This window comes from Candidatus Aegiribacteria sp., assembly GCA_021108005.1.
In the GTDB taxonomy this organism is placed as follows: Bacteria; Fermentibacterota; Fermentibacteria; order Fermentibacterales; family JCC-6; genus Aegiribacteria.
Map to the genome: position 1 here is coordinate 1 of JAIORS010000229.1, position 41,931 is coordinate 41,931.

Below are 41,931 nucleotides of genomic sequence, written 5' to 3' on the forward strand. Positions count from 1 at the left end.
CATTTTACTTAGAACTCCTAAGAAGTCACAAGATTTGCAGAGTGTTACGTAGTTTCGTAGTATACAAGTAATGGAGGTGAAAAAATGCTAAGGTCTGTTGAAGCCACAATCGAAGTTGATGGAAAAGTACACATTAGGGAAAGCATTCACCTGTCACATGCTTGCAGAGCAATAGTGACGATCATTGATGAGCCTAATATTCCAGAAACCGCCATTCTCAGCGAGGTTGCACTCGGAGAAGACTGGAACCGGCCGGAGGAGGAAGAGGCATGGTCGCACTTGCAGCAGGTTCGATAGTTCTTGTTACTTTCCCATTTTCGGATTTATCCAAAAACAAGTTACGGCCAGCTGTTGTTCTGGCATCAGCAGAACGTGGAGATTGGATACTGTGCCAGATTACGAGTAATCCCTACTCTGATTCTCATGCAGTTCAGTTAAGCGAGATCGATTTTCAGTCTGGATCATTGTAACGCGTTAGTTATGCTCGCCCAGGGAAATTGTTTACTGCAAACACAACTCTGATTAGCATGCAAGTCGGCAAGCTAAAAAAAGTTGCTTTTCAGAATGTGCTCAAGTCTGTAATGAATATTCTTAAGAGCTAAAACATGCCAATGTGATTGTTTTCAATAATTCAATATCATGCGTAATCAGCCCGTTCGAAGATATATGATTTTTTCTTATCCGGTAAAGGATGTTAACTGAAACTGGATTCCACGAATTCGCAGAATTCCTCCATGCCTTCGCCAGTTCTGGCGGAAATTGTGAAAACCTCAACGTCGGGACTAAGGCTTCTGCACTCCTCAATTGCGCGGTTTACGTCGAAATCAAGGTAGGAGATGAGATCCGTCTTGTTAATCAGAAATACGTTGACACTGCTGAAAAGGCTGGGGTACTTGAGTATCTTATCGTCGCCTTCGGGAACGGATAAAAGACCGATTCGCATATCTTCACCAAGGTCGTAACCGCTTGGGCAGATAAGGTTGCCTACATTTTCAATTGCCAGTAATTCAAGTTCTGAATGCTCAAGATCCATATGTCCCAATGCGTGATTAACAGCCTGAGCGTCAAGATGGCAGGCGCCGCCCGTTTCTATCTGCCATGCCTGGCATCCGGCCCTCTCAATTCTTTCAGCGTCTCTTCTTGTTTGCACATCACCTTCTATTACAGCCATTCTGGAACCGAAAAAACGCGCCATGGATTCCAGTACTGTAGTTTTACCCGCTCCTGGAGAACTTATAAGATTCAATGTATAGATACCTTTGTCGCTGAGGAGTTTCCGGTTTGCAGCAGCGAAGCGGTCGTTCTTATTCATTACAGGTGTTCCTATGTTCACTATTTTTTCGGATGCGTCATCGCACATACTAATTATCTCCTTCATCAATTTCTACGCTGTCCACGGTGAATTCCCTTCCTGAGAGGATATTCCTGCTGATCGACCCGCATTTCGGACAGCCCTCATAAAAATCCTTTGCCTGGTATTCTGTACTGCATTCAAGACAGACGAGCTTCGCTTCGGTAAGGTTTATCACCAGTTCCGGTTCTCCGAATCCCTCCATTTTCGCGATCTCAGTGAAGCAGAACTTCAAAGATTCGGGGGAGATTCCCGAAAGGGGTCCGACTGTAATATTAACACGGTCCAGGGGTACTTTTCTACCCAGAGTGTTGCCGATTATTCTGGTCATGTCGTAGGCAAGAGAAATTTCATGCATCGATAATCCACCGTTCATAAAATATGGAACCTGTGTGGTAAAAAAGCATTCAGAGTGGTAGAATATAACCTGTATTTCGTATGTCAATAACAGGCAATTTTATCCCGGAAGATACAGATGCAGCGTTTACGGCTTGAAATTAAAGGAGCGGTTCAGGGAGTGGGTTTCAGGCCCTTTGTATACCGTCTTGCCCATCGATTTAACCTTCAGGGCTGGGTGTCCAACACCTCAAAGGGTGTAGAGGTAGAGGTTGAGGGAAATACTGAGGTTCTCAAGAGGTTTGCTGAAGCGATACTGAAAGAAAAACCGCCCGTATCCATCGTGCAGGATATACGCAGTGAGTATCTTGAAATAGTCGGATATACCAACTTCGAAATACGAAGTAGCAGCGGGGGAAGGAGGGAAGCTTTCGTACTTCCGGATCTTGCAATCTGCAGTGAGTGCACCCTTGAGATACTTGACCCGGATAATAGACGTTACAGATATCCTTTCACAAACTGTACGAACTGCGGCCCCAGGTATTCGATCATCAATTCAATTCCGTACGACAGACCTTCAACCACGATGTCCGGATTCAGGATGTGCGGTGAATGCATGGAGGAGTATGAGAACCCGCTTGACCGAAGATTTCATGCTCAGCCCAATGCCTGCCCTGAATGCGGCCCCCATCTGGAATTGTGGGATTCCTCTGGAGCTGTTATAGCGGAGCGGGACGATGCCCTCAGAAGAACCGCGGAGGAGATACTTGAAGGCAGAATACTGGCGGTAAAGGGGCTTGGCGGCTTTCATCTTATGGCACTTGCCCGATCCGATAAAACTGTTCAAACACTCCGTTCCCGCAAGGGAAGGAAGATGAAGCCCCTGGCCATGATGTTTCCATCATTCCCGATGATTTCAGAAGTCTGCCATGTATCAACGGTTGAAAGAGATATCCTTGAATCATCCAGCTCGCCGATAGTTCTTCTAAGAAAGCTCGATAATGGGAGTGGAGCAGTACATATCTCGGAACTGGTTTCACCTTCCAATCCTGAATACGGAATAATGCTGCCGTATACTCCTCTTCATATTCTTCTAATGATGGAGATAGGAGAACCTGTAATAGCCACAAGCGGAAATCTGAGCGATGAACCGATCTGCATCGATGAAAAAGAGGCTATTGAGAGGCTATCAGGCGTTGCGGATATTTTTCTTGTTCATAACCGACCGATAGCCCGGCATGTCGATGATTCTATTGTCAGAATTTTCAACAACAGGGAAATGGTACTGCGGAGGGCGAGAGGTTACGCACCATTGCCTTTGAGAATGGAATACGATGAATCTGCATCAGTTATTGCCACAGGAGGGCATCTGAAGAATACACTGGCCCTGTCAATCGGAAGGAACGTATTTACCAGTCAGCACATAGGGGATCTGGAATCACCGCAGGCCATAAGGGCTTTCGGTGAAGTCTGGAACAGTATAGAAGATCTGTACGATGCTCATCCCGATACTATCGCCTACGATATGCACCCGGACTATATCTCATCTGTACGGGCAAGAGAATCACAACTCAGGGGTATTCCGGTTCAGCATCATATTGCCCATGTGTTCTCGTGCATGCTGGACAGGGGAATCGTACCCCCTCTGCTTGGTGTTTCCTGGGATGGAACCGGATACGGCCCGGATGGAACAGTATGGGGTGGCGAGTTCTTCCACATCACGGACGGTACTGTGAAAAGGATAGCTCACCTGAAACGGTTTCCGCTGCCTGGCGGAGATAAAGCCGCACGGGAACCAAGAAGATCAGCACTGGGGCTTCTTTCAAGGCTATACAATGATCCGGTGAAGTACCTTCCGGCTGGTACATTTTCCACAAAAGAGACCGATGTAATAAGGCAGATGCTGGCGTCGGAGGTGAATTCTCCCCTTACTTCAAGTGCTGGAAGGCTGTTCGATGCAGTTGCCTCGATCCTCGATCTTTATCAGACTATTGAGTTCGAGGGGCAGGCGGCGATGGCTCTTGAGCACGCGATAGGGGGTGTCAAGACTGAGGAATTTTATTCTGTTGACATGATTCAGGCTACTGGAGAACCTATCGTACTCGACTGGGCTCCCCTTATCAAAGGTGTTATCATGGATGTTGCGGAAGGGATGAGCAACGGTATCATTTCGGCTAAATTTCATAATGCCCTTGCTGCCGGAATCGTTGCGGTAGCGCATAGGGTTGGAGAGAAGAAGGTCGTCTTCAGTGGAGGCTGCTTTCAGAACGTTTACCTTCTGCGGAGAGTTTTGAATTTACTCGAAAATCTAGGTTATGAACCGGTTATTCACAGAAGCCTTCCCGCTAACGATGGAGGTATCGCGCCTGGTCAAGTAGTGGCAGCTATATTTATGAAATCAAAGGAATGATGGGGGTATACTGATGTGCCTGGGAGTTCCCGGAAAGATCGAGAAGATATCGGGAAGTGATGATCCTGTTTTCGTAACCGGCATGGTGAATTTCGGAGGTGTACTGAGAGAAGTCTGCCTTGCCGGTGTCCGGAATGCAAAGGTTGGTGATTGGGTGATTGTCCATGCTGGCTTTGCTCTTAACAAGCTCAAAGAGGAGGAGGCTTTTGAAGTTTTCGATTACCTGAGGCAGATATCCGAATTCGGACGGGAAGAACTTGACGATGGGAAAGACACATTCGATCAAACAGAAAAGATTGAGACACGTTGAAGTACGTATCTGAATACCGCGACAGGGACACCGCTCTTAAGTACGCTGATCTTATAAAACAGCTTGTAACCCAAAAATGGAGCATAATGGAAGTCTGCGGCGGGCAGACTCATTCCATTGTCAAGTACGGTATAGATCAGCTTCTTCCGGATACTGTAACTCTTATCCACGGTCCAGGGTGCCCCGTGTGTGTAACTCCAGTAGAGCTGATTGATCAAGCTGTTTTGATCGCCAGCCTTGAAAACGTTATCTTCTGTTCGTTCGGTGATATGCTGCGGGTTCCGGGCAGCTCTGGTGATCTTCTTGGAGCTAAAGCATCAGGTGGAGATGTCCGAATGGTGTATTCTCCGATTGACGCGGTACAGATAGCTGCCGGTAATCCGGAAAGAGAAGTTGTTTTCTTCGCTGTGGGTTTCGAGACCACCGCTCCCGTAACTGCCGCCGCAGTGCTTCAGGCTGAACGTCTCGGACTCGGTAACTTCTCGATGCTTGTGTCTCATGTTCTGGTTCCTCCAGCGATTGAAACCATTCTTTCCAGCCCTGACTGCGTTGTCCAGGGCTTTCTTGCGGCCGGGCATGTATGTGCCGTAATGGGCTATACCGAATACGAACCTGTTGCTGAGAAGTATAGTGTTCCAATTGTCGTTACAGGTTTTGAACCCCTTGATATTCTTGAAGGCATTTACATGTGTCTGCAACAGCTTGAACAGGGCAGAACGGAAGTCGAGAATCAGTACCTCAGGGCTGTTTCCCGAGAAGGCAATCCGGCTGCTATTGAACTGATGCGAAGAGTTTTCGAAATAGCAGACCGGAAATGGAGGGGAATAGGGGGAATCCAGGACAGCGGCCTCAGCCTCAGAGACAGCTTTTCGAAGTTCGATGCCGGCAGGAAGTTCAAAGTCAGCAGCTATGAAGTCGAGGAACCGGAAATCTGTATTTCTGGAGAAGTTCTTAGAGGAAATAAGAAGCCACATGAATGTTCTGCGTTTGGAACGGAATGTACACCGGAGCATCCTCTTGGAGCACCGATGGTTTCCTCAGAGGGAGCCTGTGCTGCATATTACCGCTACAGATGTGTAAGGAAACCCGATGAATAACCGCGATATTTCACAAATGACATGCCCTATTCCACTTGCCGATTACCCTGAGGTGACCATGGCGCATGGCGGTGGAGGAAGGTTGATGAACGATCTTATCGACAGGGTCATACTGAAGGCTTTCTCGAATCCCATTCTTGAAGCCAGACACGATGGAGCAGTTCTTGCGACAGAGGCGGGAAAATTGGCCTTCGCCACGGATTCACATGTTATTACGCCTTTATTCTTTCCCGGAGGTGATATAGGCGCTCTTGCCGTATACGGAACCGTTAACGACCTTGCCATGTGCGGAGCCCGTCCCAGGTGGCTCAGTGCGAGTTTCATCATCGAAGAAGGGTTTTCCATGGAAACCCTCTGGAGGGTTGTTGTCTCGATGGCTGAAGCGTCGAAAAAGACTGGCATTTCAATAGTCACCGGTGATACGAAAGTCGTGGACAATGGCAAGGGCGACGGTATTTACATCAATACCTCTGGAATCGGTATCATCCGTCCAGGTATCGAGATCGCTCCTTCAAGGATAAGGAAAGGCGATGCGGTGGTTCTCAGCGGTGATATAGGCAGGCACGGTATAGCTGTTCTGGCCGTTCGAGAAGGGATACATCTGGAAAGTGGAATCCGAAGCGATCTGGCTCCACTTGATTCCATGGTTGAAGACCTGCTGGACGCGGATCTGGATGTACACTGCATGAGGGATCTTACGAGAGGAGGCCTGGCAAGCGGACTTAACGAGATAGCTTCCATGACCAACTGTTCAATCAGGTTAGAAGAGAATCTTATTCCGGTTCACGATGAAGTTCAGGGCGCCTGTGAAATACTGGGCTTTGATCCGATTTACGTAGCTAACGAGGGCAAGTTCGTGGTTATCCTCCCTCGGGAAAACGGCAAAAAGGCAGTGGAAATCCTGAGACATCATGAAAGCGGTCATCAGGCTGAGATAATAGGTTACGTCGAAAAATCTACCTACGCTGATGTACTGATGAACAGCAGTATAGGATCAGAGAGAATTGTCGATATGATGAGCGGTGAACAACTGCCCAGAATCTGCTGATAGCTGAGTTAACAGCTGGTGCTCGGAAGAGCTAGTGTACTAGCAGAATGCGATTATTTATGCTGTACAGAGTACTAGTCTATTCAGGGATATACCCCTTCACCGGTACACTTTCCTCAGAAACTCTGAGAGCCGGCCTGATTAATGGTCCATTATCACCTGGGCAGGAGTGAAGAAGGATACCGAATGTACTGCCCTTTCCGGGTTCACTGATAACGTAGGCTTTTCCACCATGCATATTGATAATCCTTTTTACTATCGAAAGCCCGAGGCCTATTCCACCGACTTTCTGGCCAGCGACATTGTTATCTTTGATCCTGACGAATTCCTTGAAGAGTTTTTTCTGATCCTTCTCGGAAATACCTATGCCATCATCCTCAACTTCCACAGATACCACGCAGTCGCCCATGGTTATACTTCGAACGATTATATTTCCGTTTTCAGGGGTATATTTAATGGCATTGGTTACAAGATTCGAGATGACTTCGCGGATGAGCCGCTCAACGCCTCCGGCGGTCGAGAGGTTTTCTTCAAGATCACATGTCAGCTTTTGGTTCTTGTTGTGTGCTATATCCTGATTTACATTGACGACATCACTGATAAGATCGTTAAGGTTTATTTCCGTGGCCTGCTTCCTTATCTGGGAAGGATCCTCCAGCTGTGCGAAAAGCTGAAAATCATGCAGGAAGGATGTTGCTTCATCGAGTCTGGAATGCATTCTGTTTATCAGGTACTCCTGCTCATCTGTAAGAGAACTGTCGAGGAGTGTCTGAAGGCTGTGCAGCAGCATAGTTGTAGCGGAAACCGGGGATTTCATGTCATGTATGGCAATATGCAGGAAAGCCTTTCTGAGTTTAGCGAATTCTCTGAGTGAGGAATTGGTTTTACGAACTCTATCCTCCCGCTCCCGCAATGCCCTGTGCGTCTTCAGCAGTTCGTTACTAAGCTCTCCGATGACGAAGGCAACTATAAGAAAGGATAGAACACGAATACTATCAGCCCACAATGGGCTTGCGGAATTGGAAAAGATGCTGAAACCAAGCACATCCATCCCAAGTATTATAGCAACGTATATAGCCTTCCTGCCCCACCAGAAACCTGCGAATATGATGGGTATGTAAGCAAAATGTGAGTACCCGATTCCCTCGTGGCGATCAAGATGGAAATACATGCTGAGAAGAATGAAAGCAAGAACGAGAACACAAATGATAACGAATTTATTGGTGGGACTTGGAATACTCTCACTGATCATTCCCGGATTTAATGATCTGTTTTTATTATCAGTCATATCCTGTCCATTCTCAAATATCGGTTGATCTTACAACAAGATAAAATAGTTTGAAACAGGGGCAATTGTCCAGCTAAAGGATTCGCCACAAAGCAACCGAGTCCTCGCCGCAGATGACGTTTTTGTCGCTTCCGAATCCTGTAAGGAATTCCAGTGAATCCCCGGCTTCCGATATCAGGCTTGAATACTGGTCTGGGAAGGCAAGGAGGTATTCCGCTCTGACCGATATCCATTGCCAGCCCTGTCTGCCGGAACCGGGCAATCTTTCCGCCGTAACCAGGCCGTCGAGGTCAAGTATTTCCATACCGGTTATCCACTTTACCGCTCCAATATCCGCCGCTGCAACCGTTTGTTCAGTCGATGCTATGCTGGAAAGGTATCGGGCAGGACTGACATCTATTGAATGGACATCAAATGAAGCATCCGCTCTTCTTCCAGCGAAGATGATAAGACCCGGCAGCATGGAAGCAGCAAGAATATAGGCGTTCAGTCTCCGGCGTCTCAACCCCCTGAGCCAGTATCCTGTAGCAAGAATTATGGCAGTAAGAGAAGGAACGTGGTATCTCATCTGGAAGAAACTGTTAGGCTGAAGATAAATTGATATAGCGAAAAGAAGCAGCGGAATAAGTGCCATCGACACACTGCGACGTTTTTCCTTTTTGCATTTAAGCAGTCCGGTAATTGAAGCAGCTGCCGTAAAAAGCAGAAGGGGTGAAGTAATCAAAAGGCCTTTCAGTAGACCGGGCAGTCCGGAAAATGCTGAGGTGAACCATGATACGGGTTGTTTCGCGTAGAATGTTGAAGGTAGAAGAAGTCCCGTTGAATGAATATTCCAAAGCATCCAGATAAGACCAGCTATCAGTGAAGGTGCCGCAAGGCGCACGATATTACCCGGAGTCATGTTTTTCATGGAAACAACTAAGGGTATTCCAAGAACTGCCAGTTCGGGCCTGACAAGGAAGGCTCCAGCAAGAACAAAAGAAGCTGCTGTGATTCCAGATCCGTTTACTATACATCTCCATACAGCGATTACAGCAAGGCATGAAAGAGCTGTCTCCATCCCGCTGGACGCATGGAAAAAGAAAGGCCCTGCTGTAAGCAGGAGCACAGCCGTAATGGGAGGCAATAGAAGAAGAGCCGCAGCTGCAGCAAGTAAGGAGAACCCCATAAGTACGATTGGAGCTCCTGTGGTTCCTGCAATAGAGGCCAGTGCAGAGGGAAGAAGCCATAGGGGGCTTGTGAACCCCGATGATGGTTCAGAATCGTTGAAGCTGAGGGGATCTGAAGAAAAGAGGCTTTGTCCGTAGACCAGGTGTATATAGGTATCATCCATTGGGGGAATGTTGATATTGCATTCAAACAGTAGAAACAGGAGAATTACTGCCGCCATCAGTAAAAGCGGAGCGGCGAGCAAAGCGGATTTCTTTTTCTTCATGGGCTTTTTCATACCGATTCTATCACCCGAATCGGGCTTTCCGTCAAGTGCGGAAAGTAGCTCCGTGCTGTGGACACAGCCCCTTCGTCATGTTAAGATTATGTTGTCTATTTATACAGGTAACTGAATTACCCGGGAGACTGATTACTTGAGAATAATCGGGGTTGGCATAGACATCGTTGACATTGATGTTTTCAGAAACCGTCTGGATGCTGGAATGGTAAACGAACTGTTCCTTCCCGGAGAAATTGAATACTGCTCATCCAGAGCTCGCCCATGGGAAAGCTATGCGGCTAGATTCGCAGCCAAGGAAGCTTCCTTCAAAGCACTTGGCGTTGGCCTTTCCCACGGATTGCGCTGGAAAGATGTCGAGATAATTAAAGAAGAAACCGGTGCTGTATCCGTTCAGTTAAGCGGTAAGGCACTGGAACATGCAAGGAATAAGCACGTAAAACAGGTTCATCTTTCCATCAGCCATTCAGGTGAGAACGCCATAGCCGTTGTTACAATGGAAAGCTGACGGAGAACCAGAGGATTGGAGGAGACCACTTGAGCAATATCGGATCCTATGAAAAGAGGAAAGAGAGTTTTAACTGGGATATCTCAAAGGATGTCCTTGACTGGAAGGATGGAGAACTCCTGAATATTGGAGCTATCTGTTCCGACAGAATCTGCAGCAGAGGTGACGGAGATAAAACAGCACTCATATGGGAAGGCTTCGGGGATAAGAAAGCGAAGTACACTTTCGATGACTTGAGGGTCTTTTCAAACGCATTCGCGAAGTTCCTGAAGGATGAGGGGATTGAACCAGGAGACAGGGTTTGCATATTCATGGACAAGATCCCGAGTCTCTATTTCTCCTTCCTGGGTATTCTTAAACTGGGGGCAATAGCGCAGCCGCTTTTCTCGGCATTCGGCGATGAATCTCTTGAAGTAAGACTTGCCAGCGCAGAAACAAAGGCAATTCTCACAACCCGCAAGCATGTGAAGAAAGTTCGGAAAATAAAGGACAGACTCCCAGCTCTGAAGAAGATAATAGTCGTAGAGGGCAATCCCGACAAATTAAAGGAAGACGAAATTTTCTTCGATGTGGAGAACAGCCCCAGGGTAGAGGAATTCGATGTTTACAAGTCCGGGCCTGAAACGCCTTCCGTTCTTCATTATACTTCCGGAACGACCGGTCAGCCGAAAGGCGCACTTCATGTTCACAATTCAGTATGGGGACAGGCGCTTACAACCAGCTGGGTGCTTGACCTTCAGGATGATGATATCTACTGGTGCACAGCGGATCCCGGATGGGTTACAGGAACCAGCTACGGCATCATAGGACCCTGGGCTCTTGGTGCCACGCAGTGTGTTCTGGACTCAGGATTTACATCTTCAAGATGGTATAAATTTATACAGGACAATAAAATATCCGTATGGTACTCTGCCCCCACCGCCATAAGGGCACTTATGAAAGATGGTGATGAGATTGTAGGGACCTTCGATCATTCATCACTCCGTCACCTTGCTTCAGTTGGTGAGCCTCTGAACGCTGAGGCGGTCATATGGAGCGGGGAAGTATTCGACGGTTTGAAATTCCATGATACCTTCTGGCAGACGGAAACCGGCTCGATGATGATAACTAACTATCCTGGAATGGAGATACGGCCGGGCTCAATGGGTATGCCTTTTCCGGGTATAGAGGCCGCTGTACTGGACCTTGCCACCCATGTTCCCATCGATGAACCTGGAAAGGTGGGACTGATAGCTTTCCGTCCCGGATGGCCGTCAATGTTCAGACAGTACTGGAAGAAGCCGGATATATACAGAAGCAAGTTCGTAGGGGCTTCCGAGGACGACATGCCTGATGAACTCAGAACAAATCCCGACCTCTGGTACGTTTCAGGCGACAGGGCCAGTATCGACAAGGATGGATACTACTGGTTCGTGGGTAGAGACGATGATGTGATAAATACCGGAGGCCATCTTGTTGGCCCCTTCGAGATAGAGTCAGCCCTTGTTGAGCATGAAGCCATAGCCGAGGCTGCCGCGGTGGGCAAACCGGACGAAGTTAATATGGAAGTTGTAAAGGCGTTCGTTACGCTGAAACCAGGTTACGAGCCCTCGAATGACCTTGAACTGAACATTATGAATTTTATCAGAAAAAGGCTTTCTCCTCTGGCAATGCCACAGGAGATCGAGTACATGGACAAGCTTCCTAAAACGCGTTCAGGCAAGATTGTCAGAAGATATCTTAAAGCAATTGAATGGGGAGAAGATGTTGGCGATATGTCAACACTTTCCGATGAATAATTCTACGAAAGGAGCTGGAATGGATAAGATGAAGGAAGCAGTACTTGAGTACATAGTAGATGAGTACCTTGATGAAGATGAAGATGATGAGGTTTCCTTTGATTCTCCGCTGATCTCATCAGGAATCGTAGACAGTTTTTCAATGGTTTCCCTTAAAAGATTCCTTGAGAATAAATACAGTATCAAACTTCCCGATGAAGAAGCTTCACCGGAGGCTTTCGATACGGTGAACTCAATTTGTATACTGGTTAATAAACATCTGGGATAATCGGGGGTAGAACAGTATGGCGTTTTCAGACAGTACTAGAGGCCTGTTTACAGATGAAATAGAGAAAATCAAGGAAGATGGTCTCTTCAAAGAAAAAAGGTTCATCTGCTCAGAGCAGGACGCGGAAATTGAAGTTGAGTATCCCGAGGGCGCAGCCCACAAGAAAGTTCTCAATTTCTGCGCGAATAATTACCTGGGCCTTTCAAGTCACCCCGATGTAATCAAGGCGGCCCACGAAGGCCTCGATGCCCGTGGTTACGGCATGAGTTCCGTAAGGTTCATATGCGGCACGCAGGACATACACAGAGAACTCCAGGACAAGGTATCAGCCTTCCTGGGGATGGAGGATACCCTTCTGTTTCCCTCATGCATGGATGCGAATTCGGGTGTTTTTGAGGCGATACTTGGCCAGGAAGACGTGATCATAGCCGACAGGCTCATCCATGCATCACTTGTTGACGGTATACGTCTATGTTCGGCCGAGTACGATACATTCAAACATATGGATATGAAGCATCTTGAAAAGAAGCTTAAGCTGCATCAGGATAAAAGAACCAGACTGGTTGTGACCGACGGTGTGTTTTCGATGGATGGCGATCTCGCTCCACTTGATGAAATGGTCGCGCTTTGCAACCGTTACGATGCTATGCTTCTGGTCGATGACTCCCATGCATCGGGTTTCATAGGAAAGACCGGCAGGGGAACACACGAGTATTACGACGTGATCGATAGTATTGATATTATCACAACTACATTCGGAAAGGGACTTGGAGGAGCTTCCGGAGGTTGCGTATCCGGTCGGAGCGAGCTAATTGAACTCTGCCGCCAGAAGGCAAGACCGTACCTGTTCAGTAATTCCCTCGCGCCCCCTATCGTTAACGGATCGATCAAAGTAATTGATCTCATATCGAGTAACACTGAACGCCGTGACAAGCTTGAATGGAATACGAAGTACTTCCGTGAGAAGATGGAAGAGGCTGGCCTGAACATGCGTCCCGGCGTTACTCCAATAGTTCCCGTGATGCTGTACAACGCAAAGCTGGCTAACGATATGGCCAGGGATATGTACGCAGAAGGTATTTATGTGATAGGATTCTGTTTCCCTGTAGTCCCCGCGGGAAAAGCGAGGATTCGCGTCCAGCTTTCAGCCGCCCATGAAAAGGAACACCTCGATAAGTGTGTTGAGGCTTTCAAGAAGGTTGGGGAGAAGTACGGAATACTCGGTCTTGGCAAGAAAGAGATAATCGAGAAATACGGCAATTAGGGAATAACCTGGCATGTCGATGGTTTCCCGAAGAAAAGGAGAATGAATGAAAGATACTCTTGCCAATCCGGCCCCCCTGGGGCTAATGGGTTTCGGGATGACAACCGTCCTTCTGAATATGCACAACGCCGGATTTTTTGGTAACGATATCATGATACTTGCCATGGGTATTTTCTACGGCGGCCTGGCGCAGGTAATTGCAGGGATAATGGAATTCAGGAAGGGTAACACATTCGGCACGACCGCGTTCACAAGCTTCGGACTATTCTGGCTGTCTCTGGTTTTCATTCTACTAGGGGCCAGATATAAGTGGTTCGACTTCGATGCGGTATTTCTGGGATGGTACCTTTTCATGTGGGGGCTTTTCACGTTTTTCATGTGGATTGCCACCTGGAAAACGAATCGTTCACTGCAGTTCGTTTTCCTCAGTTTAACCGTTCTCTTCTGGCTTCTTGCAATGGGTCACTGGTTCGAAATGCCGCTATGGTTCAATGTCATGACCGGAATAGAGGGTATAGTATGCGGACTGTCCGCCATATATCTTGCGGCAGCCGGTGTTATTAATGAAGCCAGGGGCAGAACTGTTCTTCCCATCTGCCCCAGAGACTGAAAAAAGGTCGCATGGTGCGCAGGGGGCGTTTACGCGCCCCCTGCTTTGTACATTGATGATGTTAACGCGGATCAATGCTGACTATGTATTTAAGGAAGGAATTCTCGTCACTCATCTCGATATCGGTGGAGGAGCTTAGCCGGGCTGGATAGAATGAACTCCTGTTTCATCGGGATGATGTCGAAGGTAATAATCGATGCATGCGTAGACAAGAAGGTTAATGATCAGTCCCCATATCGCTGTAAGCTGGGACTGGTAGAACAGGAATACCTGCGTCACGAATATATTCACCAGGATTGCTCGTTTGAACCAGTGGACAGCCTTGTTTCTGGAGGATTTCAGCACCAGAAGCCCGGTAAGCACCAGCACACTGCTGGAGAAAACTCCGACAAGCGATAATCCGGATACGTTTCTTGTTGGAATCCACCCGGGGTTTATCCAGCCCAGTATAGCAGCGAACTGGCAAAGGCTTGTGAATACGAAAAGGATCATTACACCGGGGATTATTCTGGGAATGGCCAGGATGCGCATCAGAAAAGCTTCAGACCGTTTTTTCACATAATCGTAGCTTCTCAGCCAGCGGGATTCGTAATTGCTTTCCAGTTCATTTCTGATAGTTTCGTTCACCGTGATCTCCCGCTGTGAAAGAGGGTGAAGTTCCACCAGTCTATTGAAGATAAGATACATAGCAACGAAAATCACATAGATTATTGCTATGGTCGGTTTGAAGAAGTAATCGTTATCGCTGGTTACAAACTTGCCCAGTTCATCGATGAACAGTCCAAAACCAATCCCGCTGATGAAAGCAGCAAGACGCCGTATCGAAGGATTCCAGAAGTGGAAAAGCAACACCAGGGAAACCAGCATGAGAAGGCCTCCCCATAGCATATGGGCGATATGGAGTGAACCGAATGCGATTTGTGGATAACCGGTTAAGGCAAGGAAGGCTCGGTTAATAAGAATGGTGGCAACCGCGATTACCAGGAGAAGCTCAAACATGTCGCCTGAGTCGGCATCTCTTACAAGACCGTTATTTCCTGACTTCATGATAACTTGCGGCTTTCCGAATGAGTGTTCTATATCAGAAAATGAATCTGATCCCTATTCCGCCGTTCATATCGAATTCAGTCTCCGGGATTATATCCAGTATAACCGCTGCTTCTATAAACAGATCCAATGGTGCTCCGCCAAGCAGCCAGGAGATACCCAGCGGCACTCTGGCTCCAAGCCTTGTATCGTTAGCTAGAATAATTCTTCCGCCAATGCCGTAATAAACCGGTAGCAGCCCGCTGGGATCATCGATAAGGCTGTAATTGTGCCAAAGAAAATCAGCGTGCAGATGAAGGTCTTCATCTTTGTCTTTCAGCGACCAGGATACAGCTCCGTCAAAGGCGGCATTCCGGTCAAACCACATTTTTACGCTGATGCCTGTAGGCTCTCCAACTATTACGCCAAGTTCAAAATGCCCCGGTCCAGTGGAAGAAAACAGAAGTGAGGTGAGTAGTATAACAATCACAATAGACTCCATTCCGCAGTTCTCGGTGACAATTTACAAACCAGGTACGCAGGTACCAATCGTAAAGATTATAGCTTTGTATCGTAAGCAGGCAAGAGCAGAGGATTGGGATGTTTTCATAAAATTCGCTGCAGCATGTATATATAATAGTAAAACATCCTTTATTAATTGTGCTTGTTTACCTTTTACGGGGTTGAAAAAGGCCGTTTCGAAGACTGTTTCACTGAGAAAATTACAGAATATGTTCATTGTTATGCTGTACGGAAGTCCGCAGGCATGATATTCAAGCATGGAAAGCACTGGACAATTGTCTATCGACAATTATGAATATATACTGTTAGTATATGAATGGTTGCTGAAGGCGCACTCTCATCACGGTTATTCAAATAGAAAGAGAACTTGAAACAGCGAAATTCCGGTTACTGGATCCGTTGAAATTAGAAGGCAAGGAAGTGATGAAAGCGCTGCTGGTTGTAAGTACGGAGAGTATGAAGCGTATTCGAATAAGCTGATACGGAAAGGAACGTATTTCTTTTATGACCATTAACGGTACACTTAGCGATATAGGTTTGGTTTCACTGCTCCAGTTTCCGAATTCCAGCGGGAAGACAGGTATGCTTACAGTGATATCCATTGATGGCAAGGCTGACTTCTACTATCGGAAGGGCGAGCTTGTACATGCCAGGTATGGTAAGAAGACCGGTAAGTATGTTCTTGTGGATACAGTCGATTGGAATGAAGGACGGTTTACTTTCGAGACTGGAATGGAACCGGAAGAAACAACCATCCATGATGATCTTCACAATATTCTGATCTGGGCTCTTAGAGAGAGAGACGACAAAAAGAGGAATCAGGATGAGGAGGATATCGGTTCTGCAGAATTCGATACTGAACTATCAAAAAAACTCGATGGTCTTCTGAAATCAGCTATAGATATCCAGTACATTGGCATATTCTCTAATGCCGGGCAGCTCCTGGCCAGATCGAATTTCGAGAGGAGTTGTCTTCAGGAAATTGAGCCATTCATGGAATCTGTGACCAGCTTTATTAGTAGCTATCCAGGAAAGGTTACAGGAAAAGCATTGATAGAAGCGTCTGATATCTCAATTGCGATAGAAGGAATTGATGAAACAGAAACCGTAGTTATATCTACCGGACCCGAAATCAAATTTGACAAATTGTCTATGGTTCTCTTTGAAATAGTATGTGAACTAAGAGGAGTGTAACGAAGATAGAGGATACGGAAGAAAGAATCTTACAAAATTGTGTTTGAACAACTTGAGAATACCTTACACGAAAGGACCGTTAAATGGATTATGATGATAGCATTTTTACGCCTGTGGAATTTCTTGAAGAAAAGAGCTTTGTTGATGCCTGCAGTACTCACAGTACTGAAGAGCAGGAAATAATAATCGATCAGGGTTCATTCAGTAACGATCTGTATATCATAAGAAGTGGTCGATTCGTGGTGAGCGATTCAATGGGTGAAGAATTTGTACTCGCAGCTCTGTCTGCAGGTGATGTCTTCGGTGAAATGGCATTCTTCAGAAGCGGAATTAGATCGGCCAGCGTAACCTGTGTTGCTCCCGGTGAGATTCTCTCCATAAGCAGGGAAACTTTCAAGAAACTGCACGAGACGAATCCTGATCTGGCAATACGGGTTACATGCACTCTTGCGGGAATGCTCTCGGACAGGCTTAAGCATGCTGATGCAACCCTCAGCCTTTTATCAGACGACAGCGAACTAAGACAGAGGTATGAAATCCGGAGGCTGATAAGGGAGCTGAAAAGCACGATACACAAGCTGGGCAACGAAGATTCAGAAGAGAGTTAGTATCAGCGTATTTTCTGAACCGCTGAACCGGATAGGGTTAGGTACACTGTACTGGACATCTGGAAAAACCTCGATTAGTAAGTAATCATTATGAACAGAGATGTTACCGGCAGTTTCAGCAGTATGGGGATTGACGCCCTGACAGGTCTTAACAACAGATCTTATCTCGATACCATTAATGAGACGTATATCCGCAGGGAGGTTGAGTGGTCGCTTCTCATGCTTGATGTTGATCACTTCAAGCTTATAAACGATATCTATGGACATTTGACCGGGGACAAGGTTTTAAGGCAGACAGCACTCACCGTACAGGTCAATCTGAAGGAATCAGACACAGCAGTAAGATTCGGCGGTGATGAATTCATTGTAGTTCTTCCCGACACAGGGGAAGAGGGGGCATTGGATTTGGCCCAGCGTCTGATCTTCGAAATAAAGCGTATTTCATTTAAATCAGGTATTCATGTCAGTGTTTCCATAGGAGTAAGCCATAGCAGAACTACCGACGTCTCCATTACGGATATCGTATCACGTGCCGATAAAGCTCTTTACAAGGCCAAGGAAACTGGCAGGGGCAGGTTCTTTTTCTTCACTGAGGATTTGACCGAAAACGATATTCCGGAAATCAACTTTTCACATCTTGTGGGGCGGAGACCGGAGATTCAGAAACTCAGGCAGCTGCTCGAGGAATCCGTGACCGATTCCAGCAGATTTGCAATTGTTTCCGGAGAGGCCGGTGTAGGTAAAACAAGACTGGTGGATGAACTGCTGAATTACTGTGATTTCATGAAATCAGTTGTCGTGAAGAACTCGGTAATGGAGCATACACAATATCAGTCATTTTCCCTTCTGATAGATCCACTCAGGGAAGTGCTGTCCGGTCTTAGCGACAGCGAGTTAACTACTGTACGTATGGCTGTTGAACCCGTTCACCCGGCTACGCTCGACCTTTTTCCCGAGCTTCAGGCCTCCGTCATGGACGATACTATTTACTTCCGCGAAGAAAGGCTCAGATTCAGGATATTCAGGGATATTTCAGTTCTTTTTGCGGTCCTGTCCACGATTCATCCAATTACACTGATTCTGGATAATCTGCAATGGATCGCAGAGCCTGATCTGGCAATACTTTCCTTTGTAGCGAGGAATACCCCGGAGGCTAATATTCTCTATCTATGCATTATGCGAAGGGATGAAACCTCTGAGGATATATTTAAGAAACTCTCGTCAATAAAATCTTCCCTGCCACTTCTGAGCCTTGAGATTAGTAAAATGACCACTGAAGAAACACGGAACATGATACTCTTCGCGCTGAAGGATCCAAACATACCACAAGATGTACAGGAATTCCTGATAGCTCAATCCGGAGGAAACCCGCTGTTTCTTCGCGAACTGCTGACATCATGCGTGGATTCGGGGTACATTTCCTGCAGCAAATCAGGAGAAAAAAACTATAACCTGCCCGACGATGTTGAAGTGCCTGACAGTATTGGACAGATCATTACGATGAAACTCTCAAACATAAGCACTGAAGCCGGTGAATTGCTAAAAATCGTATCCCTTACGCCTGATCAGTTCAACCTTTCACTTCTTGAGGGCATGACAGGCCGCGACAGGGTGGAACTTGCCCGAAGACTGGATGAGTGCATAAAAGCCGGGATTATTGAAGAGATCAGCGATGGAAGGAATAACATAAGTTTCAGATTCACAAACGGTGCTGTACGATATTACTTATCCTCAGACCTCCCAGGATCACTGAAAGGAACCTACCACCAGAGAATGGCAGCCTATTTTGAAGGATTTTACGAGAAGGGTAGAAAGGAACTTCTTACTGCCGTTGCGTATCACTATTCCAGAAGCCAGGACAATAGTCATGCTGCCAGGTACGCTCTACTCGCGGCAAATCAGGCCTTAAACACTGGAGCAAACGGAGATGCTATACATTGGTACGCGATCTATCTGGACAGGACTCCTGTTGATTCGGAACATGCCAGCATTTTCTCCGTCCAGATTAATCTGGGATCTTTGTATTCGATTACCGGTGAGGTTGAAAAGGCGGACAATTATCTGAAGAAGGCTCTGGAACTGTCTTCAAGCCCCAAAGAGCTTGCGGCTGTTCATTTAAGGCTTGGAAGGAATAATCTTAACAGAAGCCTCTATCCGGAGACTCTTGAGAACTACGATAATGCAGTAAAGATGTGCATGGAAGACGATTCAGCAGATCCAATAGTTTTCAGAACACTGATTGAGACACTTTTAGAAACATCTTTTGTGCACAGGCTTCAGGGGAACTACGATAAAGCCTTTTCGTGTCTTGACAGGACTGAAAATATTATGGGTGAGAACGATGCTGAAATACCTGAGGATATCTTCGCCCTGTACTGCACAAGGAAAGCCGACGTTATCTCGGAACTGGGTTCAGAGGATGAGGCTCTGGAACTTTATGAAAACGCAATGAAGATATTCGAAGAAATCGATGACATGCCGGGTCAGGCAACAGTACTGAATAATATGCACGAGATCTATTCCCACCAGGGAAATTACAGCAGGAGTCTCAGTACACTGGAAGAGGTTATCCGGATGAATATGAAACTGGATGACAAGATGGGCCTGGCAATAGGGTACTACAATATCGCTGGATACTATATGGAAATAAATATGCTTGACCTTGCAATGGAATACTACGATAAATACATGGAAATCAACGATATAATTAAAAATGAACTTGGAAATGGGTATGGAAAATTCGGTCTTGGCAACCTTTACTGGCTGGAGAGTCAACTGGAAAAATCCAGGTTTTGTCTGGAGGAGGCTTCTGAGATATTCGAAAAGCTGCGGTGCAATCAGATGGGGACCAAATGTGATCTTTTAATAACCAACATCTTCGTGCGGATGGATGAATTCGAAAAGGCGCAGGAGATACTGGATTCAATCGATATCGAAACGAGCAATCCTTCAACTGAGATGGAAACACTGTATCTGAGGGGACTTCTGCGGATCTCCCGCGGGGATTCGGATAGAGAATCTCTGGATACTGCAGTTACACATTTCAGAACGGTTATTGATTCTTCGGATGAACACTCCGAAGTTGATATTGCGACATACTATTCAGCACTTGCAACTGCCCTTCGAAAACTTGACAGGAACGAAGATATGTTTTTGGCTCTAAGAGAAGGTTCTGAGAAATTGGCGAAAGAACTCCAGCGTGTTAGGCCCTACTCTATAAGGAACAGCATGATGACAAGACGGGAAATAGCTGAGTTCATCGATACTTGCCGGAACAGTGGTCTTCCATTCCCCCCCGACGGGTTCATTTTCAGTACAGACCGATGAAACATCCTCAGAGATTCTGTGATTCAGAAGGCAAGCCCTGTTCAATCAGGAAGGTTTTTGAATGACTTTCGACTTCGGCCTGGTAAACGACTGGTCAGGTTAAAGTTTGACCCTTGAGAAACTGAACCGGCAGCTGAGACAGTGCAAAGAGTGCAAATTATCCCTTACGCGAAGCAACGTTATCTGTGGGGAAGGCAGTCCGCAAGCACATCTGATGCTTGTTGCACAGGCTCCAGGAGAGCATGAGGATATTAAAAACAGGATGTTTATCGGTCCATCCGGTCATATCCTCAATCGTTTTCTTGCGAAGGGTGGAATCAAAAAAAAAGATATTTACATGACCAATCTTGTTAAATGCAACCTTCCGGGTAATAGGAAACCGAAGAAGGTTGAAATAGACCTTTGCTGCAGATACCTTGAAAAAGAAATTGAACTGGTGAATCCGTCGGTAATCGCGACCATGGGTTATTATGCTGCAAGATACATTTTCGGGAAGTACGGTATTGATTTTCCCGAATCAAAAGTGGATGTTCCGGAAATCTTCGGAAAACTCTTCCACGCAGGCTCCGTGAACCTGTATCCAATGGGCCATACCGCTGTGATACTCTATCATCCCGCCTTAGAAACCGGTATGGAAAAGCACTACCGCAAGCTGTATGTTCTATCAAGAAGATGTAAGTGGTTCGATGTCTGTCCCATGAAATATTTCAGTGATAATGGAATGATAGAGAAGAAGTGGACAGCATACTACTGCAAAGGAGACTGGGAAAGCTGTGTAAGGTACTGGAAAGAGGAAAATGGCGAGTATCATCCGGACGAGATGTTACCCGACGGATCGATTATGAAAAAATAGGGACGGAGGCTTTTTAAACTAAAATGGTGAATAAAATACACAAATATCTTTCATTAGATACGTATTATTAGCTAATCATGAATAAAATGCCTCCGTCCCTATTTAATTACAGTCTGCGGACTCAATTCAACGAAGTATGCATTGTATGGAATGAGACCGGCAGCAGAACAACAGTAAGAAGGATCTTTCTCAGCGGTGAAAACAAATCAGCCTCAGCGTTTGCTTCAGCTAATTTTCCTGGAGTATTGCCTTCTGCAAATCATGCCATAAAGCGGCTTGCCGATGAAATAATAATCATGCTGTCAGGACATGTACCGGATTTCAATGAAGATATCCTCGACTTCAGAGTATGCTCCGGCTTTCAGCGAAAAGTGCTAATGGAGGAGAGGAAGATTCCAGGAGGAGTAGTACTCAGCTACAGCCAGCTTGCACTGAAGCTGGGCATACCGAGCAGCGCGAGAGCAGCAGGTAACGCGCTGGCCACAAATCCGTTCCCCCTGGTGATTCCGTGCCATAGAACGATAAGGGCAGACGGCAGAGTCGGAAACTATCAGGGTGGCTCGACCATGAAACGCGCACTGCTTGAAATGGAGGGAATATCCTTCAGCGCATCAGGTAAGGTGCTCGAAGAAAGATCTAAATCTCCAGGATGATTATGCAATTGTCAGCAGCTGTTTCTGAAGAGCTTCGGAATAAGGTAAAGGAACCCTCTTTCTTCCGGGATGTAATGAACCTTATTAAAGAGAATAACATTTCACTTTCATCAATGGGTGACGATCATGCTGTAAGGGAACGTTTTTCTGTCCTCTTCGAAGAACAGAAGCGGAGGCTTGATAACTGGGTGAAAACCAAAGGCGTTGATGCTGCCAGTGAAAAACTCCTTGCTTACCTTGAATCGAAATCCTTCTGGTTCTGGCTTCAAAAGCAACTGGATTCAGCGATCGGAAAACTCAGAGAAATGACCGAGCAGAAAATTCATTCTGAGGAGTTCAGGAAAACCGTAAATGATCTTATGCTGCAGTTCGCCGCCAAAATCATTTTGAATGCGAAGAAGAATGCCTGGGTACAGGTAACAGAGATCTTAGTAGATATAACCGGAATTGGAGAAGTAAAATGACCAGGAGGAATATCTCCGAGGAAGAAGCAAGGGGAGCTCTTGAGAAGGGTGCCAGGAACGTTAGTGATGAAGACGTTACAAAGGTGGTGAAGAAGGCTGAGGAAATAGAAGGCAAATTCAGAACGAAGGGACCGCTTAAGAGATTCATAGACGATGTGAAGCTGATGATCTCCCTCGTGAAGGATTACGCTAACGGTAACTACAGGTCAATCCCCTACTGGACAATTGCCGCGGTAGTAGCTGCGCTAATCTATGTGATTAATCCCGTTGACCTTATTCCAGATTTTATCCCTGTAATCGGGTTTGTGGATGATGCAGCCGTTGTAAGTGTTTGTCTTCTTCTGGTAGAGCAGGATCTTGTGAAGTACAGGGAATGGAAAGCAAAGCAGTAGCTCGCCTTCTAACACTTGACATAATACTATATTCCATTCTTCGGTTACAGTTTGTGAAAATTGATATTGAAAGGTTACTGGAATATGTATACTGACAGCTTTCGTGAGGCACTGATATCGAAGCTTGAAAAGACCGCGGAGAACGGTACTTTCAAGAGGGAACGGATCATTACCACAAGGCAGGGAACGGAAGTAGGAGTTCAGAATTCGGGAGAAGTCCTGAATTTCTGCGCAAATAACTACCTTGGGCTTTCAGGCGATCAGAGGTTGGTTGAGAAGGCCTGCGAGATACTTGAGGAGCGTGGCTTTGGTCTTTCATCGGTTCGCTTCATATGTGGTACGCAGGATATTCATAAAGAACTGGAAAAGAAGATAGCGGATTTCCTCCTCAAGGATGATACAATACTCTATTCGAGCTGCTTTGATGCCAACGGAGGGCTTTTTGAACCTCTGCTGACGGATGCTGACGCCATTATCTCCGACCAGTTGAACCATGCTTCAATCATCGATGGTGTAAGGCTCTGTAAGGCAAAAAGGTATCGCTACAGCCATGCCGATCTTGAAGATCTTGAAGCGGTGCTTGTTCACGCCCGCAGGGCCAGGATTAAAGCCATCGTTACTGACGGCGTCTTCTCCATGGACGGGGAAATAGCTCCTCTACCGGGCATATGCGATCTCGCGGAAAAATACGGAGCACTTCTTATTGTCGATGACTCACATGCAACTGGATTCATAGGTGATTCGGGAAGAGGCAGTATTGAATACCATGGAGTTATGGAGAGGGTGGATATCGTGACATCGACCTTCGGAAAGGCTCTTGGTGGTGCCTCAGGCGGGTTCACTTCCGGACCATCGGAGGTAATAGAGATGCTCCGGCAGCGATCCAGACCGTACCTTTTCTCAAATACACTCGCCCCTGTAGTTGCAGGGACAACCCTTGCCGTCATTGACCTGATCGAGAAATCAAGCGAAGAAAGAGACAAACTCAGGGATAACCAGAGACGCTTCAGAAAGAAGATGACCGAAGCGGGATTCAGGATTATTAAAAGTGATCATCCTATAGTACCTGTGCTTTTCGGCCATCTGCCTGATGATGCGGCGCTTGCCCAGAAATTCGCGGATGAACTGCTTCGAAAAGGGATATACGCGATAGGATTCTTCTATCCAGTTGTTCCAAAGGGGGAATCCAGGATAAGGGTTCAACTGTCGGCGGCCCATACAACAGAACAGGTTGATATCTGTGTTGAAGCGTTCAGGGATGTCGGTAGAAAACTTGAAGTACTGTAGCCTAAGTATTTGTCCCACTTGACATAGGGTGCTCTGTATTACAGATACCCTATATGAGTACAAAATCTATTGACGAATCGTTGTTCGGCAGGATACGACGTGAACTTCTCCAACTCTTCTTTCTGAATCCGGGGAGATCGTTTTTTCTGCTTGAACTTGTGGATATTCTCCGAACGGGAAGGGGAGGGGTTCAGCGGGAGCTTTCCAACCTTGTTGAATCCGGGATTATTACAAGAGAAAAATCAGGCATGAAGGTTCTTTTCAGCCTTTCGGAAAGCTGTCCCATTACCGATGAGATGCAGAAACTCCTTGTTAAACTTGTGGATTATGAGGATATGCTATCTCTTGCGGTCAGTGATCATGCGACGTTTATTAAAACCGCTGCTATGTACTCACCGCAAGAAGGGGAGTACTCACCTTCACTGAAACTGCTGGTGTCATGCGATGATTCCTGTGAAGAATTCCTCAAGGAAATCAAAAGAATAGAACTGCTTATCGGCAGGAAAATCGAATTGATGATAGTAAGAACTTACGAGCTGAAAGAATACATCAGAAGCAGAACTGAGGCGCAGTGGATATTGAATGGGACATGGACATTGCTTGCGGGAACTGAGAAGGATCTCGAGCCTGAGCAAATTCGGAAGGAAAGCGTCATCAGTGAACCCGATCTGTTCTCGGGAACGGATTTCAGCTGGTAATGGAATAGAGTTTTGAGTTTCATAAGGGACACACAGTTCTACAAATTCTCGGCTTACGGATTTCTGAAGAATCTGCGTTTTTTTGAGCCTTTCATCATACTGTATTTCAGGGAGATAGGGTTTTCATTCCTCGATATTGGCATCCTATTCGCAATAAGAGAGATATCAACAGTATTTCTTGAGGTGCCTACGGGTTTTGTAGCGGATATCGGTGGGAGAAAAACCTCCATGATATTCTCCATGGCAGCATACATCATCAGTTTTCTCACTTTCTTCTTCTTCCGGTCCTACACCGCGGCGGCGAGTGCCATGGTGCTTTTCGCGTGTGGGGAAGCATTCAGAACGGGTACACACAAAGCCATGATACTTGAATACCTGAACCTTACCGGGCAGCAGGAGTGGAAGCCCGATTACTACGGGGCCACCAGAGCTGCCTCAAAGATTGGCTCAGCGGTCAACGCGCTTATAGCTGCAACTCTTGTATTGATTACGGGAAGCTTCAGGTACGTATTTTTAGCCGCAGCGTTTCCATGTGTCCTGAACATGATGAACCTCGCTTCGTACCCTTCGGTTTTGAATGGAACCGATGTGGAAAAAGGCTACGCCAGGCCCGGCATTAAGGATACAATGCGCTATTTCGCATCGGTATTCAGGAAGAGTGATGCCCGCCTCAGTATCATAAATTCCGCAACTTTTGATGGATTTTTCAAGGTTCTTAAGGAATACCTCCAGCCTGTACTGAAAGCTCTTGCCATCGGATTGCCGGTTTTCACCGCAATGAGTGGCAACAGAAGAACGGCCATAGTTACTGGTCTTGTCTATTTTGTGCTTTTCCTTGCGGCAAGTACGGCATCAAGATACTCCGGGAGATTCAGCAGGAGGTTAAAAGGTGTTGTTCAGTCCATTAATATCACCTGGATAATTGGCTTCAGTATGCTGATAATTGCCGGTATTTTTCAGGAACTGTCAGTATACGTGGTTACCATTGGGGCTTACCTTGTTCTCTTTGTCCTGCAGAACCTCAGGAGGCCGCTCTGCGTTACCTATATCAGTGATAAAGTTCCTCACAGGATAATGGCTTCGGGGCTTTCTGTTGAATCACTTATAAAAATGCTCGTTATGACGGTTCTGGCCCCGGTGTGCGGTTGGGTTGCAGATATGGCCGGGATAGGTATTGCAGTTGCCGGAGCAGGAGTACTGATGGGGCTTCTGTACATTCCTCTGAGACTGAAGAGACCGGAGTTCGTGGTGAAATAATACTGACTTAAATTGAATATTGTAATCGAGGTTAAAGAAAAACCCATTCAAAAACTGAAAGAAAATGGTCATTTGAAATACGATACATTTTTTCTGATATAAACAGGAATTTAAGCTATTTAGATAAGAAATATCGAGAGGATGGACTTGCCCTGAAATATCACGACTCGCAGACCTATAGTTAGCACGAGATGAATAAAGGTACCAAACGAGCTGTATTTCTAGATCTCAATGGAACGTTGGTCATGCCAATCAAGGTTAGCTTTCTTTCAGATTCCGATGTTTTAGCAGCGAAATCCTTTGGCGGACTTGGATGTTTCGTCAAAACAGGATGGGGGAAAAAGAAATCGGAATTGGAGGCGGCTCGACCATACGCAGATTTTATCGGGAGCAATCTCGATGAAGTCGCAGATTGGATCTTATCGACAAATGATCTGTAGCTGGCTTCCGTTCTCTGAATTCTATTCCGGTTTCCAAGCGATGATATCGGATAAAATTCGCCTGAGGCTTCAGGTTTTGATATGTGCTTGACAGTGAGGGTTTGCTGTATGTATTCTCTTACTACATGGAATAGCACCGGTTAGCAGTATATTTAGCAGTGTTATTCCAGACCGTAGAGGGTAGTGCGAAGTTCAGTTTCTATTGGGGTTATAAGATTAAATGAAAAAGAAAGATAGCAGTAAGAACTCTATCAAATCATCCTCTATAATTACTGAACCGGATTATATCAAAAAAGATTTACTTTCTGCAGAAATTCCAGAACAGCTTCACTCGATCTTTTCAAAAGCTCAAATTTACATTGATCGCTATTTCAACAGTCGAAAAGAGAATGCAAAAGAGGGGATGATAAGCATTTCAGGTGAACGGTATCTTCTTCTCAGAGCTGATACTCTGGCTTTGGATTTTTTTGATAGTGTACACAGCATCTATGGTGCAAGTAATGAAGCACACAGTGTTATCAATGCCCTTCTTTTTGACATTTCATATACAATGGGTCGATCAGATGCAAGACTATTTCATGAAAGTATGGGACTAACCAACCCGCTCGAAAAACTTTCAGCCGGTCCACTTCATTTTGCTCACACTGGCTGGGCCAAAGTTCGTATTGAACCTGAATCAAATCCAACTCCCGATGAGAATTACATTCTTTATTTTGAGCATAGTTACTCTTTTGAAGCGGATAGTTGGATAAGGAAAAAACGTCATTCAAGAACACCCGTTTGTATCATGAGTTCAGGATATTCTTCGGGATGGTGTTCAGAAAGTTTTGGTTTACCACTTGTTACCGTTGAATATTCATGTCGTGCTAGAGGTGACGCGTCCTGCAGTTTCATAATGGCTCCGGCAAATCGTATTAAGGAACATGTTACGCGTTTATTAGGGAAAGACAAATTGTATGGTCTTTATTTTCCTCGTTATTTCAGTCGTCGGGATCATGAAGAAAAACTTTGGCTTATGGCATTTTTTGACCCGCTTACGGGATTGGCAAACCGTGTTCGATTCAGGGAGAAAATTGTTGTGGCATTCAAACGTGCTGATCGCTATCATCATTTGACTGTTATACTATTTATTGATCTTGATGACTTTAAACATATCAATGACAAATACGGACATGGAGTTGGTGATGCTGTTCTGAAGGAAATTGCAAAACGATTAAAACATAATATCCGTTCTACTGATACGATTGCCAGAATTGGAGGAGATGAGTTTACTGTTCTGCTTTCACAGGTTAAAGAGAAAACAAATATCTGCTCTATTGTTGAAAAAATACTTTCAGAAATTAAACAAACGATTAATCACAATGGTAATAGTATTTATGTAACCGCGAGCATTGGGATCAGTATTTATCCATTTGATGGGAGTTCACCGGAGATGTTGATCAGTGATGCGGATGATGCGATGTATAAAGCTAAACAAAAGGGGAAGGATTGTTACAGTTTTTCAGATTCAGATACTCCTTCTTCCTGATTCAAAACAGAACTGAATTTGTTTCCTTAGTCTTTTTCAGGTTCATCATCAATTCTTCTCTTCATTATAAGAAGCGTACTGCCTAAACATGCGCCGATAGTGGCGACTTTCCAGCCATCATCCTGTTTTTCAGCGATGATATCGGAGACTTTGCTCCTGAGGCTCCAGAATATCTGAATAACCTCATGTTCGTATTTGTAACCGTTATTGGCAAGGATCAGCATATTTCCACCTGAGATATCCCCAAGCGCAACTACGTTCCAATTGTCCTTTTCTTTGTCCTTTATAGTTTTTTTCATGGCTGTTGCGCTTTTCCAGGAAGCAGGAATCATAAGGTGTTTCAAGGTTTATCCCCTTTCATTATCTGTTAGCTGGGGATCCATATTTTATTGGCCAGTATAGTCTCGGTACCTTTAGGAAGGATTATCTGTTCTTTTGTTTCACAGAAGAATACAAAACCCTTCCAGGAGAAGAGGTATCGGGTTTTTCTCTTTTTGAAACCGGTGGGCGAAACTACAATCAGCGGATCCGTAGTTTTAGAGAGAATTTTCGAGAATTCACCGGGTTGAAGCTTTATTATTGCCCCGGACGCCTTTACAGCATTTGCGATTGCATTTGCAGCTGAAGTGGCCACTGTTGTGCCAACACTAATCATCGCAGCCGTTAGTGCGGGATCAGCCATTTGATACATCTCCTATCCATTTAAATAAATAGTTCCTGCAGGATGGATAAGCAATAGCGATTACCTGACATAACCAAGATCCTGCAGAGTTCTGTCCATGCTCTCGGCAAAGGGTACTATTTCCGGAAATCCCTTTTGCGGGAGTGACCAGTAGTAGTAGAGCTGATTAATTGTCTCTCTGCTTGGAGTGATGGGGTTTAATTCATGGGGATCATTCTGCAGGTCGTAAAGGACCGGCTCAGCTTCCTGCGGATTTCCGATTACCACTCTGTGCTCAAGTCTTACTGCCGCAAGATCCGGAGTTGCCCAGATGAGGTTGCTCGAAGGTATGTATCTCAATGTTCGTTCGGAATCGATACGGAGGATATCCCTTCCTTCTGCCCAGATTGGAATATCAAATCCCAGCATGACCAGTAAAGTGGGTAAAATGTCTATCTGAGCAGTTACTTCATTGTTTACACTGACTGGTATGTGTCTGCCGGAAATTATTAGTGGTATATCGAGTAACTCCTGGTATAGTGTATGTCCGTGACCCATGCCGCCGTGTTCCAGGAATTCTTCTCCATGATCGCCGATAATAACGAAGACGGTGTTTTCAAGAGTGCCCCTGGTCTCCAGTTCGGTTATCATCCGGCCGATCTGGTTGTCCGTGAAGGCCAGCTCGCCATCGTAAAGGCCAATCATGATCTCAAGCTGGGTTGAATCCATTTCGACAAGACCCTGATTGAAGTCCAGAACATCGTCCATTGTTCCCCAGAATTTATTGAAAAGAGTATCAGCTTTCGGGTTGGAGTAAAGGGTATCCCACGGATGCGGCGGAGAGTAGGGAAGATGCAGATCGAAAAAGTGAATGGCTGTGAAGAGAGGTTTTGCCGGATCTCTATTAGCATCGTACCAATCGATGTAATCGTTCACCGTTTCCTCTGCGTTCCGTAGGCTTGCTATGCCTGTAAAACCTTGACAGTCAAAATGATCGAAACCCTGATGGAAGCCGAAGTCTTCGTTCATGAAGATGACATTGAAAAAGGCGGCTGTCTGGTATCCCGCTCCACGTTTAAGCAGCAGCGGAATGGTTGGAAGTGCAGAATCAATACCATAGAATTCGCCGTTTGAATGGCCAGCTCCATGGGATCGCTGTGAAAGACCTGTCATGATGGTTGTCATTGCGGGTAAAGTCCAACCGCTCTGACTCTGGACACGGGTCCACATTGTTCCGCTTGCGGCAAGACTGTCCAGCACAGGAGTGGTTTCTCTGTAGTATCCGTTCACTGACAGGTGATCAGCTCTAATTGTGTCAATAAGAACAAGAACTATATCGGGATATTTGTTCAAAGAGATTTCTTCACTTCCGCATCCTGACAGGATGAGAAACGAGATAACCGAAACGAATGTAAGAACATTTGCCAGTTTTTTCATTTTCTCTGTTTCTCCAGATTCTTTTCAAAAGCTCTTTTGGTTGTTTTAAGGGCACATAGATGACCACACATCGAACATACATCATTATCGGAAGGAAGGGCTTCGTCCCTCTCTTTCCTTGCCGTGAGGGGATCCATTGCAAGTTCGTATTGCGCATCCCAGTCGAAATTGTTCCTGGCTTCCGCCATCAGATTATCGGGTTCCATTGCTCCTTTGATACCACGTGCGATATCAGCTGCGTGGGCAGCTATTCTTGCTGAGATTACACCTGTTCTTACATCGTCAGCGTCGGGAAGCCTCAGATGCTCCGCAGGGGTCACATAGCACAGAAAATCAGCGCCGTACCAGGCTGCCAGCGCGCCGCCTATCGCGGAAGTTATATGATCATACCCAGGGGCTATATCCGTGACTATTGGACCAAGAACGTAGAAAGGCGCATTGTTGCAGAGGCTTTTCTGTATTCTGATATTCTCGGCAATTTTGTCCAGCTGAACGTGACCCGGTCCTTCTATCATCACCTGAACTCCAGCATTATGCGAGAGTTTCTGTAGTTCACCAAGTGATATGAGTTCCTCAATCTGAGCCTGATCAGAAGCGTCCGCAAGGCATCCTGGCCTCAGACCGTCACCAAGTGAGAAAGTAACATCGTACTCATGAAGAATTTCAATCAGTCGGTCAAAATGATCGTACAGAGGGTTTTCCTTCCCTCTCTTTTCCATCCATTCCGCAAGAAGAGAACCGCCCCTTGAGACTATTCCGAGCTTCCTTCCCTGGTTTTTAAGGAGGCTCAGGGCTCGTTCCGTTACGCCACAGTGAAGTGTCAGGTAGTCTACGCCCATTCTGCAGTGATCCTCTACAGCGGAGAATATTTCATCCTCTGAAACATCACTTACATCTCTTTCCGCTCTCATCGCTTCGCCGAATACCTGATAAAGAGGGACAGTACCTATGGGCACCGGGCTCATCTCCATTATCCTGGTAAGTATTGATTTCCATTGAGGGCCGGTTGAAAGATCCATAACGGTGTGGGCTCCGTATGAAACTGCGATCTGGAGTTTTTCAAGTTCAGCTTTTGCTGACTCTAAATCTTCCGAACTGCCGATATTCGCATTGATCTTGATGGTCATGCCCCTGCCAATCGCGATGGGCCTGCGGATATCATGTGTATTGTTGGCGGGGATTACAATTGTTCCGTCTGCAAGGCCGCCTGTCAACACGGCAGTGTCAACTCCTTCAAGATCAGCCGTTCTGCCTACTATTTCAAGGGCTTTCCCGTTCTTTGCTGCTTCTATTACTGTAGTCATGCCTGCTCTTTCATTTTCCCTTCGCTGGTGCTAACCAGATCAGGTTCATTGGGTGTATTCTCAGCCAGTACTGGCACCCCCCATAATTGCTAACTCCATCATCTATTCTTAACGGTTTAATTCAGAAGTCAAGTGCGTATATAATATATTTTCATTATTATTCTGCAGGAGGTGAGGGATGACTGAGAAGAGCGACAATGAAGGCAAGCTGGTTACGGTTCTTGAAGCCAAGAATGAGATTGAAGCTATTACCATACAGGCATTTCTTGAAAGCCAGGGAATCGACGCAGCTATAAGAAGCAGGCAGATACCTATGTACGATGGAATTGCCAGGGTATGGAATCCTGTCTGGGGTTACGTAATGGTAATGGAGTACGACAGCGAAAGAGCGAAACGGCTGATAGTTGAGTACCTTGATTCATGCATCGACGATGAAGATTCAGGTTATTATGAAGGTGTGGATGAGGGGATGGATTAATGACTGCATTTCTTCTCATTCAATGTATCTATCTGGGAATTTCTTCATGGTATACCTCACCGGTTCCTCCCGATTCAACGATTTTTTACGAGTTCATTACGGTAAGACCCGTTGATGCTCTCGTATTCATGGCAAGAAGCGGCTACAGACCCGAATTATTTAACGTCAACAATTTCGCTGGCGCAGTTCTTCTAGCATTCCCCTCAGATTCTACCAGTATAGCCTGGGCGGCTTCGATACTCGAAGAGCCTTTTCAGTGCGAAATGACCCCACTGCTGGTGGAGTACGGTGATTCCTGCACCGTACCTGAAGTGGAATTTGTTAAAGATACACCGCTTTTACTGGACGCTTTCCTCAGACGGGTTCAGCATATCATATCAACCGGTGATGAACCCGGGGAACAGGAGAAGCTGGTGGAGGCGGTGTGTGCTTCCTGGGTTTACATTCCGGACGCAACGAAGGCTCTTTCTCTGGAAGTCCTCGGCAAACTGGGGGTCGATATTACCGGTGATTTAATCATCGAAGAGCTTGAAAGAGCTGGAATCAGAGCGGCCGCAAGGTATTTCAGCGAACTTGGCAGGGTTCAAACTTTTAACACAAGCGGTAACGAAACGCCACTTGAAAGAATTTATTTAGCCTCATGCAGCCCTCCGCAGGAAGCCGCGCTCATGCTATCCGATCCACTGTGGGCTGTGCGGTACAATGCGGTTACAGCATGCGATCCTGCGCTGCTTGAACCGATGCTTGACGATTCAACTCCATATGTAGTCCTGGCTGCAGCAATTGCCAGAAGGGATGCTGGATATCCCGATGGCGCCGCGAAATTGAGTGAAATCTCGCTGATGACAGGGCCCGTCGGACACATGGCAGCGAAGGAACTTGGTGCTTCCGATAGTATTCTTTTAATGGAACTGATGATACACCAGGAACCTGGCAGAAGAGCAGCCGCGCAGACCGCATGGCTCAGCGATTCGTTGCCGGTGGATTCCCTGATGGAGGAAGCATGGCTTTTAGATCCCTACTGGCTGGTTCCCGTTTCCTGGGCATGGTATCTGGTGGATATTTCTGATTTCATTCACGCTGAAACCGTTCTTCAGGATATCCTGTCCCACCGCGAGAGCTATACCGACCCGGAGACGATCGATGAATATGCGGTCATACTGCGAAGCCGCCTTGAAAGCGGGGAGGAAGAGGAGAGTGTTGAGAATTTCATCTGGACGCAGTATGAATTTCCTTATGATATAGAGATCTCGATACACGATACGGTAACAATCAGAACGGATGCGGGGGATCTGACAATTGTTTTATGGGATGATACAGCCCCGATTGCATGCAGCAGTTTTCTGAACCTTGCAGAGAGTGGATTCTACGATGGAATAAGGTTTCACAGAGTGATTCCGGGGTTTGTGGCTCAGGCGGGATGCCCCGAGGGAGTAGGAACGGAGGGGCCGGGCTATATACTACCTAACGAAAGAAGCCCATCGCATTTTGGCAGAGGAGTACTGGGCATGGCTGACGCGGGGCTCAATACAGCCGGCAGCCAGTTCTTCATTATGCTTGATGATCATGGGAGACTGGATGGAAGGTACACAGCCTTCGGCCGCGTCATAAACACTGAATTCCTTGATGAGATAACAGTTGGCACAACCATTAACGAAGTAGTGCGCAGCATCGAATGAACCCTTGCAGAATAAGTTAGTTTGTGCTAATTTCCGAACTGAAATTTTTAAGAATTCAAGCCTCTCCGAAAGGTAAAAAATGACCGGAAAAATGAACAGAGTCCTTGTTACAGGTGCCCTTGGACAGATTGGTTCCGAACTTACCGAAGAACTGCGGAAGCGGTACGGCAGAGACAACGTTGTCGCATCGGATATAAGATCCGATGAAAGCAGTCCATTGGTAACTGGAGGCCCATGGATAGAACTTGATGTTACAGATGCGGAAACTGTTGAAAAAGCAATAATTGACAATAGAATAGACTCTATATTTCACATGGCTGCCATACTTTCGGCCACCGGCGAGCATTATCCCCAGCTTTGCTGGAAAGTTAACATGGATGGCACACTTAATATCCTGGAGGCTGCCAGGAAGAACGATCTGACAAGGATTATCATACCCAGTTCAATAGCCGCCTTTGGTCCCGAGACGCCAAGAATTAACACGCCCCAGGAGACGATACTGCGGCCGAGAACCATATACGGTGTAACCAAGGTTTCAGGGGAGCTGCTTTGCGATTACTACGTTCAGAAATTCAACCTTGATGTCAGAGGATTGCGTTATCCCGGGATAATTTCATCGGAAACCCTTCCAGGAGGGGGAACCACCGATTATGCAGTGGACATCTACTACAAAGCCATAGAAGACGGCAAATACACCTGTTTCGTAAAAGAGGATACCATGCTTCCCATGATGTATATGCCTGACTGCATAAAGGCCACACTTGATCTTGCCGAAGCCGATCCTGATAATCTTGTTCACCACAGCGATTTCAATGTTGGGGCGCTCTCAGTGACCGCGGGGGATATAGCTGAAAGCATAAGGAAGCATATCACTGATTTTAAGGTTGATTACGAACCGGATTACCGCCAGGCGATAGCGGATACATGGCCAACATGTGTAGACGATTCGGCTGCTCGTGAGGAGTGGGGCTGGAAAGCTGACTGGGATCTTGACTCAATGACAGAAGACATGCTGGAGAAGCTCAGAAAAAAACTAATGTAACAGACGGTTATTCCCGATTCAAAGCGGCCTGGCAAGAATCACTACATCACACATTTCGCGGTATTCACCCGTATCTTCTGCCCGTGCATTGAGATAAATGATATACCTTCCCACCGGAAGCCTTCCTCCGTTCTCGTTCGTTCCATCCCATGTGACAACCCTGGATGAACCGCACGGTTCATTCTTTAGAAGCTGAAGCAGAAGTCTTCCCTGAACGTTATAGATTTCGAGTGTTACTTCATTCTCCGTATGCTGGAAGTTCATTTCTATTGTAAGAACATCGTTCCTGCCGTTTCCGTCGGGGGAGAAAGGGTCAGGGTAATAATCAAGGAATTTCCCTGAGCTGCTGCCGCCTGCAGCGCAGCAGCTGTTGCATTTACCCGGAGTTCCACCTGCTGAGCAGCTGGCCCAGCTCGAAGCTTCGTATCCGCTGAAATCCGGATTAATCTTCTCAAGGCTTACACCTGACGAACCGCCCCATTCGTCATCGTACGGCACGTAATCCATTACGTTTCCAGAGGAATTTCTGAGCATCAGTATATCCGCCCATTCCTCCCCCTGTTGCGTTGTATTGTTCAGTGTTGGCCAGTCTGGAGGCTGCAGAAGCGGGCATTGAACGTATGGCCAGATCGTTCTGAAAGCGGAGGAATCGGAGACAAGAACGGCGAAACTGTCAGGTTTTATTGTTGTGCTATCACTGCAGAACACGAACATTTCTCTGGAATCCTCGAAGGTCCAGCCCTCAAGCTGAACCGGACTGGAAGATCTGTTCACAATTTCAACCCATTCAGGATTGCCGGGGGAGGGGCTGTACATAATTTCATTAATGATAACCGGTCCGGATTCGTTCCATACGCACGAAGTAGAATCGTTTGAAGGGAAAGAATCCTCCGGACAGACGGCTACAGCAAAGAGAAGCATATCCCCGCTGCAGGAATTCCACTCGCAGTTGGCCAGGACAGTATCTCCCGGGACTATTACACCGCAGACATAACTGTCTATCAGTTCACTGCCAGATGGCGTTCCGCTTTCATCGATATCGCTGTAGAAGAAAACGGTCATTTCACTCGAAGGTATTGTGTCCGTTCCGGAGTTGGTGAACTCCGCAAGCAGGACAATATACTCGTCTCCAGGGCCCATGGGCGGCATGCATTCCATGTCTGCAGCCTCTGCGTCAATGCCATCTACGAAGAAAGGTGAAGGGTTTCCTGGAGTAGGGCCTTCAGGTGACGCGAACCAGTTTTCTTCGGTGTCCGGTTCGATGGTTTCTTTTCTTTGAACGCTGTTGTCCTCACCCGGGTCAAAGGGGATTTCGTCCAGTTCGTCATCGTCTCTCATAAGGGGATCGTCGTAATCAAGCGGAGTGCCAAAGGTGGACATCACATTACAGGAGGCTGTTCCGGCAGATGAGTATAGAGTTACGGGATCATTACTGGAGAGACCATCGCCCAGCGTTGTATTGCCCGTAGCAAGCACTATGGTGCCCTGCGGAAAATCCCAGGGCTGGCTTCCTGTTGTGTATTCGCGGTCAAGGATTACACCGTAACAACCTGCCAGCAGGTAGGGGGATTCAACTGCGTCAGGATCCTGCAGAATTCCGAACTCATCGTTCCATTGAACAATTTCATCAACGGCGTCGCCATCTGTGAAGCGGCACCCGGAGATGTCAAAAACGCCTGGACCCGGATAGTAGATTTCAATGAACTCATCGTAATCCTCTGCCGAGGGGTTGCATACAACTTCGGTCACAACCAGAGAGACGCCTTCACCTGTCATAAAACTCTTATGAAGAACATCATTTTCCGGAACCAGGTCTCCTGGAAGGTAAACCCCTGCAGCGGCAAGGTAGCACCCTTCTGCAGGGGTGCTTACCGTAACCGTCACGGTATAGGTCTCGTTGGGGTAGAGGGAGTCAGCCATTTCAATGCAGCATATTTCATCGGGTTGTGGAAGCGAATCCGCGTTGGAATCAATGAAGATCGTCACTTCTATCCCGTAAGCTGTGGCTGTACCCCGGTTTGACACTACCGATGATATCTGCAAGGGTTGACCGGGCTGGGGCTGGGAAGGGGTTAGAATAAGAGAATCGACCGAGGCATCAGAAGTATCTGCGAATACTGCAGGACACCCCGGTGTTCCTCCCTCGGGTGAAACAGTCCAGCAGTATTCTTCGTCCGGAAGGTCCGATGACTTTCTTTCCACACTATGATATTCTCCTGGATCGAAGGGTATACCGTCAAGGCCGTCGTCATCGCAGAGCAGAGGGTCATCGTATTGAAGAGGAGTTCCGTAGGTTGAAAGGACATTCACCTGAGCAGAGCCGGACATGCTGTACAGCGTGATCGGATCGTTGCCCGTCAAGCCATTGCCTATGGTTGTATTTTCAATGGTGAATACATAGGTGGATTCTCCCAGATTGTATTCCTGCATGCTCTCAGCATATTCTGGGTCCATAATTAGCCCGTAGTGTCCGGCAGGTATACAGCAGCCGTAAACCGCGTCAGGATCGCTTAGAAGCGCCTCGTACCATTCACAGATATAATCAAGGGCATCACCGTCCGTGAAAGAACATCCGATAACAGGAAAAACACCCGGACCGGGGTAGAAAACCTCAATGAATTCGCCGGTATCCTCATCAAGAGGATTGCACATAACTTCGGTAATCACGGGGTTTATTCCGCCTCCTACGGCTGTAGGACAGGACGCGAAATCGTCTTCCGGATATTCGTCCTCCGGAACGATCGAGACAGCAGAGGGGAGGAACCAGCCCTGCTCAAGCGATATTGAAGCATTGAATGTTTCAGTGAATCCTGGTTGAAGCAATTCCGCGGAAAACTCCGCCAGAATCTCATCTGGAGATGCGACGGAATCCCCCTGACTGTCAAGGAACAGGACAAGTGTACCTGAGGAGGGTGAAGTGTTTCCCCAGCATGTGAAGGAAGCGCTGAGCTGGAACAGCTCGCCGGGAGATGGTTCCGAAGGGACCGTCCATACGCTATCACACGAAATGTTCAGTGTATCCGGAGGCGCCTCAGCGTGAGAGCCTGGAGAGCCACCTTCAGGACCCGTTATCCAGTAACCTTCCTGGTCGGGTGAGTACCAGGGAAAACGTTCAACCGTAAAGCCCTCGCCGGGATCGAAAGGAATATCGTCAAGGCCGTCATCGTCACGGTTCTGCCAGGCATCAGAGGGTACGGGTGTTCCATACGTGCTTACTGCGTTGCTGTTCGTGGTCCCGCCCTGATTGAAAAGCGTTAGCGGATCAGATGAAGCCGCAAAACCGTTGCATATGGAATGGTCGCCTGTTGTCAGTATCAGGGTTCCGGAGGGGATATTGTAGACAGGATGATCGAGGTAGTCCAGTTCGAAGATCAATGCGAAGCTCTCTGCGGGTAATGTATCTGTGCCAAGCAGCATGCCCGGGTGGGGAAAGGGCCCGTAGGCAGCTTCGTTCCACAATAGCAATTCATCAAGGGCGTCGCCGTCTGTAATAGAATATCCTTCAAGACATATCGGCTCGGACGAGGGATTGTATATCTCGACGAATTCGCCGGATGCTTCGTGAAGCGGGTTCGTAGTGATTTCAGTTATCACAGGGGACTGTGAAAGCAGTACGAACTGCAGGATTGCATAAAATATCATATTGCTATGAGTTTATCCGGAAAAATCCATATCTGTCAAGCTTTGAAATGAACTATCGACCGAAAGGAAGAGGAGTAATAAGGGCTGGAATATCCTCAAATGCGCCAATAAGGTGCTTCAGGAGTATTATGCGATATGTGGTATTGTTTTGAGACAATGGAGCAGTAAGCAATAAAATGAATAAATTATCTGAGTCTACACCTGCGAAGACCGTCTATTAGCGGATTGTTGCTTTCAAGGTTCTAGTTACGAGGGATTGCATAAAAGGATATTTCTCGTTAAAGCTCTTTTCTTGCGATCACTCTGCTTATGGCATGTTGATGCTGCACACCGCTCGACATGCAGTCGAATATCTCCTCTGTCGTGAACTCTATCCTCCAGTCATGATAATGAGTGAGCAATTCTCCGGATATCCAACTGTGAGAGGTTTGTTCTTCATCAGGCGCCCGGGCGATGAACGGTTTATTCACGAAAACGGACAGAGCGTTTATACCTCCGGGATTTGTGAACTGACGGTAGTTCCCGAGAACCTCCGGCCGGAGGTTCTCCGGAATGTACTGCAGCACCCCTGTGGAGAAGATGATGTCATATGTATCAGTCAATCGGAATTCATTAATATCAGCCAGGAACACATCAAGTGAGACCTCCGCTTTGCCCGCGAGCTGCCTTGCCTTCTCGATGCCAATGGGAGATATGTCGAACGCTGTGACGGTGTAACCCCTGCTTGCGAAGAATACAGCATCCCGACCTTCACCGCAGCCTACGTCAAGCAGTTTCAGCGGACGATCAGGCGGGATAATCTCAAGCACTCTGAAGCAGTTCGATGAAGGCTTCAGTCCCCAGTAATACTCGTCCTGATCGTACCTTTTATCGTATATGTTGTTCATGCGGATAGAATGCTAAACATTTGCAAATACCTGGACTAGACCTGTTGCCAGTTATTCCATGCAAGACGACAGAAATAAATAATTAGTATTCCCTGTATCCATGGGAATACAGGGTACCACCAGATGCCATTCTGGTCAGGATTAGCAAGAATAATATGAACAAGGATCGGTTGGAATATCATAAATGCGCCATCTACAACACCAAGGATCAATCCCCATTTGTTTCGCAAGAAGAGCAGTATTATGCCGATTACAAGCATTCCCGCAAATATCGGAACTGCTACCGTACCTGGTCCTCCCAATTTTATCGCCCCCGGTATCTCACGGACGATTTTGTGAACAAGTTGTATGAGCATCAGTGCTATTGCAGTCTGAATGTATATTGAGGGTAATACTTTTTTCTCCGCATTCATCCTTTTTCTCCCTTCTTGACGCTTAAGTCTTTTCTAACAACAGAAATATAGCAGGCTTCCTTTGTTCCCGCTGTTCCTGGCATCAGGCTCGGCATTCTGCCTTCTTTTCAATATCTAACAAAAAACAGGAATCAGATAAAGACCACCACCTACCGCGAAAGTAATTGTTAAAGCAATTGAAACTGAGTTTTTTCGATCGAAGAAAATAAGCTGCTCGGTAGCTCTCATTAACCAGAAGATTGAAATAAAAATCAGAACTATTTCTCCAAGTGGAGTAGATAAAAGTGCCTTTTGCTGAAAGAAAGAAACGTATGCAAAGAAAAGGAAAACGTAAATAAGCCGTAGATTCAAAACCTGCATTATTCCTCGATTGATTCGAGTTATTGATCGCAAATTGGTTTTCCATTTGAATATTTTCCAGAACATCACATGAAAGATAGCAAAACCAATACTGTAGATTGCACCGATTGTAAGTAGTATTTCACCCATTCGATCTCCTGTTCTTCTGATACCTGTTATCAGTCATATAACTATCCTGGAAAGTCATTCCGCTTCAATGTTATAAGTATTCAACTTGCTGATACGAAGGGTCGGCTGTTCTATAGTAGAACAGAAGCGCAGCGTACAGGATATCTAATTGCTGTTCATGTCCTGTTTCTGAACCGCTTAAAAAAGACATGTACTCGAAACCTGTTTCCGGATAAGGCAGAATATAGACATCGCTCCTTGTGAATATCCCCGCATTCGATGTGGTAGTATGCACCATTATTACGTTCTCTTGGGTGAGAACAACGTCTGTCTTGTCATACACATCCATATCGTATCTTATCTGAACCACCGCTGATATATCCTCATGTGGTATGATGTATTCTTCTACCTGCCTGATATTCTCAAACACAAGGAACACCAATCCGCTATCAACCCTTCTTTCCGCGGCATATGTATCGGTCAGGGGAACGCTTGAAAATGCTTCAGCCACATAATCCTGGTTGGCGACTTCATGATCTAAGGTTATAACAAAATCGATCCCTTCCACATCGCTGGGAGTTCTTACGATAAATTTGGAAGGTTGCTCATCTGTCATTTCCGGTACACCCAAGCTTTTACTTTGTGAACATGAGAGGACAATCAAGAACAGAAGGACCAGGGTCACTGCAGCTACACTTTCTTTCATTTTTCTCATTCTGATCCATTCAACACTTTAAATGAGTAACCTGCTGGATGATCCAGCACGATTACAATACTTGTTTCACATTTTTAACCCACTGTTGCCGCCACTCCGGAGCATCGTAGTTATCCGGCCAGAATTCCGTTTGTCTGGTGATTAACCCGTTCTCAACCGTATGGAATGTTATCGCTCTGGCGATAACTTCGCCATCGGTGATACTTACATCGGTAACCACCTGATTGCCTTCGCAGACAATTGAATTGACGCAAAACCTCCAGGGGCCGTTTGCAGGATAATTTGTATTTATCTCAGCGAAGTTCTTTCTGCCGATGATCAATTCCGACGATTGAGGCCAGTAGCACTCAAAACCTTCAGATAACCACTCGCTGCCTTTGTAAAAATCATTACTTCCCATTGACTTCCAGAAGGCAAGCACAACTTCTTTTGCTGTCATTACAACCGTACTTTCTGTTTATTCATCTTCCCGCATAGTGTAAATTCTGTACTTCCTGCTTATCTCAGAGGTTCTTTTCTTTTCGTTCTGGTATCACCGGCACCTGGTGATCATTACTGAAAACATCATGTTGTAGCTGGTCTTGTCCGCACTCTTCAGCAGTAGTCTCTGTTCTTTTATCAGTTCCAGGCCGTTCTCGTATAGCAGGTCATTAATGTACTGTGGGGAATGTTTGAACATTGATACTTCCCAGTCAGTCGGCTCTTCAATGTAACCCGCATCCGTTTCCTGAGGCGCGGTTGTAAAGGCGAATATCCCACCTTCTCTCATGACTCTTCTTGCATCAGTGAGGATGTCTGACAGATCCCCGATGAAATGGAAGACTCCACAGCAGATGACATGATTGAAATATTTATTTTTATAAGGGATCTTATCACAGGTAATATCGAAACGCTTCAGCTCTTCCGTGAACGATTTTGACTGACATGCACTCAGCATTTCCTGTGATTTATCAAGCCCATAGATCTTCAGGCCGGCTCTTGCGAAGTGTATGGAGGAAAGGCCGGTACCAATGCCAATATCGAGCAGCTTCTCATCTGCTTTGACATAATCATAGCTCATCCCGAAAAGCACATCATGACCGTAACTGTCATACTCTTTAACCTGACTGTCATAATTACTTGCCGTTTCGCTGTAATCGGATTCATTCATACTTTGATCTTTCTCACTTTCCGTCTACGTTGTATACGTTACACAACCTGCCGGGAGTTTTCACACCAGATCTGTGAACGTTTGCATAACA

Annotated in this window: 41 protein-coding genes and 1 riboswitch; of the genes, 24 read left to right on the top strand and 17 right to left on the bottom strand. The window is 46.4% G+C overall.

Going from position 1 to position 41,931, the window contains the following annotated elements:
• The first annotated feature begins 84 nt into the window (after positions 1-84).
• On the top strand, positions 85-297 hold the full coding sequence (locus tag K8S15_14680) for a hypothetical protein (protein MCD4777278.1): 213 nt from the start codon (positions 85-87) through the stop codon (positions 295-297).
• Between the two features lie 397 nt (positions 298-694).
• Here K8S15_14680 and hypB read toward each other — a convergent pair whose 3' ends face one another.
• Both hypB and K8S15_14690 read right to left on the bottom strand, forming a co-directional pair.
• A complete protein-coding gene (gene hypB, locus K8S15_14685; protein MCD4777279.1) occupies positions 695-1,360 on the bottom strand; it encodes a hydrogenase nickel incorporation protein HypB in 666 nt (221 codons plus the stop codon).
• Position 1,361: 1 nt separating this feature from the next.
• A complete protein-coding gene (locus tag K8S15_14690; GenBank protein ID MCD4777280.1) occupies positions 1,362-1,709 on the bottom strand; it encodes a hydrogenase maturation nickel metallochaperone HypA in 348 nt (115 codons plus the stop codon).
• A 96-nt stretch (positions 1,710-1,805) separates the two neighbouring features.
• Here K8S15_14690 and hypF point away from each other — a divergent pair, with 96 nt between their 5' ends.
• From hypF to hypE, 4 genes are read left to right on the top strand one after another with little or no spacing between them, the layout of a single operon-like run.
• Positions 1,806-4,097, top strand: coding sequence for a carbamoyltransferase HypF (hypF, locus tag K8S15_14695; protein MCD4777281.1), 2,292 nt, complete (start codon positions 1,806-1,808; stop codon positions 4,095-4,097).
• Between the two features lie 13 nt (positions 4,098-4,110).
• Entirely contained in the window at positions 4,111-4,407 is a 297-nt protein-coding gene (locus tag K8S15_14700; GenBank protein ID MCD4777282.1) for a HypC/HybG/HupF family hydrogenase formation chaperone, read from the top strand.
• Entirely contained in the window at positions 4,404-5,504 is a 1,101-nt protein-coding gene (gene hypD, locus K8S15_14705) for a hydrogenase formation protein HypD (protein ID MCD4777283.1), read from the top strand. Before K8S15_14700 ends, hypD begins: the two co-directional genes overlap by 4 nt.
• A complete protein-coding gene (gene hypE / locus K8S15_14710; protein MCD4777284.1) occupies positions 5,497-6,552 on the top strand; it encodes a hydrogenase expression/formation protein HypE in 1,056 nt (351 codons plus the stop codon). Before hypD ends, hypE begins: the two co-directional genes overlap by 8 nt.
• Positions 6,553-6,631: 79 nt before the next feature.
• On the opposite strand, the gene K8S15_14715 is transcribed toward hypE, so the two are convergent.
• The gene (locus K8S15_14715) at positions 6,632-7,840 is read right to left on the bottom strand and encodes a HAMP domain-containing histidine kinase (protein MCD4777285.1); all 1,209 of its coding nucleotides are present in this window, start codon (positions 7,838-7,840) and stop codon (positions 6,632-6,634) included.
• 73 nt (positions 7,841-7,913) lie between these two features.
• The gene (locus tag K8S15_14720; GenBank protein ID MCD4777286.1) at positions 7,914-9,287 is read right to left on the bottom strand and encodes a hypothetical protein; all 1,374 of its coding nucleotides are present in this window, start codon (positions 9,285-9,287) and stop codon (positions 7,914-7,916) included.
• A gap of 136 nt (positions 9,288-9,423) precedes the next feature.
• On the opposite strand from K8S15_14720, the gene acpS reads away from it, so the two are divergent.
• Genes acpS through K8S15_14745 form a run of 5 tightly spaced genes read left to right on the top strand, consistent with a single transcriptional unit; the run spans position 9,424 to position 13,715 of the window.
• Entirely contained in the window at positions 9,424-9,795 is a 372-nt protein-coding gene (gene acpS, locus K8S15_14725; GenBank protein MCD4777287.1) for a holo-ACP synthase, read from the top strand.
• Entirely contained in the window at positions 9,792-11,573 is a 1,782-nt protein-coding gene (gene acsA / locus K8S15_14730) for an acetate--CoA ligase (GenBank protein ID MCD4777288.1), read from the top strand. Before acpS ends, acsA begins: the two co-directional genes overlap by 4 nt.
• A 19-nt stretch (positions 11,574-11,592) precedes the next feature.
• Positions 11,593-11,841, top strand: coding sequence for an acyl carrier protein (locus tag K8S15_14735; protein ID MCD4777289.1), 249 nt, complete (start codon positions 11,593-11,595; stop codon positions 11,839-11,841).
• Between the two features lie 16 nt (positions 11,842-11,857).
• A complete protein-coding gene (kbl, locus tag K8S15_14740) occupies positions 11,858-13,105 on the top strand; it encodes a glycine C-acetyltransferase (GenBank protein ID MCD4777290.1) in 1,248 nt (415 codons plus the stop codon).
• A 46-nt stretch (positions 13,106-13,151) separates the two neighbouring features.
• Positions 13,152-13,715: an acetate uptake transporter gene (locus tag K8S15_14745; GenBank protein ID MCD4777291.1), complete on the top strand. Its 564-nt coding sequence runs from the start codon at positions 13,152-13,154 to the stop codon at positions 13,713-13,715.
• A 135-nt stretch (positions 13,716-13,850) separates the two neighbouring features.
• Here the strand turns inward: K8S15_14745 and K8S15_14750 are convergent, their stop codons facing one another.
• Complete coding sequence (locus K8S15_14750) at positions 13,851-14,762, bottom strand: hypothetical protein (GenBank protein MCD4777292.1); 912 nt, start codon at positions 14,760-14,762, stop codon at positions 13,851-13,853.
• Positions 14,763-14,796: 34 nt separating this feature from the next.
• Positions 14,797-15,204 carry a hypothetical protein gene (locus K8S15_14755; protein MCD4777293.1) on the bottom strand — a complete coding sequence of 136 codons (408 nt, stop codon included), beginning with the start codon at positions 15,202-15,204 and terminating at the stop codon, positions 14,797-14,799.
• Between the two features lie 563 nt (positions 15,205-15,767).
• Here K8S15_14755 and K8S15_14760 point away from each other — a divergent pair.
• The 11 genes from K8S15_14760 (at position 15,768) to K8S15_14810 (ending at position 27,964) form a co-directional block, all read left to right on the top strand.
• Positions 15,768-16,457, top strand: a complete 690-nt coding sequence (locus K8S15_14760; GenBank protein ID MCD4777294.1) for a DUF4388 domain-containing protein — start codon at positions 15,768-15,770, stop codon at positions 16,455-16,457.
• An 83-nt stretch (positions 16,458-16,540) separates the two neighbouring features.
• Positions 16,541-17,065 (top strand): cyclic nucleotide-binding domain-containing protein, encoded by a 525-nt coding sequence (locus K8S15_14765; protein ID MCD4777295.1) that lies wholly within the window; start codon positions 16,541-16,543, stop codon positions 17,063-17,065.
• Between the two features lie 90 nt (positions 17,066-17,155).
• A complete protein-coding gene (locus tag K8S15_14770; GenBank protein ID MCD4777296.1) occupies positions 17,156-20,392 on the top strand; it encodes a diguanylate cyclase in 3,237 nt (1,078 codons plus the stop codon).
• Between the two features lie 106 nt (positions 20,393-20,498).
• Positions 20,499-21,245, top strand: coding sequence for a uracil-DNA glycosylase (locus K8S15_14775; protein MCD4777297.1), 747 nt, complete (start codon positions 20,499-20,501; stop codon positions 21,243-21,245).
• Between the two features lie 86 nt (positions 21,246-21,331).
• Complete coding sequence (locus K8S15_14780) at positions 21,332-21,898, top strand: MGMT family protein (GenBank protein ID MCD4777298.1); 567 nt, start codon at positions 21,332-21,334, stop codon at positions 21,896-21,898.
• Positions 21,899-21,906: 8 nt separating this feature from the next.
• Positions 21,907-22,362, top strand: a complete 456-nt coding sequence (locus tag K8S15_14785) for a hypothetical protein (protein ID MCD4777299.1) — start codon at positions 21,907-21,909, stop codon at positions 22,360-22,362.
• Positions 22,359-22,754, top strand: coding sequence for a DUF1232 domain-containing protein (locus K8S15_14790; GenBank protein MCD4777300.1), 396 nt, complete (start codon positions 22,359-22,361; stop codon positions 22,752-22,754). The genes K8S15_14785 and K8S15_14790 overlap by 4 nt, the downstream gene beginning before the upstream one ends.
• Positions 22,755-22,838: 84 nt before the next feature.
• Complete coding sequence (gene kbl / locus K8S15_14795) at positions 22,839-24,041, top strand: glycine C-acetyltransferase (GenBank protein ID MCD4777301.1); 1,203 nt, start codon at positions 22,839-22,841, stop codon at positions 24,039-24,041.
• Positions 24,042-24,094: 53 nt separating this feature from the next.
• Positions 24,095-24,739 (top strand): winged helix-turn-helix domain-containing protein, encoded by a 645-nt coding sequence (locus tag K8S15_14800; GenBank protein MCD4777302.1) that lies wholly within the window; start codon positions 24,095-24,097, stop codon positions 24,737-24,739.
• Positions 24,740-24,751: 12 nt separating this feature from the next.
• Complete coding sequence (locus K8S15_14805) at positions 24,752-25,996, top strand: MFS transporter (GenBank protein ID MCD4777303.1); 1,245 nt, start codon at positions 24,752-24,754, stop codon at positions 25,994-25,996.
• Positions 25,997-26,656: 660 nt separating this feature from the next.
• Positions 26,657-27,964, top strand: a complete 1,308-nt coding sequence (locus K8S15_14810) for a diguanylate cyclase (protein MCD4777304.1) — start codon at positions 26,657-26,659, stop codon at positions 27,962-27,964.
• 26 nt (positions 27,965-27,990) lie between these two features.
• Here K8S15_14810 and K8S15_14815 read toward each other — a convergent pair whose 3' ends face one another.
• From K8S15_14815 to thiC, 4 genes are all read right to left on the bottom strand, one after another.
• Complete coding sequence (locus K8S15_14815) at positions 27,991-28,308, bottom strand: hypothetical protein (GenBank protein MCD4777305.1); 318 nt, start codon at positions 28,306-28,308, stop codon at positions 27,991-27,993.
• 23 nt (positions 28,309-28,331) lie between these two features.
• A complete protein-coding gene (locus K8S15_14820; protein ID MCD4777306.1) occupies positions 28,332-28,646 on the bottom strand; it encodes a hypothetical protein in 315 nt (104 codons plus the stop codon).
• A gap of 60 nt (positions 28,647-28,706) precedes the next feature.
• Complete coding sequence (locus K8S15_14825; GenBank protein MCD4777307.1) at positions 28,707-30,062, bottom strand: sulfatase; 1,356 nt, start codon at positions 30,060-30,062, stop codon at positions 28,707-28,709.
• Positions 30,059-31,366 carry a phosphomethylpyrimidine synthase ThiC gene (thiC, locus tag K8S15_14830; protein ID MCD4777308.1) on the bottom strand — a complete coding sequence of 436 codons (1,308 nt, stop codon included), beginning with the start codon at positions 31,364-31,366 and terminating at the stop codon, positions 30,059-30,061. The genes K8S15_14825 and thiC overlap by 4 nt, the downstream gene beginning before the upstream one ends.
• A riboswitch (TPP riboswitch) is annotated at positions 31,365-31,457 on the bottom strand. Its footprint overlaps the gene before it by 2 nt.
• An 87-nt stretch (positions 31,458-31,544) precedes the next feature.
• Here thiC and K8S15_14835 point away from each other — a divergent pair.
• The 3 genes from K8S15_14835 (at position 31,545) to K8S15_14845 (ending at position 34,565) form a co-directional block, all read left to right on the top strand.
• Positions 31,545-31,844 carry a DUF2007 domain-containing protein gene (locus K8S15_14835; GenBank protein MCD4777309.1) on the top strand — a complete coding sequence of 100 codons (300 nt, stop codon included), beginning with the start codon at positions 31,545-31,547 and terminating at the stop codon, positions 31,842-31,844.
• A 992-nt stretch (positions 31,845-32,836) separates the two neighbouring features.
• Positions 32,837-33,523, top strand: coding sequence for a peptidylprolyl isomerase (locus K8S15_14840; protein MCD4777310.1), 687 nt, complete (start codon positions 32,837-32,839; stop codon positions 33,521-33,523).
• A gap of 91 nt (positions 33,524-33,614) precedes the next feature.
• Positions 33,615-34,565, top strand: coding sequence for an NAD-dependent epimerase/dehydratase family protein (locus tag K8S15_14845; GenBank protein MCD4777311.1), 951 nt, complete (start codon positions 33,615-33,617; stop codon positions 34,563-34,565).
• A gap of 18 nt (positions 34,566-34,583) precedes the next feature.
• Here the strand turns inward: K8S15_14845 and K8S15_14850 are convergent, their stop codons facing one another.
• The 7 genes from K8S15_14850 to K8S15_14880 form a co-directional block, all read right to left on the bottom strand.
• Positions 34,584-38,207, bottom strand: a complete 3,624-nt coding sequence (locus K8S15_14850) for a lamin tail domain-containing protein (protein ID MCD4777312.1) — start codon at positions 38,205-38,207, stop codon at positions 34,584-34,586.
• A gap of 278 nt (positions 38,208-38,485) precedes the next feature.
• Positions 38,486-39,094, bottom strand: coding sequence for a methyltransferase domain-containing protein (locus K8S15_14855; GenBank protein ID MCD4777313.1), 609 nt, complete (start codon positions 39,092-39,094; stop codon positions 38,486-38,488).
• A gap of 35 nt (positions 39,095-39,129) precedes the next feature.
• Complete coding sequence (locus K8S15_14860) at positions 39,130-39,507, bottom strand: hypothetical protein (protein MCD4777314.1); 378 nt, start codon at positions 39,505-39,507, stop codon at positions 39,130-39,132.
• Between the two features lie 114 nt (positions 39,508-39,621).
• Positions 39,622-39,996: a hypothetical protein gene (locus K8S15_14865; protein MCD4777315.1), complete on the bottom strand. Its 375-nt coding sequence runs from the start codon at positions 39,994-39,996 to the stop codon at positions 39,622-39,624.
• A 70-nt stretch (positions 39,997-40,066) separates the two neighbouring features.
• On the bottom strand, positions 40,067-40,690 hold the full coding sequence (locus tag K8S15_14870) for a hypothetical protein (GenBank protein ID MCD4777316.1): 624 nt from the start codon (positions 40,688-40,690) through the stop codon (positions 40,067-40,069).
• 52 nt (positions 40,691-40,742) lie between these two features.
• Entirely contained in the window at positions 40,743-41,129 is a 387-nt protein-coding gene (locus K8S15_14875) for a nuclear transport factor 2 family protein (GenBank protein MCD4777317.1), read from the bottom strand.
• Between the two features lie 93 nt (positions 41,130-41,222).
• On the bottom strand, positions 41,223-41,840 hold the full coding sequence (locus tag K8S15_14880; protein MCD4777318.1) for a class I SAM-dependent methyltransferase: 618 nt from the start codon (positions 41,838-41,840) through the stop codon (positions 41,223-41,225).
• Positions 41,841-41,931 lie beyond the last annotated feature (91 nt).

Coding starts and splice junctions, on each gene's coding strand:
- K8S15_14680 (MCD4777278.1), top strand. CDS start 85: ATGCTAAGGTCTGTTGAAGCCACAATCGAAGTTGATGGAAAAGTACAC.
- hypB (MCD4777279.1), bottom strand. CDS start 1,360: ATGTGCGATGACGCATCCGAAAAAATAGTGAACATAGGAACACCTGTA.
- K8S15_14690 (MCD4777280.1), bottom strand. CDS start 1,709: ATGCATGAAATTTCTCTTGCCTACGACATGACCAGAATAATCGGCAAC.
- K8S15_14700 (MCD4777282.1), top strand. CDS start 4,111: ATGTGCCTGGGAGTTCCCGGAAAGATCGAGAAGATATCGGGAAGTGAT.
- hypE (MCD4777284.1), top strand. CDS start 5,497: ATGAATAACCGCGATATTTCACAAATGACATGCCCTATTCCACTTGCC.
- K8S15_14715 (MCD4777285.1), bottom strand. CDS start 7,840: ATGACTGATAATAAAAACAGATCATTAAATCCGGGAATGATCAGTGAG.
- K8S15_14720 (MCD4777286.1), bottom strand. CDS start 9,287: ATGAAAAAGCCCATGAAGAAAAAGAAATCCGCTTTGCTCGCCGCTCCG.
- K8S15_14735 (MCD4777289.1), top strand. CDS start 11,593: ATGGATAAGATGAAGGAAGCAGTACTTGAGTACATAGTAGATGAGTAC.
- kbl (MCD4777290.1), top strand. CDS start 11,858: ATGGCGTTTTCAGACAGTACTAGAGGCCTGTTTACAGATGAAATAGAG.
- K8S15_14745 (MCD4777291.1), top strand. CDS start 13,152: ATGAAAGATACTCTTGCCAATCCGGCCCCCCTGGGGCTAATGGGTTTC.
- K8S15_14750 (MCD4777292.1), bottom strand. CDS start 14,762: ATGAAGTCAGGAAATAACGGTCTTGTAAGAGATGCCGACTCAGGCGAC.
- K8S15_14760 (MCD4777294.1), top strand. CDS start 15,768: ATGACCATTAACGGTACACTTAGCGATATAGGTTTGGTTTCACTGCTC.
- K8S15_14765 (MCD4777295.1), top strand. CDS start 16,541: ATGGATTATGATGATAGCATTTTTACGCCTGTGGAATTTCTTGAAGAA.
- K8S15_14770 (MCD4777296.1), top strand. CDS start 17,156: ATGAACAGAGATGTTACCGGCAGTTTCAGCAGTATGGGGATTGACGCC.
- K8S15_14780 (MCD4777298.1), top strand. CDS start 21,332: ATGCCTCCGTCCCTATTTAATTACAGTCTGCGGACTCAATTCAACGAA.
- K8S15_14790 (MCD4777300.1), top strand. CDS start 22,359: ATGACCAGGAGGAATATCTCCGAGGAAGAAGCAAGGGGAGCTCTTGAG.
- kbl (MCD4777301.1), top strand. CDS start 22,839: ATGTATACTGACAGCTTTCGTGAGGCACTGATATCGAAGCTTGAAAAG.
- K8S15_14800 (MCD4777302.1), top strand. CDS start 24,095: ATGAGTACAAAATCTATTGACGAATCGTTGTTCGGCAGGATACGACGT.
- K8S15_14810 (MCD4777304.1), top strand. CDS start 26,657: ATGAAAAAGAAAGATAGCAGTAAGAACTCTATCAAATCATCCTCTATA.
- K8S15_14820 (MCD4777306.1), bottom strand. CDS start 28,646: ATGGCTGATCCCGCACTAACGGCTGCGATGATTAGTGTTGGCACAACA.
- K8S15_14825 (MCD4777307.1), bottom strand. CDS start 30,062: ATGAAAAAACTGGCAAATGTTCTTACATTCGTTTCGGTTATCTCGTTT.
- thiC (MCD4777308.1), bottom strand. CDS start 31,366: ATGACTACAGTAATAGAAGCAGCAAAGAACGGGAAAGCCCTTGAAATA.
- K8S15_14835 (MCD4777309.1), top strand. CDS start 31,545: ATGACTGAGAAGAGCGACAATGAAGGCAAGCTGGTTACGGTTCTTGAA.
- K8S15_14840 (MCD4777310.1), top strand. CDS start 32,837: ATGGAGGAAGCATGGCTTTTAGATCCCTACTGGCTGGTTCCCGTTTCC.
- K8S15_14845 (MCD4777311.1), top strand. CDS start 33,615: ATGAACAGAGTCCTTGTTACAGGTGCCCTTGGACAGATTGGTTCCGAA.
- K8S15_14850 (MCD4777312.1), bottom strand. CDS start 38,207: ATGATATTTTATGCAATCCTGCAGTTCGTACTGCTTTCACAGTCCCCT.
- K8S15_14855 (MCD4777313.1), bottom strand. CDS start 39,094: ATGAACAACATATACGATAAAAGGTACGATCAGGACGAGTATTACTGG.
- K8S15_14860 (MCD4777314.1), bottom strand. CDS start 39,507: ATGAATGCGGAGAAAAAAGTATTACCCTCAATATACATTCAGACTGCA.
- K8S15_14865 (MCD4777315.1), bottom strand. CDS start 39,996: ATGGGTGAAATACTACTTACAATCGGTGCAATCTACAGTATTGGTTTT.
- K8S15_14870 (MCD4777316.1), bottom strand. CDS start 40,690: ATGAGAAAAATGAAAGAAAGTGTAGCTGCAGTGACCCTGGTCCTTCTG.
- K8S15_14875 (MCD4777317.1), bottom strand. CDS start 41,129: ATGACAGCAAAAGAAGTTGTGCTTGCCTTCTGGAAGTCAATGGGAAGT.
- K8S15_14880 (MCD4777318.1), bottom strand. CDS start 41,840: ATGAATGAATCCGATTACAGCGAAACGGCAAGTAATTATGACAGTCAG.